Here is a 56,476-nt window from a genome sequence, read left to right on the forward strand (position 1 = left end):
GCGATTTTCAAGAGAAAAAATAGAACAAATAACCTTTTGATATTTCATCGATTTACGAAAATTTAATATTTTTAATATCCAGCAAAGATATAGGCTCTGATTTTTTCAGGAATGCTTTTGAAAAAAGAGATAAAAATTTATATTTCGTAAAATAAGTCTACAGATAAAGCGATTTTTACATATGACTCTTTCACAAACCACGCTAGCGATTAAAGTGATTCCAAATGCCTCAAGAAATGCCATTTTAGGGTGGGAAAATGATGAACTTAAAATGTATATTGCCTCTGTTCCAGAAAAAGGAAAGGCAAACGAGGCGGTTATTAAATTTTTAGCGAAATTTTTAGGTCTCAGAAAACAGCAGATTCAGATTATCCGTGGTGAAACAAACCGGCATAAAATCCTTCAAATAGAAGGGATAGATAAAACAAAATTAATAGACTATATTAATAAAAATATGGGATAGATAATGCTAGAAAAAATGTTCTAATAACATCTCATTAAAGTAGTCTAGGCTTCTCAGCTATTTTCGAAGGGATCGCTCACATAAAATCTAGTGTTGTATTTTATAGATCGTTTGTCTACCTTTAACAATAATTTATCTTTAGTTATTTATCTATTATATATCATTAAGACTTATTCAGTTATTTTGTCGATAGTTTATTTAAATAGTGTTATTATTTTCTCTTTATAATTACAAAGAGAAAGTTTTATGAATACAAGTGATTTAGTTAACATTCCAAATGCTTTTTTAATAGCTGGAAACCAAACTTATAAAATAACTGAAAGTAAAGATTCGGATTTTGAAAAAGGAGATTCTTCAAATGATGGTTTTGATAACCCTTCTGAAACAAAATATGTCACTTTAGATGAATTTAAAAATGATTTTATTAGCAAATTAAAAGATGAACTTTCTTATGTTGAAAGAATTCAATTAATTAAAACTTATTTTTCTAAAAATGAGAAAGAATATGATCTATATATTGCTCTCGATGAAGAAAAAAAATTAGAGATTCGTCTAACCATGCAAGAGACAGCTTTTAAATCCTGTATGCTGCTCGAAAAATATTTTCAAGAACCCAATTTAGATTCTCAACAACAAATATATCACACGTTTCGCGTATTTGAATATTCGTACGCAACAGAAAGTGAAGATAGAGTATTAAAAGTCTTTTGTTCCTGCTTAGGATCAAAAGGGGAGTTGGCATGGATTCAAAGTGGCACTCAGTTGTCAGGAAATGAAGTATTTGATCTTTATCAAATGCTTGCAGATATTCTAAAAGTCAAAGAAATGGTTCTCTATGATGACGCCCATTCTGAAATAGAGATAAGTTCAAAAAAAATTGTTAGAATTCCCATCCGCCAAATGAAAGCTTTAGCTAGTACATCAGAAGAGGGTTATTCTTGGTATGAAGAAAAAGGAAGGTTCGAAGTGGCTAGTTTGGAAACCTATCAAACAAAACAAAATGTGGTGAACCAAAGCTCAAAGTCTTACCGGAGTGCTATTTCTTTAATTCGCAAAACCCCCCTGAAAACAGCTGTAAAAACGCACCGCGGAGCCACAAGTTTGATCAATCGACTAGCAAAACAGTATTTGGAAGGAAATAAATCCTTAACCCTGCATCATCTTTTTCAAAAATTGGACCAGCTGACCCGTCAGGCTAAAGGAAAATCATGTAATGCGCGTCTGCTTAAAAGTTCCCATAAAGCATTGAGAGATTTAAATGCGCTTTTTGAGAAATGTATCGATGTTTTTGATACCCCCCTTATCCTTGATAAGGAAGGAGAGGCTTTTGTGAATGCCTTAAAGCAACTACATGATACACGTATATTTGTACGCCAAGGGTAATCAAAGATAGACGCTAAATGCTTAAGACTCTAAACTTATTTTCAATATACTTTACAAGAAGAGAATTATGAGAAAATATTTTTTTATTTGGCTGTTCTGTGCATTTTCATTGGCCAATTGCATTGAAGTTGAAAATAAGAATTTTGTGCAGGAGTCTTCACATGTCTTGCTTTTATCTGATCAAACGATTTCCTATACAGCGCAAATTGGCACGCTCACTATTGGAGGGGAGGATAAAAATCCAAAAGCTCATTTATCGTATATTTCTTATACAAAAAACGCTATTGATGACCCCTCTCGTCCGATTGCCTTTTGCTTTAATGGTGGACCCGGTTCTTCTTCTATTTGGTTACATTTGGGAGCCCTTGGACCTAAGCGTATCGTTTTTGAAGATTGGCTAGCAAAAACGCCAAGGTATGCTTTAGAGCAAAATCCACACTCTCTTTTAGACCACATGGATTTAGTTTTTATGGATCCGGTTTCAAGTGGATTTAGCTCTTGCGCAGAAGGGGAAAATCCTAAATCTTTTTATTCCTATGAAGGCGATGTGAAAGCAATGTCTGAATTTATCAGACTCTATGTTACCCGCTTTAATCGCTGGGGATCACCAAAAATTTTAATTGGAGAGAGCTACGGTGCTGTACGCGCCATCGGAATGTCTGAAGAATTAACAAGTCGACATGGGATGGAGCTTGATGGATTGGTATTAATTTCTCCTGTTATCGATTATCAGACCATTTCAGGATTAGGAGATGGTAATGATTTACCTAGCCTTTTGTATCTGCCTTCTTATACCGCGGCGGCTTGGTACCATCAGAAGCTTTCCAGTTCGCTGCTAATGCGTCCTTTGCAAGATGTTTTGAAGGAGGCGGAAACATTTGCTTTGACTGACTATGCACAGGCTTTGTTGTTAGGGGATGGTTTAGATGAGAAAAATAAAACCAATATAGCAGAGAAAATGGCTTTCTATACCGGATTAAGTTGTGACTATATTCTGCTAAATCGTTTACGCGTTGCACCTCACCAATTTAGAAAAGAGCTTTTTAGAAAAAATTATCGTTCAATTGGACGCTTTGACAGCCGTTTAACAGGAATAGAAAGAGAGCCATATTATTCAAATTGTGAATCAGATCCCTGTGAAAAGATCATTAGTGGGATTTTTACCTCCACCTTGAACCAATACTTTTTTCAAGAGTTAAATTGGAAAAATGACACAAAGTATGAGGTATTGGCTAATGTGCGTCCATGGGAGTACAGTGGGGCGTCGAATCGTTATTTGAACTTGTCTTCTACTTTAGCTAGGATGATCAGTCAGAATCGTAACTTAAAGGTCTTGATTGTTTCTGGACGTTACGATTTAGCAATTCCTTATTTTAGTATTCAATATGTCGTGAATCATTTAGGCTTGGATCTTGCATTAAAAAATAATATCCAAACACAATTATATGATTCGGGGCATATGATTTATTTGGAAACAACGGAACTCATCAAATTAAATGAACAAATAAAGAAAATCTTCGCTAAAAGAGAATGACTTTTTTCCTAAGCAAAAATTTCAAATTAATAATCCTCGTTAAACTTTTTCAATTCTGTTGAGTAATTAGGTTAAATCATGTTTTTGTCGTGTTTAGAAAAGCAAAATCAAATTAAAGAAATTTTTAAGGTTTGTTTAACCGAAGAGCTCAAGTATCAAAAAATCATTGAATTAGGGCGAGCATTGCCCCGCCTTTCAGAAAATCATAAAACTCTTGAAAATTTGGTTAAAGGATGCCAAAGCACCATGTATTTGCGTTCTTATATGGAAGAAGGAAAAGTTTACTTTGAGGCAGAATCTGATGCTCTGATCTCATCTGGATTGGCAGCCATTTTAATTCAAGCATATAGTGGCGAAACTCCTGAAGCGATTTTGAAATGTCCTCCAGATTACTTGGAAGAGCTTGGGATTAGTGCGAGCCTGACGCCTAATCGCGCAAATGGCTTGTACAGCATTCACCTGAGAATGAAGCAAGATGCCCTAAAGTTTTTGCTAAAAAAATAACATTTCTAATTCGCGTGCATTGGATTAAATTTTTATTGCAGAGGATGTTATTAAGTGTATATGGTGACCTCTAATTCGTTTACATTGGAGTTGCCATATGAGCAAAGCGATTTCTTCACATTTTGATTCTATTCATAGACAACTATTAGGATTCACACCTGCTAATCAGAAATATACTTTAAAACAAGCCGCACATTGCGTGGATCCTCATTCATTATGGCTTGTGAAGGGTATTTATCGACTTGTTTATTGGTGCAGGGGCAAGGGATGGATCAATCAAAAAAAAGTGCTTAATGTCCTTATCTCTTCCGAGGAGGGTCTAGGTGCAATTTCAATACAAATGAAAGAGCATAAAATGCGCATCGAGCAAATTATGTCCGGGGCTCATTACAAAATGTCCAAGCCTTTTCTTTCGCCTAAGGAAACGGCAAATCTAAATCGAATTTCCCATTTTGCTCAAATTTTTTTGTCTATTCATACGACCAAACCATCAGCGCCTCTTCATCGTGATTTGCTACAAGTTCGTCAGGACAGTCTTTTAATTTACAAGAGGATGAGTTTTTTTGGGGAAAAGGGGATGCAAGCAGTTGAAAAATTCAAAAAATCTTCCAAAAAAACGTTGTCAAAATTCGACATTACTTTAGCGCGTGCCATTAGTCGTCCTGAGGAAAAGACTGATGAAGAATGGAATGCTCTAGAAAAGCTTACTAAAGTGGAATTAACGGAAGAAAATGGATATACACACAAACTATCTCAGAAACCCGATTGTCTTGAAAAAAACCGGTATCCAAACATTCTGCCTTATGATCATAATGTTCGAGGAGAGTCCGATGGATCGAATTATGTCAATGCGAGTATCATTGAATTGAGGAATAAAAGATACATTTCCACCCAAGAGCCCTTGGAGAAGACAATATCTGACTTTTTTAACCTCATTATTCAGGAAAATGTGCAAACAATAGTCTGTCTTGTTAATTGTGTAAAAGAATCAAAAAATGAACAAACGAAAAAAAGTGTCAGATATTGGGAAGCACAGCCAGATGCTTTAAAATTGAAAAATGGCTACGAAATTTCCCTTGCTGAAACTCAGAAGGATTATTGTGATCAACAGATTGCTGAAAGAACTTTTATCATTTCAAGAGATGGTCTAGAAATCAGACGGGTGACTCAGCTGCATTACATGAATTGGCCCGATTTTGGTGCTCCAGATGACGAAATATTCGAGGATTTTTTTAAAAGGGTTTTGGAGAAGCATCACGAAGGTCCGCTTTTGTGCCACTGCAGCGCCGGAGTTGGCCGGACGGGAACTTTTATTGCCATTCATAGTTTGTTCGATGAGGTGAATGAAAAAATACAGAACGGGATGAGTCTTTCGGACATTTTTTTGAATTTCGTCGAAACGGTTATTCGTATGCGCACATACCGTGGAAAGCTTGTGCAAACCAAAGAGCAGTATCAATTCATTAAGAATGTGATTGCGCAATGGGCCGCTCCTCCTTTGGACATCAAAGAAGAGTAAAAAAAACCTCTCCCTAGACAGGGAGAGGAAAATGTTTTTTAGGGTAGTTGTTTAGCAATGTTCTTCATATTTTCACGGAAAAATTGTGCAATAGTATGTCGATCGGCATTATTCTTTGGATGGTTTGCTAGATTTGCACCATATGTTTTAAAAGCTTGGATGAATTTCACCTTATTTGGATCATTGCGCGGCTTTGTTAGCATATTCTGAAGGTACTGCTCAAGGAAATTAATCATTGTAGGACCATCTTGAAAGTTTCCGAAATGATCATTCATCAAGGAAAATAGATTTGAAGTCAAACCTGTTTCAGGAGGACTAGGTGGGGACCATAATTCAGTCGCTTTATTGGCAAAATATGAATACCAAGAGCTATTGCTTTCATTTTCTTTGATAGTGGCTTCATTTTCCATTTTTTTATGTTCTTGCAAAAGGTCAGATATGTCAGCTTCATTTTCTGCTGTCACATACTCGTGTACAGTTAATAATATCCCTTGCAGGTTAAATAGAAATTCAACCAAAAATTCTGAATTCCAATCCTGCGCAAAGAATTTTTCAAGGAATTTTTCTTGCTCAGCAGGATAAGGGGACATATGTTTTAAAAGATTTTTCAAAGACAGAGTTAAAGCCTTTCCAGCCTCACTATTTTCGCTAACAACAGAGGCTAAAGCTTCAATAATTTTAGAATAATCTTCTTGAGAATCTACTGGTAATTTTTTTTCTGCGAGAGCTACATAAGAATGAAACAAATCAGCTTGTTCACCTCTTAATGCAGTTAAAATAGTTGCAAGATTAGCAGGTGGAGTTTCTATGAAAGAATCTGGCGGTGTTGATGGTGCCGTTACAAGCTCTTCTTCATCGTCAGAATCCTCATCGTGGGTCTCTTCGGTTTCTACATTAGGCCCGTCTTCATTTAGACTAGGTTCTTCGGTTTCTGTCTCGGGTTTCTCACCTACATTAGGCTCTTCTGGAGCTTCTGGTGTTTCGGGTTTTTGCCCAGTAAGCTTTGTTAGTTTTTCTTCGAGCTTTGCTTGCTCCTGTTTTAAATTAAGAAGATTATTTTCATCGTTATGAATCTCTTCCTCTGTATTTTGAATGGTTATTTTTAACGCATCTATTTGTGATTGGATGTCTTCTAGAGTCTCTGCATTGTCATTTTTTAATTTTAAGTCTGCGAGTTTAGATTCTATACCATCCAATTTTATTTTATTTTCTTTGATTGCATCTTTTTTATTTTTTAAACTTGTCTCAGCGGTACTGATTTTGTCTTTCAATTCTTGCAATTTAGCAGATAATTTTTTAGGCGATAGAAGTTCATTGTTTAAAAGATTTTCAGCACTTTTTCGAGTGACTTCATGCAAGTATTGGGAAGAGTGAAAGGATTTGCCGGAAAGTAGATTTTTAAATCTTGAAAAGAAATTGATGACAGCTTGACGGACTTTATTTGTTTGCTTGTTTTCAGTAGTCGCAATTGGTTTAATAAATCCCTTGATTTTTTTACGATCTTTATTAGAAATAGAATTTTTTTTTATGTAATTTTCGAAAAAGCTAACGACTTTTCTTGAAGAAACTTTTTTAAAGCCTTTATCTGGTTTTCCTGAAAAAGTTAGATAAATATTATCTTTTTTATAAAGGTTGCGAAATGGGTCAATAGTTTCGAGGTTTATAGACATTTACATCCTCCTAATTTTTTAATAATTGATTATAGATATCAATTATTAAGAAAGTTTAAAGGAAGCATCGATATATTCTATTTTGTTCTAGTTGAGATAAATTTGTTAGTCATTGCCTGTAAATGTGAGATCGCATGGTGTAAATATTGAATTTCATTATAAAATCTATTAACATTTTGAGTACTTGCTTGGGCTGCATTTGTTAAAGTGTAAATTTCGCTATGAATTTGAGCGGCTCTAGCAGCTTGCTGTTGCATACCTTGATTAATCAAATCAAATGCCTGGGTCTGATTTCTTGTATTTTCAATTAGCTGAGTCAGTTGGTAGCTTGTTTCCGTCACCCCATTGACTTGAGCCAAAATATGTTCCGAAAATTCCGTTACATATAGAGCTGTTTGTGAAATTTCCGAAACAATTTGGTGAATACTTTTTTCAATATCTAGTGTAAAAAAAGCCGCTTGATCTGCTAATTCACGGATTTTTTTGGCTATAATCGAAAATCCTAAGCCTGTAGGTCCCGTTTTTGAAGCACGGATTGCTGCATTGATAGAAAGCAAATTGGCTTGATCCGCAATTTTGACAATTGTATTAATAATGCCTGTAATTTGTCCGACTAAAAGTTGCAGCTCGGAAAGTTTACCTACGATATTAGAAGATTCTTGTTCCATTTGCTGCATAATGCTCTTCATCTCGCTTAAGTCTTTCACGCCTGAAATAGCTAAATTTGATGTGATAGAAACCACACGGTTAACTTCATTAAGCGATAAAGCAAACTCTAGCGCACTTTTTGATATTCTTTTGGCATGGGGAAGAATGAGGCTTATAGTATCCTTTTGTTTTGTAATGTTTGTTTCCAAATCTTTTGATATTGTATTAACGACTTGTGCTGAGTGTACAATTCTGCTAGAGATTTGTTTGGCGTGATTAATCACATTTTCAAAAAAGTCTGCCATCGCATTAAAGGCATCGCATATCAGCGCAACCTCATCTTGGTTAGACGTTTTGACGCGCACACTGATATTGCCTTCGGCAAGCTCTTTAGCTGCCTTTTTTAAATCAGAAATGGGACGTCTAATCACTCGAGTAATATAAAAGGCTAAGACTAATGATAAACCAAAAAAAGTCCACATGATACCAGAAATAAGGCGATTTTGCATGGTATCAACTTGAATTTGCAAGACTCTTTGAATAAGCTCCAAGCTCTCTTGCCTAAACTCCCAACTTTTTCGCAATGTTTGTTCTGCCATAGCAGTGATTAAAGGGGAATTTCCCTCATGCATCTTATCAATTAAATTTGTGATGTTATTTTGATAAATAAGCCACTCTTTTTGCCAGTTAGGATCCTGAATTTGTTGCAGAATCGTTCCATTGCGATCCATTGCCTTTTGGGCATTTTCTCGTGTATTCTGAAGATTTGTCGATAGTTCGTACATTAAGCCCAAAAAATAGGCTTGCTGCTTTAAATTAAGAGAATTTTTTTTTAAAAGATATCGGGAAAATCGATTTATTTCATTTAAAGTTAGTTGGTTTTTATTAAGATATTCAATCGTTCCTTCAATAAAAAAATGTGTTCCTGGATCTTGGTTATTATAAAGACCAAACCACAAATAAATATCTGTAAGTGTTGTTTGGATAATTTTGATTAATTCATAATGCAAAAAACGGCTTTTGTCTTCTGGATAATCGAAATTAGCCTGATGAAGATCTTGCCAAACAAATAAAATTTGTTCGAAATCGGAGATAATTTTTGAATTTGAACTGATGCCATTAGAATCAAAAGTCTCTTCAATATTGTTTTTTAAGTTTAATAAAGATTTAGAAATCTTATCGGAGATCATTTTGAGTTGTGTAGTTTTGTTCTCTGAAGGAAGTGGATTAAGGACAATATCTTGGTGCTTATAGATTTGACTAATAAGCTTTTCTAATTGCAGGCTTAATCGAATACCTTCGATTTGAGGTTTAATATGGGAAAGGATTTTTGTTTGGGCAATAATTAAAAAAATAACTAGAACGAAAGCGCAAATCATGCAAAGGATAAATGAAATCATGATCTTTTGCGAATAGGTATATCTTTCGAGGTAATAAGCTAGCCTTGTATCATCAAGTAATTTCATAAGTTTTTTTGGGGTTGTGAAAGAAGAAATGAAGGGCTTTTTGCAGCTCATCTGCCGCTGAATTAAGTTGTGAAATTGTTTCATCCAATTCATGCACAATCGGTAGATTCTTCTTTGTTGATTCTAAAAGACCAGAAATCGCTCCAATGATGCCTTCTGCATCACCAGCTTGTTGTTGCATGACTTGACTGACATTTTCGAATTTGACAACTTGTTTTTCGACATGCTGTGTAATATCGGAAAGTTGTGAACTGACAGTTTTGATCCGGTTTGCTCCACTTAAAATTTCATCAAGACCATAGTGTACATCTTGTTTAACAACGGAAACATGTAGCGAGACTTTGTTGATAATTTGCAAAATATTTGCCGTAGCTTCTTGCGTATTATTGGCAAATCTTTGGATTTGTTTGGTGAATTCGGCAAAGCTTTGCTTATGTTCGCCAGCAGATTCCGTTTCAATCGCTGCATTCAAAAATAAGGTATCTGCTTCATCACTAATACTTGTGATGAAAGAGAGTAAGCGAGACGTATCTTTAACTTTGCCTTCAATACTTTGAAGGACCTCCGAGATTTTACTTGATGCATCCACGAGTACAGGTATTTTATCCTTTAAACGCTCGAGTCCAGTGTGTGCATTTTTTGCTAAAGAAGTTTGTCTAGATGCCAGACTGAGGGCTTTCATTGTATCCGCAAGATGTCTCGATTCTAGAGCAATTTGTTGAGCTTTGGAATCAATCGATTTAATACTTCTCTCTTGGCTCGAAATTGTCTGCTCTTGTGCTTTAGTTGACCACGTCATCTCTTCTGTAAAACTTTGAAGTTTTTTTCCTAATTCTTGTAGTTTGTAGACAATGCTTTGGACTGATTCAACCATTTGATTTACAGCATGCCCAATTTGTCCAAATTCATCTCTGGAATCCGAATCAGGAGTGAGCGCGACATCTCCTTTTGCTAATCTTTGCAAATGGCGCAAAATTTTAAAAAGATGTCGTGTAAAGGAGCGCGTGATGGCAAAGATTGTGAGAATCAGACTGCAAATAAACCAATATGCAAGGGCAAAATATTGCTGCATTTGGTAGGTATTTAATTGCGTGGTCAGAGCTTGAATAATTTTTTCATGAGAAATTTTTTCAAGTGTGAGGGCTGATTCTAAAGTGTTAACGACTTTAGAACGCAAATCTTTGGAATAAATGTTTTCGTATTTAGAGGTATTTATTTGATAAACTAAATCTTCAATTGCTTGAAAATAATCTTTCAACGCATCTTTAACTTGGTCATCTTTAAGTTTCAAAAAAGTAGGGTCGTTCAATAAAGGATTAATTTGCTTGATGTTGGATTGAATTTTTTGTGCGACAAGCAACTCATTAAGTGTTAGCGGAACTGATTTTTTGAGATGGCCCCCAAAAAATTCCGTGATGAAGATTCCATTTTTTGGAAGGGTTTCAAAGAGAAGATAACCCATTTTATTGATCCAGGCATTGGAATCGCTACTAATCCCGTAGGCATCTTTTATGTCGGAGTAGCGACTAAGAAGTGATTGAAATAATTCACTTGTTAGGGCATTTCTTTCATCCTGTGTGCGTGCTGGTTTTATTTCGATGAGTTGCTTCCAGGCTTTTTCCCAAGCATCAAAGTCCATTTCAACCTTGCGAGAATCAGAAAATCCTTTTCCTAAATGATCTAAAAAATTGGAAGAAGGGTGAGCTTTTTGAACATTTTTTAATTGTGCAATCGCCTTGGATGTTACTTCTAAAAGATCTTCTTTAAAATGTTTTTCTTGTGTTTCGCTATTTGAAGAGGCTAGATAAAAGATCCATGTTTTCGCAATGTTGTTGAGCAAGGTTTGCATCACAGGAACGTACTGATATCCGATAATTTGTTTTTTTGTCCCATGAATCAAATAATTTTGGGCTGTAATCATCAAATAAGCAGGAATGGGCATAAAAAAAAGATAGACAAAGAAAAAAAACCAAAATCTTTGGTGATAAGTGAATTTTCCCTGGATATTATTCATCCATGCAGTAAGCTTAGAAAGCATCATGCGTCTCGGATTAAAAAAGAAAGTTTTCCAATATTTAGGTCTTCTTCAAATGGGTGATACTACTCAAGGAATAAAGAAGATCATTCTTACTTAAACTTTATTTTTTAATTCCGTCAATCATTTTATCTCTGAAAAATCGGATGTTTATAGAAAACAAAAAGGGGGAAGTCTTTTCCCCCTTGAATGAAGTTAGAGATCGATCTGATCAAGATGAACTGTATGCTGCTTCAAGATTTTCGAGGGTTATCGTCGTGTTTGAGTTTTCTAAACTCGTTCCAGTTTCTTCACTTACATCAGCTTGCGGTTCTTCCATTTTTTCCGATTCTTCCAGCCGTTTTCCGGTATTTCCTTGAACTTTTGCAGCGTCATCTTTTAAAAGCGCTTCTACTTTACTTTGCATGGATAAGCCGTGTAAAGTCATATGGGAGTCTTTGGACATGTTGCCTAAAGTTAGCAAATGTTTGAGTCTATGGACTGTTTGGATTTGTTCACTCAACTGTGTCGATAATTCCGATAATTGTAGACTCAATTCTTTCGGAGCTTCTGCCCATACTAACCATTTGCCATTTCCTTGAGCTTCAATTTTCAAAATGCCTCGATCAAGATCGGGGGCTCCATATTCTTGATGGATACCTTTATAGTCCTCAAAGATGACTTTGGAAATTGTCTCATTTCCATGTGGTTCGAGTAAGCGGGAATCCTTCCAATTTACCTCAAAATTTTCTAAACGTTTTTTTTCTACAGGAACATCCTGGTATTGATTAAATTCAACACGAACATTGACCTTTCCAATATCGCTTCCACTCTTGCAGTAAAGATTGACCCGGATAACGATTTTGTCAGGAGAATAAGACAGAATACTTTCATTGTGATCACCGTGCACATGCTCAGCAACTAAGTGTGGCGGTTGAGAAACATCGATATGCCAATCTGTGTCGGGGTAGATGACTAACTGTTCTGTGTGCCAATGTTCTGGATACCATTTATTCCCATCATAAAATATATTTGGAGAAGATTTTCCTTGAATGTGGCGTTCCATTTCGTGCGCCACATATTCAACAGTGCAACTTCCTGCGACCTGTGGTAAAGCACCTATCCCTACTTGGTATTTTGATTCTACCTTAATGGGCCAACCCCAGTAACCATTATTCCAAGGGACGTTTAACTCTCCTGTGATGTAGGAATAATTTTCTTTGTTTTGATTTTCAAAAGGCCTATGAGGAACTTGAAAAGTTAAAGTGTCCGTCTTTGAATCGACAAGATAACATTTTTTGTCTGCAAAAACTAGGCTAGGTGTGTATCCTTCAGTTGAAGAATAATAAAAGTTCCCGCTAAAAATGACCAATGATGTTTTGGTAATATCATCAATGATGAGATTTCGAGGATTTACCTTAAATAGCTGCGGTTGTTTTGAAGAAAAAGGCAAACTATTCATGAGTTGTTTAGCAAGTCGTTTAAGGTCATCAAGTTCATCGAGATTTTTTTTCTGAAATCTTTCTACCATACTATCTAGGTGGTCAAATGCATTTTTTGCCGCATTGCTAACTTTTTCGATTGTATGATTGAGCTCATCTCGATAAAAATTTTTTGTATTTTCAATGGCTATGCCAATTTCTCTTCCTGCTTCTATCTCTAAATCGACTCCGGCATTTCTAGTTTCCCTAACTGCCTCGTGAATCGTATCATCGACTCTACGAAAGAGCCCATCCAAGAGACTTCCAAAATTCAATCCAACGTTATTAACACCATTCATAGCAACCTCCTTTTGTTAGTTGCATTCTTAATGTTACAAAAAATGTTGACTGCATTTAACCGCTCAAAACATGCTTTCAGATTATTTTTATAATCGTTCTAGGCTCCCCGTAATGTCTTAAATTGCTATATAAAAACAAAAGCATCTTTTTAGAAGGTGTAAGACATGTTTTGCTAGGTGTGGGATATAGCATTTTATTTTAACATGTGTCAAATAAATAATTTTTTTTTCGTCTCAATTGGATCGTCAATTATTTTCAGAAGATGTTTTGTTGTGAAATGGATCAAGAAAAGGCCTCATGCTTTTGCATGAAGCCTTTTTTGCATTAATAAATTTCAGAAGGGTTAAAGAAAAAAGTGATCTCTTTTTCGGCATTTTCGACGCTGTCAGAACCGTGTACAGCATTTTTTGTTACGGATTGAGCGAAATCTGCGCGCAATGTATTTTTTTCTGCTTTAGAAGGATCTGTTGCACCCATAAGCGCACGATTTTTCGCTACAGCATCTTCACCTTTTAGCACGAGAATAACGACAGGTCCAGAGCTCATAAATTCAACCAAATCAGTGTAGAAAGGCCGTTCTTTGTGAACCGCATAAAATTGTCCAGCTTGTTCTTTGCTGAGTTTTGTCATTTTTACGGCTGCCACGCGCAATCCATTGTCTTCAAAGCGGGAAATAATGTGGCCAATGTGTTTAGATGACACTGCATCAGGTTTAATAATGGAAAGGGTTTGTTGTTCGGTTGTGTTAGGTTGATGAGCAAAAAGTGAAGTACTGATGACAGTAAGCAAAATACAAAGATATGAATACATAACATTCCTTTAAGTTTGGTTTAAAAAATTTTGAAAAAGATGAGCTCCATGCTCAGATCGAATAGATTCTGGATGGAATTGTACTCCTTCGATTTGATAAGAGCGATGTTTAAATCCCATAATTTCTCCATCAATAGATTGAGCCGTAATTTCAAGGCAAGTAGGAAAATGTTCGTGATCTACAATTAGCGAATGATAGCGAACAGCCGAGAATGGAGAAAGAAGGCCATGAAAAATACCTTTTTGCGCATGCTGAATAAGGCTAGCTTTGCCATGAATGGGCTTTAAGGCTTTTTTGACTTGTCCACCATATACTTGAGCGATGCCCTGATGTCCTAAACAAACGCCTAAAATGGGGACTTTTCCAGAAAAACGGGTGAGGAGTGAATCAAAATAAAGATAGTTCTGAGGATTGCCTGGACCTGGCCCAATCACAATGTGAGAGGGCTTTAAGCGGATGCAAGTGTCCAGGCAAAAAAAAGGGCTTCTCAAAAGATGTACGGATGCTCCTAATTCCTGAAAAAGATGAACAAGGTTGTATGTAAATGAATCCAAGTTGTCAATTAGGAGGAGCATGCCGAAAACAAATTAACGTGTACGGGAACAAACTTCTTCTGGTTTGAAGAAATAAGCAATCTCTTGAGCTGCAGTTTCAGATCCATCAGATCCGTGAACAGCGTTTTCATCAATTGTCTTTGCAAAATCAGCTCGGATTGTTCCTGGTGCAGCTTTTGAAGGATCTGTAGCACCCATGATTTCACGGTTTTTAAGGATTGCGTTATCACCTTCTAGAACCATGATCAATACAGGACCTGTTGTCATAAAAGAAACTAGGTCACGGAAAAAAGGACGTTCTTTGTGTACAGCATAAAAGCCTTCTGCATCAGCTTGAGAAAGATGTTTCATTTTTGCAGCGACAATACGGATGCCCGCTTTTTCAAAACGTGCAATGATATCTCCAATATGATTGTTTCCAACCGCATCAGGTTTGATAATAGAAAGAGTTCTTTCAGTAGCCATATTAACCTCCGTTATGTTTTTAAAAAAAGTGAATTGAGGATTAAGTATAACACCCTGAAGAAATTATGTGAACTCCAATTTGAGCCCTAAACCTTCCGGATTATCTATTAAATCCTGAAGGAATCACAATTAAGTAAATGTTTGGAGGAGTTGGTTATTGACATACGCAGATTTTTTTTCTGTTTATGTTTTCTTTCGCCTTTGTTTTTTCGAACCGCAAAAAATAAGAGATATTAGCTTCCTTTATTTAAGCGGAGGGATATGCGACTTATGAAATGAGTCGAAGTTCAAAATTCTCGTTATAGGATGTCTTTGCACCTCTATCCTTTTCTAAAAATCCCTATGAAAACTGCTGCTCTTCAGTGGAATTTTTTAAAGAACTGGTACTCGATTGGCCACTTGACAACGTTTGCAGGATTTCATCGAAGTAACCAGCGCCTACGAATTTTTGGTGTTTGATGGCTTTATATCCTTGCTCTTTTTCCATTTCAAATTCGTGTTTTTGGAATTTGGCATATGCACCCATTCCTTCTTTGTTATACTGATGAGCCAATTCAAACATACTTGCATTTAAGGTATGGAATCCAGCAAGTGTCACAAATTGGAATTTATAACCAAGCTCCGCTAATTTTTCTTGGAATTCACGGGCGGCATGCTCATCTAAATATTTTTGCCAGTTGAAAGAGGGTGAGCAATTATAAGCGAGCCATTTGCCTGGAAATTTTTCATGAATACCTGCCGCAAACTCGCGAGCTTCACCGAGATCGGGTTTGCTGACTTCACACCAAACTAAATCAGCGTATGGAGCAAAAGCGCAGCCACGCGCCACAGCATATTGTATGCCTTCTTTTAAATAATAATAACCTTCGCTGGATCTCTGTCCTTTTAAGAACGGTTGGTCAACGGCATCAGCATCGGAGCGAATCATCGTAGCTGATTCTGCATCTGTTCGGGCGATAATCAAAGTGGGAATCCCTAAAAGATCTGCAGCAAAACGGGCTGTTACAAGTTTTTGAATGGCAATTGAAGCGGGGACAAGGACTTTTCCTCCCATATGGCCACATTTTTTTAAAGAGGACAACTGATCTTCTAAGTGAATAGCGGCAGCTCCGGCTTCGATCATGGCTTTAATTAGCTCAAATGCATTTAACGGCCCTCCAAATCCCGCTTCGGCATCCGCGACAATTGGAATAAACCAATCGATTGGATTTCCATTATTTTCGAGGTGCTGAATTTGATCGGCTCGAATAAAAGCATTGTTAATGCGATTAATTAGATGCGGAACACTCAAAAGGGGATAGAGGCTTAAATCTGGATAAACCTGAGCAGCATCATTGGCATCCGCCGCGACTTGCCAACCGCTCACATATATTGCTTTTAATCCCGCCTGGACTTGTTGTAGAGCTTGATTGCCCGTTAAAGCCCCTAGAGCTCTGACAAACGGTTCTTTTTCTAAGAGATTCCAAAGCTTTTCTGCTCCCATTCTTGCTAAAGGGCGATCAATATGAATGGAGCCTCTTAGTTTGATGACTTCTTGAGCGGTATAGGGACGTTGAATATTTTTCCAGCGGGGATTGGTCTTCCAATCACGTTCTAAATCTTCAGCATTTTGATGTGGGTGCATATTTTTTTCTCAAGTGAGATGTTCATAAGAAATTAAAGTTAAAAATTCCACAAAAGCTTTTTTCATCACAATCGATTCCAAGATCTTTTTAGCCTCAGTCAAATGCGGTCGATTTTTATCTTTGGCTTCCGCAATGATTTTTTGTTGCTCTTCCTCAAAAAACTGTTTCAAAAGTTCAGCCGAAACTGTGCGCCCATCGGGAAGTTGAGCCGCGGGATGGTGATGGATCCATTGCCATAGCTGTGCACGTGAAATTTCTGCTGTGGCAGCATCTTCCATCAAATGGTCAAGTGCAGCGGCACCGACTCCGTTTAACCAAGATTCCATATACAGCAGGGAAATACGCACGTTTTGACGAACCCCTTTTTCTGTAATTTTTCCGTTAGGAACTTTGAAATCTAAGAGATCATGGGCAGAGACTTCTGAACTCTGGAATTTTTTTTGAATTTGGTGAGGCTGATCTTTTAAGATTTCCTCAAAAATTCCTTTAGCAATTGCAACTAGAGCTGGATGTGCGACCCATGTTCCATCAAATCCCCCATGGCATTCGCGCAATTTATCTTCTTTAATTTTTTCGAGAGCCTGGTGAGTAACTTCAGGATTATCACGGCTGGGAATAAAAGCAGCCATTCCTCCAATTGCATGTGCGTCTCTTTTATGGCAGATTTGCACAATTCTTTTTGTGTAAGCCTGCATAAAAGGAACTTCCATTGTAATTTGGGAACGATCCGGAAGTAAGGGGTCTTCTTTTTTTTGAAATTTTTTGATAATGCTAAAAATGTAATCCCAACGACCCGCGTTCAAACCGGCAGAGTGTTCTCTGAGTTCGTATAAAATTTCTTCTGCCTCAAAAATAGCCAAAATGCTTTCGATTAATACGGTTGCACGAATCGTTCCCTGAGGGATACTCAAGAAATCTTGAGCAAAGAGAAAAACGTCGTTCCATAAGCGTGCTTCTTCGTGGTTTTCAAGTTTCGGAAGATAAAAGTAGGGGCCGGATCCCTGTCTAATGAGTCTTCTCGCATTGTGGAAGAAATACAGACCAAAATCAAATAAGCTGCCTGAAATTTCTTCTCCGTCAATTTGAAAATGCTTTTCATTAAGATGCCATCCCCTGGGACGAACCATTAAGGTGGCAATTTCATCTTTTAAAGCGTATGATTTATTTTCAGGTGAAATAAATGAAATGGTACGGTTCACAGCATCAATCAAGTTGCTTTGCCCTTCGATCACATTTTTCCAAGTGGGAGAGAGAGCATCCTCAAAGTCTGCCATGAAAACATTAGCCCCAGAATTGAGGGCGTTAATCATCATTTTGCGTTCAACAGGACCTGTGATTTCAACGGCTCTTTTTTGCAAATCTGAAGGTGGTGGGGGAATGTTCCAAGTTAGATCATCTCGAATAGCCGCTGTTTCCGGAAGAAAAGTTGGCAGAATCCCCTGATTGAGTTGCTTCTGTCTTTCGACTCTTTTTTGCAAAAGTTGTTTCCGTCGCCCATTAAATTCCTTATGTAATTCCGTTAAAAATTGAATGGCTTCAGGAATAAGAATGCGATCTTGAATTTTCCCGATTTGCAAAGTGGTGACAACAGATGGTTTCTCTAATTTCATAGCTCCCCCTTATAACCTGATGAATGAGGTGAAATCCTATAATCAGGTATATAAGTTTTTTTAAAACAGAGAGCGTTTTCATTCAAGCTTTGTTTACTGCGAAATTAAACTTTTCCAATAAGTTTGCATTTCTGGAGACAAATAGGGAAGAAGCTTTCGATATTGGATAGGATGGTTAGTTGAATTAAAATGCTCAATATCAACAAAATTTAAACGTTTGTCCCAAGAAAAAGGAATATTATCAGGATAAACAGAATCAATTAATTTATTTTCTTTAATGATCGTATACAACGCTTTGAGTTTAGCTTTTGTCATGTGAAGTGCAAACCAATTTGCATTAAGTGTCCAACCAAGCGTGTCCATATCTTGGACGATCAAAATATATTTTCTTGGAGATCCGGCCTCTTTAGGGACCGCATAAAGCCATTTTTTAGGCACATTTAATAAGTGATTTAATTGGTGGGCATCGATACTTTTTCTGATAAGTCTTGATCCCTTAATCCTGCGTGTAAAAGCCTGCCATTCTTCTCCATTATAGCTATCTGTATAAGCTTTAATTCGATATCCCTCTAATTTTGGATGTTTAGCAACAACCATACCGGCTTTGCATTTGATCATCCTTCTAAATCCCGCTTTTTTTAACGCGTTGTTAGAGGCAAGTACACCATTTTTGGAGAAAATTTTATCTAATTTTTTTCTAAGCTTATGGTCTTCAGGTAATTCAAAGCTTTTTAGGTCTTCTTCAGATAAGCTTCTGGGTGCAAATTTTTCTTCAAAATCCAAAGGGGCATCGACGTATGCCGTCACCTTGTAAAAGGGGAATGGATATTCAACGAGAAATTCTGGTACTTGAGTTTCCGCAATGAAGACAGATTCTTGACTGTCGAAATCGGGGAAAAAATCAGGCGTATTCCCTCCAAAAATAAAATAGGTAGCATTTTCAAATGGATGCCAAGTTAAATGATGGTGCTGTTCATCATTGAGACTAACTTGAACATCTTCAATGAAATAAGATGTTCCGTTCCCTTCAAAAAAAGCAGGTAAAGGGGAATGAAAAAATGTCAAAAGAATGAGTCCTAAAATCGCGCGCATATGTTCCTCTCGATTAAATAAAAAAAATCATCATATGCGTTAAACTGCTTAGTTGCAAAGAAACTCTTGGGAAATGATTTTTTTTGCACACGTTAAAATATTTTTTGTATATAGAAGGTTTAAAACAATCAGGAGGTTTTATGAAAAATAGCAAAGCTTCTGCTAAACTTGCCACTCCCAATACTTTAGGACCAAAAGCAGCCTCAGCTATTACATTCGTTATTAATCCGTTAATCGCCGATTCTTTTGCCTTATATGTCAAAACCAAGAATTTTCACTGGCATCTATCAGGGCCTCATTTTCGTGATTACCACCTGCTATTTGATGAGCAAGCAGATCAGATTTTTGCCATGATAGACGTTTTAGCAGAGCGGGTACGCAAATTGGGTGGAATGACGATTCATTCTATTGGCCACATTGCTCAATTGCAAACGATTCAAGACGATAATCAAGCATATGTGGAGCCACAATCCATGCTTCAAAAGCTATGCAATGACAATAAAAATTTTGCTCAAAGAATGCGCGATGCCCATCAGGTTTGTGAAGACAATGGCGACGTCGCCACTTCGAGCATTCTAGAGGTATTCATTGATGAAACGGAGCGTCGAACTTGGTTTCTTTTTGAAAATACCGTGGATTCAAAGTAACAGTTTTTTGTTCGGTAAATAATGAGAAAAATATCCATTAAATTTTTGGAGGTCGTATGTCTATTGTCAAAGTAATCGAGGTTATCTCGGAAGGAAAATCAATTGATGATGCAGTAAAATCTGCAGTGGCAGAAGCAGCTAAAACAGTAGAGGACATTAAGCAAGTGAATGTGCAGCACATTGAGGGCATTGTTAAAGATAACAAAGTGGTTAATTTTCGCGTGAATGCGAAAATTAGTTTTGTTGTACAACATTAAGCAATGGCTCTAGGCAGGAGCGATGGATAGCTTTTCGTTGCTCTTCGCATCAAATTTCTTTTTTTAATCAGTTGACATATTCTTCTACTAAATTCTAGCATTCATATAATCATTTTGCAAATTCCTGCTTAAACTTGTCATAAATAAAGGAAATTTTATGCACACATTAAAGATTTTGTCCTTTTTCATCGCCCTCACTTTAATATCGTCTTCTGTTATTGAATCAAAAGAGTGTCGTGAACAACTAAAGTTTTCATTTGATGATCGAGAATGGAAAGAAGATTTTCAAAGCAATGATCAAATTGGTTCGATTACGGAATATACGCTTAAAAATGAAACTGTCACTGATTGGAGCGAACTTGTCACTGTCCAAAAATTGATTCCCATAAAGGTTTCGGCATATGATTATTATTTAGACTTTGTGAAAGGGTTAAAAAAAGAAGTGAACCCTTTGGAAGTCAGAAGCCAGGTGCTCAAGCAAAGTGAAGATGATATTTTGTTTGAATGGAGCATTTCGGGCCGTGATGGTTTGTCCCAGCATGAATGGTTTCGATTGATCAAAACCCCTCAATCCACCTGGGTATTGCGCTATACGACAAAAAAGTTACAAGATGTTGAAAAGCAGCGCCCTATTTGGGAGAAAATTTTAAATTCTGCGACACTAGTGCGTGAAGGGGATTGTCAATAACCCCTCCCTAAAGCGAGTTTTTTACGGAAGGCTCGTTTTTCCTTTTCTTGAATTCTATTCAAAATCCTGTATGCTAATTATCCTACATATGTAATCAATTTTACTCACAATTATAACTATTCGAAGAATATGAAAATTCCTTTATCTTGGCTAAAAGAATGGATTAATTTAACCCTTCTTCCTCATCAAATTGAAAAAAAACTCACGAGCGCAGGGCTTGAAGTCGATGCTGTAACACCTATTTCGGCTGGATTTCAAAAAGTTGTTGTCGGGCGTGTGCTAAAAACAGAAAAACATCCAAATGCAGATAAACTTTGCGTAGCTGTTGTAACAGATGGTCTCGAAGAGTATCAAGTCGTCTGTGGTGCACCTAACTGCCGTCCAGGAATCAAAACAGCTTTTGCAATGGTAGGGGCAACCATTGAAGACAAAGAGGGAAAGACTTTTAAAATTAAGGCATCCAAGATTCGCGGTGTGGAATCTTTTGGAATGTTATGCTCGGCGTCTGAATTAAATTTATCCGATGAACATGATGGAATTTTAGAATTTGCGGATCATTTTCAAGAAGGGGCTGATCTTGCTTCCATTTATGGAGATACCATTTTTGAAATTTCTTTGACACCCAACCTGTCCCATTGTTCTAGCGTATTAGGTGTTTCTCGTGAGCTTTCTGCGACAACCGGATTTCCCGTTATCTATCCCAATGTACAACTTAAAGAAACGGAAAAACCCATTCAAGACCAAGTGAAAGTGACAGTCACAGAACCTTTGCTTTGCTCACGCTATGCTTGCCGCTTTATTGAAGGGGTGAAGATTGGGCCATCTCCAGATTGGATGCAAAAGAGGCTGTTGCAATGTGGCATCCGACCTATCAATAATGTTGTGGATGTGACAAATTATGTTTTATTAGAAATGGGACATCCTTTGCATGCCTTTGATTTTAGTTTGGTAAAAGGAGCTGAAATCATCGTTAGAACGGCGCATGAGCAAGAAAAAATGGTGACGCTGGATGGAAAAGAACGAGAGCTTCCCAAACAAGCTCTTTTAATTTGCGATCGAGAGAAGCCCATTGCAATTGCAGGCATTATGGGGGGGCAAAACTCCGAAGTGAGCGATCAAACACACACAATTTTGCTTGAAGCGGCTTACTTTGATTCACGCAATATCCGAAAAACGAGCAAATCTTTGGGTCTGCTGACAGATGCTTCTAAACGATTTGAAAGAGGCGTGGATCCTACTCAAGTATTGGCTTCTTTAGATCGAGCTGCGGAACTCATCCAGCAGCTAGCAGGTGGTGTGATTGCACAGGGAATTTTGGATGTGAAATCCCATGAATTTTTTCCTAAAACGGTGACATGTAGACTCTCTCGCATCAATAGTCTTTTAGGAATTCATATCAGTGCTAGTGAAGTGGAATCGATCTTTCAAAAATTGGGATTCTCTGTTCAATACGATGGTCAGGATCTTTTTTCCGTGCAAGTCCCCACTTATCGGAATGACATTTCGTTAGAAGTGGATTTGATTGAAGAAGTGGCTCGGATTTATGGATATGATAATATTGAAAAACGGGCTCCCCGTTATCATGGCTCCACTATCCCAGATGCCCCCATTTTTCATTTTGAACGAGAAGTTAGAGGGCAATTAATCGCGGCAGGACTGCAAGAATTTTTGACATGCGATTTAATTGGGCCTAGCTTGCTGCAATTGGTTGGAGATTCCCTGATGGATGAAGCTACGCAGGTGAAGGTCGTTAATCCAACTTCCATTGAACAGTCAGTTTTGCGAACATCTCTATTGCCAGGGATTCTACAGCTCATTAAACACAATTGGGATAGGCAAAATCGACATATCAGTGGATTTGAAGTCGGTCGTGTGCATTTTAAAGAGGGTAGCAGATACATCGAAGATCCTGTTGTTGCCATTGTTTTGACTGGAAAAAGCCGACCGCACCATTGGAATCAGAAGCCTGAAGACGTCGACTTTTTTGATCTGAAAGGCATCATCGAAACGTTTTTACACGAATTGCGTATTCCAGCATGCACATTTGAAAAAAGTGACCTTGAGATTTTTCATCCGGGTAGGCGTGCTTCTGTGCAAGTCGGAGCGTTAAAAATTGGATCACTTGGTGAAGTGCATCCTGCGATCTGTCGGAAATTAGATGTGGGCCAACGTATTTTTTTCGCAGAGTTTAATTTGCTCGATCTAATGGGTGTTCGCCAAGAAGAGCCGCGTATGCGTGAGGTTCCAATCTACCCATCTTCAGAACGAGACTGGACATTAACTTTAAAAAATAGTATACCTATTCAAAACGTTTTTGATTGGATCCACGCTGTACGTTCGAATCTTTTGGAGGAGGTTGTCCTGCTCGACGTATACACCAGCGATAAATTGGGCAAAGATTGTAAAAACGTCACGTTTCGATTTACTTACCGCGATGCAAAAAGAACTGTTGCACAGGAGAAAGTAGATGCGGATCATGCGCGGATTATGGGATATGTAACAGAACAAATCAGTTCTGCCAAAGCATTATAAAATGAGATAATTGACGGAGTTTGACTATGCGGTTTGTATGGATTGTAGGATTAATAGGAGCGACAGTGCTTGCTACGGGATGTGCAAAGAAACCAGCCTGTATTAATGGGGAAGAAATTGTAGATTGTAAATATGTCCATAAATACGGGGTAACTGTTCCTCAGCAAGACTGGACTTCACGAGGGGAAAATGGTAAAGTTGTTTCCACACTTAAAAATGGTGTCGTAGTTGCAAAGAATTATGTGGATGGGGAATTACATGGCGAAACAACTTATACGTTTCCTTATGGTGATACCGTTGAAAAAATGGAAAGCTATGAGCACGGTCAGCTAAAATCTGACTTAACCTATTACTCTTCAGGTATCCCAATGCGTGAAGTGCAATATCCCTCTGCTACAACAGAAAATGTCACTGTTTGGTATGAAAGTGGATCCCCGCGATTCCGTGAAAAGTATGTAGATGCCCTTCTCATTGAAGCTGAATACTTTACACCTTCTAATCAAGTCGAATCTGTGGTGGATAATGGAAATGGAACACGTATTTCACGTGATCCTTATGGAATACTGACAGCTACAGATACTATTGATCATGGACGCCTCGTTCTTAGAACAACGGCTTATCCAAATGGAGCACCAAAAGAAGTGATTCCATATGTCAATGATCAAATTCAAGGGGTGCGCAAAACATTTTACCCTGGTGGGGAACCGCATACTGTAGAGGATTGGTCAAATGGGAATCTACATGGTGTAATGACCACTTACCAAAATGGGGAAAAAGTTTCTGAGATAGTCTATGTCGAAGGAAAAAAGAATGGTTTAGAACGACACTATCGTAATGGTAAAGAAATTGTCGAAGAAATTTCTTGGCAAGAAGATCTCAAACACGGGCCATGTGCGCTCTATTTGGGAGATAACTCGAAGACAGAATGGTATTACCAAGGCAAGCCAGTCAGTAAAATCAGTTATGACTTACTAGCGAATCCAAAAATCCGCTAGTTGCTGGCAAGAGCACACGCTATGTGTGCTCTTATTTTTTCTTTGCAAATGAAAAATTTTCCATGTCCCATTCTTCTTGTAGCATTTCACTAAATTCGCCATTCTCTTCATTGATTGCATATTTTTTTAGCAAAACAGCCTTTCCTTCAGTATCAAATAAAATCACTCCATTAAAAGCATCACCGAGTTCCGTATATAATACTTGTTGGGTTGAAAGTTTAATGTCCTGAGCAGAAAACACTTCACACTGTTTGCAGCGGTGTCCAACAAAAGAATGCACTTCTTTGTAAACGATTCGATCGTCTTGGTTCCGAATCAAGCATGTTGTTTGAGTAGGTGTTTCTTCGATCGGAATTTTTTGCCAGGAGTGTTGCTCTCCCCGTTTTAAATGCCGAAAATCTAAAAACAAAGAATCATAGATTGTGGAAATAAATTGAACCCCCTTATACTTTTCCACAGAAATATGCTTTCGGTAAGGATCCATCACAATTTTATAGCTTATTCTCGTCGATTCAGCTTCCCCAATCGGATAACGTCCTATAGGAATTCCCTGGTCCCAGAAGTAGTCTGAAAATTGCTTGATCATGGCTTCTCGCTTGTTAGGATTTTATAAACATCCATCATTCCTAATTTATCTTCTGAGGTCAAGTATGAAAATGCCTCTCTTTGAAACCACTAAAAAGTCACATGGACCTGCTATTGGGGTTCATTTCGAGCTCGTCGAAAACCGCATCCACCACATATACATGACCTTAGGTAACGGTGAAGGCTTGGAGTGGTATCTTTATGGTGATTCTGCTCGAAATAAACAAGTTCAAAAGCAAATCCATACATGGATGAAAAATTATTTAGATCGTCTCCCGGGCACGTTACCCGCATTATACTTTTCTCCAAAGATTTCTGCTTTTCATCGCAAAGTCTGGGAATATTTAACCACTCTTTCTATAGGACAATTAGCATCCTACGGGGATGTTGCCGAAGCTGTTGGTTCTAAAGGAGCTGCAAGGGCTGTAGGCACAGCGTGCGCGAGGAATAATTTTCCTCTTTTGATTCCTTGTCACCGAGTAATCGCTTCGAAAGCAGCTTTAGGAGGGTTTTCATGTGGGCTAGAAATAAAAAGACGTTTACTTGAATTTGAGAAATGTTGGCATCATATTCGCAATTATAAAATTGAATCTCGTACGGAGGCATCATGAAGACTAAAGAAGAATTATTAAAAAGACTTGCCTATCTCGAATTTGTTAATGACCAACTAACAACCGAGGTGTGCGATTTAGATGAATTGCTCCGTAAAGTGGGATTTCCAAAAGGTGTGGAATCCGCTAAATGGATAGGGGGGGAGATGCTTGCTCACCCAAATGACGAAAACAAAGAAAAGGAAAGTCCTTAAGCATAAAATTAATCAAATTCTCATTCATTCTTTATGTCGTATTAATAATTGGATGATTATATCGAAGCTGTTCATAACATCTATGTACAATCTTAAGCTCTTTAGCGGGAGGAATTGATGACTATATCAGAGATTTTGAAAAAAATCGCCTATCTTGAAGCTGTCAATGAAGCTCTCCATCAAGAAGTTCTTCATCTGGATGTTATGATGCGTCAATTGGGATTTAGTGGAGGACTCGAAACTGTTAAGCTAACAGCACGAGCAATATTACAAGATAAAAAATACCTTAAGAAAGAAAAAAAATAACTTAATTATATAATAATAAATAATAACTATATTTTTACCCTGAACTTGATTAGCACAGGTTCAGGGTTTTTTATTGTTTAATTTTTTTATTATCCTTTTTGTTGAAAATAGGTTTTAGTATATATTGTTTAAACTTGAAAAGTTTTTTACTGCCGAGAAATAAAAGTTTAAACAGATAGTCTTGTGCCCATTGAGAAGCCGATTTGCAAAAGGTATTTTTTTATGTTTTCTCCTACTTCATTTAATATTCGAACTATTTCAAATGTGGATTCTGTGGAGCAAAGTGAGGCATCAGAGCCTGCGCATTTCGCTATTTCATCTCGTTTTTCAATAGAAATTCCACCTTTTATTCCTTCAGAAGATCCACTTGATCAACGCGTAAAGGTTTTTATTGAATTGGGATACATGGATACCAGAGGTGTTTTAACTCCAAAGTTCTATGAAACGTTTGAGAACCCACCTGCGTTGGAAGAAAAGAAGGTACAGGAAATACGTCGAAGTTTAATAGAAAATCGGATGTTTAGATGCGGTCCATTTCAAATGGGGGAATTGCTTAAAACTTTGTGTAGCAATGCTCAGCATTATGCACAATCAGCCATGGCTTGCTATGTCGGAAGTGGGGTAAAAAAAATGGTTCTTGGAAAAGAGTATTTTGCACTTTTTCTGAGAATGATTTCAGATGGTCAGCTGGAAGAATTAGATGTAGGAATTCTCAAGGAATTATCTCGTGAAACAAGAGATGAAGATTACTTCATTTTATTGGAAAATCCGCAAGAAGGTTCTTTAAAATGCATGGTGGATGAAACCATTCACCTTTTGGCGAAGATTGAAGCATCCGACTATGCAACAATTCGGCACGCTGGTTTAGAAAATAGAAAAATTCAGCCAAACTTTACTCTCGTTTCATGGAAAAATCAATTTCAAAATTCAACTAAGAAAGCTCAAGTCTGTGAACTGGTTTTTTCCTTTAAAAGAGATCGATGCGTTCCTGAAAAAGAGCTTTGCATTGTGCTCAATCCACATCTTTCCTCCTCACAAGAAAAGATCTTTTATCCTGTGGGAGCACCATTAGAGAGTGGCAATGGTTATGAAAATGCTTCGCAAGGAATTGTCGATTTCATCACTCGCATCGTACATGGCAAAGCGGAAGATTTAAATGAACAAATGTGGCCCATGCTCATCGCACTCATATCGCAAGAAAGACGTTTTTATGAGTTGGAGGAAGGGAAAGCTGAAAGCCTCATCGATGCATTAAGTTTAAAATTAATGGAGCATGGCACTGAAACAGTTTTGGATGGGGTAAGAACGAAGCTCATCAATTATTTGAAAGAGCATCACCCGAATGACCAAAAAATGACTTTCACCATGGCATGCAATGCCTGCCTGTGTCTGAGAAAATTTTTTCCTGCGACAAAAATTCATGCTCTTTTTCTATCTTTAGTCGATAGCATTGCTTTCAATAATCCCTATTCCCCATTCGCACTGATAAAAGAAGGAGTCCTCCAATACCAATTATCGTTCCTAGATGTCATGCATATCCAGGCATGCTTTGCCACCTTGAGTTTTGGAGTAAAAAATCCAACACTGCGACATGATAATCTCTGCATTTTTTTAACAAAGTTTGAAGAAAAACCTTCTGTCAAAATTCTAGAAGATAGTCTTTCGGTTTTCATTCCTTTTGACCCTCTTGTCGGATATCGCATCTGTTTAGATTTATCCAAAAATGAACAGTTGCAGGAGTATTTTAATCAATTGCTACGTGCTTATTCACCCCTGAATGCTTATTCAGAAAACGTTGGATCGCAGCTTTCTCCCTATCCAAGGCAGCTTATTGAATTTTTAGATCCGTTGCAAAGTGAGATTCGAAAAAATGGATTTGGTCATAATCCATTTGTCAGCAAACTCAGCTATAAGCTTTTAGTGGCTATGCAAACAAGCCAAGTCTCTCAGGTTAATGTTCTTAAACTCTTGAAGTATTTTCCTTTTGTATTTGATACTGATGAGCACAACGATCTCCTTATCGAACACTTAGAAGCCTTATTAAATCAGGTTTCGCCTTGGAATGCATGGAGCGCAAAAATGTTTGGGAACTTTAAAGCGTTAAAAACAGAAGGTCGTAAAACGATTCCAGCCTGGATCCAAGCTCTCATAGGGACAAAATCTACCATTGCAGCTGAATTGACGAGGAATATTTGGGAAAAAGCTCCCAAACTAATGGAGAACGAAAATTTTTCGATGAAGTTGATCTATCATCTATCATCGATAAGTCTTCAAACGACACTGCACATGTTCAGCCAATTGATGGAGACGCCTGTCAAAAATCAAGAAAAGCGCACCCTTTTTTTTATTAAGTTAGGGCTTAAAGTTTTACAAGATAAGCAGTGTGAAATAAAAGATTTGATGAAATTTCTGGAATCTGGAAAAGCACATTACACGAGTGAAAATCTCGAACTCAGAAGGCAATGTGTCGAACTATTTATGAAGGTGATGCAGCGTCTAATTTCGTCTAAAAATCTGGCCTATGCACGTGAATTGTTATTAAATCTGACAGAGAAAAATATTCTCGAAAAAGATCATCCCGATGTAATGGCACTATGGAGAGATTGTTTAGGACATATCCTATCCCAAGAACAATTTAAAGAGCTTGGACTCGCTTTTTGGAACGATGGCAAGCAATATAAGGTTTGGCAAGACAAAGAAAGCAATCTAAAAAATGCGCTATTACTTGCAGAATATCTTGCTGAAAAGGAAACCCCATCTTCTGAAGAATTTCCAAAAATTCTCAACTATGTCTGCACATCTCATGCGAAGGATGAAAGAATTCATCAGCTTGTACTTGTGCATATTCAACAACAAGGTGGGATTGGGATCGTTCGAAAAGTTCCATCGGCATACTTGCCTCATTTATTACCAAACGAGAAGATACAGATTTTATTGAATGCTCTAGCCTATGAGATTAAGATTAAAAATATTGATGAAAGTCTAGTGATTGTGAATCAGATTTTAAATGGTAATCCGTGCGATGGCCAAGACTTTTTCCAAGATTTAACAAATGCTTTAATTCAGGAAATCATTTCTACACATGGATTCAGGTATCTTGAGGGGATTCAGAAAATGATTGCGCATGAAACTTTTGTCAATCATTTTGAGAAGGATTTCAAAGTCAATTGCTTGCTGGATTTGGTAAAAAGTTTTTCGGCCGATTTAATGCTCGAGCAGTTCTCCTTACCTTTGCAAAATTTATTGATCACTTTGATGAAAGAAACGTTAGATGATCCTTCTTATGCTGAATCCGCCTCCTTTTGTTTAAATTTATTACAAAAATTTACAAAGCTTCCTCCGGCTTTAAAAAGGTATATAGAGAACGATCTTATCCAGTTATTGCGCTGTAGCTATGTAAAGGCACAACCTGAAACCTTCTTTGCGTTAATCCAATTGTGTCTCCACAACAACTGTTTAGAAGTATCTCAAGAGGAACTCGAACTTTTTGCTTTGGAAGTCTTGAAGGATGCCCCTCATTTACAAGTTATTCAGGGGATTCATGATCTATGTAAAGCCTATTTTAAAGTAGATCGCATTCACAATGAAAAGACTATTGTACTATTTGAAAAACTCATTTGGGCCTTTTTCTCAAAGCCTGCAGCTTTTTATTGGGCCCAAAAATTAACCTCTACACTATCCCATTTATCCCCTTCTCAGCTTGAATTATGCGTGCGATTAAGTGGTTTCATTGAGTCTTCACAGGAAAATGAACTTTTGGAAAACTTGTATCAAAAAAATGTTGACTGGCTTGCTTTTGCCAAAGCATTGATCGCACAGGGAAGATATCATTCCATATTTCATCTGATCCAGCAGCATGGGAAAAAAGTGAGTATTGAGCTTAAAGATGTTGCAAAGGCATTGTTGCTTAATTTTCCTTTAAATGTAAATTTTGCTTCATTTTTATCCATTGTTGAACATGGCAAAATAGAAGAAATTAAAGATTGGATCGTTTTTTCTGAAAAAATTCTGCAATTCAAATCGAAAGATGCCAACGAGTCTTTTTATCATCTTTTTGTAAAAAAAGTGATCAACAACAAACAATTTCCGGCAACTCTTCAGGAGAAGGCTGAGTGTTTGATGAGGATGCTTCCATTTTTTACCTATGAACAGTGGATGGAAAATGTCGCGATTTTTACTTTTTTTGAAAATGTGCAGCTTCGTGTTGAGAGAATTGCTTTTTACAACCAAATCTTTAATGGGGTGATTTCTTTGCTAGACCAGATGGATGCAGAGATTGCACACAACCTAATACAAGGATATCAAAAGTTATATCGAAAAATAAAAAAAGAAGATCGTCTGTCGTTTGAATTAGCAGATTCCAAGATAATAGAATTTTTAGTGCACCACATTTCGCAAAACATGGCTTTGCTTGGATGCAAAGCCCTTAAGGAACGTCTTTTGGATGGAGAAAATCAGATTGCAGAAAAATTTTTCATCGCATTGATCAAACGATGTCAGCCCGAAGAAAACAATCTGAGACAAGAAATTATCAAATTGTTGAATGTGTATCAAAAGCTCACAAGTCCACATTTATTGAATCGAGTCATTGAGACAATGGCCTCGAATCAAAATATCCACGTAGAATATGAATTAAGCTGCTTAATCCTAAGATTCATTAGCGGTCAAAGTAATGAAATCCCTCAAGACTTTTATCTTTTGCTTATTCAACAGATGTCTGTTAAGGAATCTGAAGTACTTAAAAAAAATCTGGAAATTCTCGAAGAAAAAAATTTGGAACATTTTTTGACTCGAGCTGAAATAAATTTGCTTTATGTGAAATGGCTTAGTACAAAGCTTTTGGCTAGTGATACCGGGGGAGCGAAGCTTAATGCAGCGCGTCTTTTTTATGACAATTTTGAGAGGTATCAATCTTTTCCACAAGAGCGCCAACTTTGTTTGCTAAAAATTTCAGAAATGATCTTTAGCATGGATTTGAATAATAAAAATTACATTCTTTTTCATGCCTTTTTAACCCTATACCTAACAGAGAAGCCTATCCCTAAAATTTGGGGGAAAATTCCCGAAAACTCGACATTCACGTCTCCTCGTTTAATTTATCAGCAGTTGTTTCCCATACTGGGAAATGAGGCCCCTTCCACAAAAGATCCTATTTTTATTGAGAGATATCTTGCTTTTATGGAAGTGATGTTTGATTTTAATTTTTCCGAAAAGTGCGAAAATCCCGATTTTTTAAAGACTTTCAAAATCTGTTTAAGCGAATTCACCAAAATATATTATCTGATTCCTAAGGAAGAAAAAAAGAGATCGCATTGTAAGCAATTCATTAGGCATCTCACAAAATTTATCTATTCAAAAGCATGTATCATAAATAAACAGGTTCATTCTGATGGAATGGATGTTATTCTTGGTGATGCCGTCATGGCGGGCCTTTTTGTCGATGATGAGAATCTCTACCACGAATTGTTTCTGTGGGTATACGATAAATGGCCAAAATGTTCGAAGATTTCTGAATGGCAACAAGCTTGCATCGCAAAGAAAATCTTAAATCGAATGATCAATGATTATGGTGTGGATGGACTGAGATTTTTTGATACTCACCACAAGACTTTCTTAAAAGATCGAAATATATATTTTGAATCTTTAACTTCTATGTTGAATGTACGCCATGAAAATTCTTATATGGATCTGATTAATTATTATACATTAAAAATACAAACAATATTTTTATGCTTAAATGGGCACGAAGAGAGAAAAGATTTTTTTATTAAACTAAGCCATACAATCATTGATTCTCTAGAAGAAAGGTTAAATGGAAACAATTTTATCCAAATTGGTCTCTATTATTTAAGTACTTTTTCTCAAAGGCATTTTTTCGATAATGCGATGGGCCAGTTCTATATTTTATTGAAAAAAATTGGAAAAGTAATGATTAGGGATATGAAAAATTCACCACATTTATATGTAGATAATTTTTTTGATTGCCTATTTCAAAATTATCAATCGACAGATGTTTTCCTTCCGAGAGCATTTAAGATTAAATTGAGAGAAGTCGATTTTTATTTAAAAGAATTAATTAAAGTCTTGCCTTCTTCCAATCAAAAATTGAGACAAAAAATTTTAAGTCGGGAAATAGAATCTATAATTCCAGATACTGTGGAAGGTCAGTTCGTCGTAGAAGCTGAATTGTTAAAGGAGTTTATTGAATTATTTGCTTCTTGCCCTGAAAACATGCAGAAAAGAGGATTATATGTTTTAAAGGCCATCCAAAGATACTTCATTAAACATCCGAATAAAAAAATAGAGCAACTCGGAAGAGAATTAATTCTATTTTCATATAAAAATTTGATGGAATTATTAGAACATAGCTCGTTCGAAGTGTACGAAACGAATAAAGTTTATGTCCTTTTTTTAAGCTATTTCATTGAATTGAGAAAAAATGGCTCTTCAAAGGAAATAGAGCTCATAGAGGATTTTGATCTATGTGCTGAAATGATTAAATCTTTGTTTAATGGAACTTATCAGAAATTATACGATCGAATCGCGTTCCGTAATTTTTATCACAGTATTATGAAATTTTTTGATGAAATTTCAAAATTAGGTTCTCTAAATTGTTTAAATGTTTATTGCGACATCTTAGACTACATTTTAAGTGGTTTAATAAGAGATGTAAAATTTATAAAATTCAAGGAAAAAGAAGATCAGGAATTTATGGAATTCCTCCTTTCTAAAATTTTTATTCCTCAGCTGAAGAAAAATGAAGTAACCGAAGAATTGAATTCGAAAATTAATGAACTACGAAAAAAATGGTTAATCATTTATGAAAAAAACAATAAGTTAAAAATGGGGATAAGATTCTTAAGTAAATATGAGAATTAAATCATCCCTTGGAAGCCTATCGTTTGTATAGGCTTCGAGTCATATTTATTCAAAATATCACGTGTTAATGGTTAATCCATTCACGGAATTCGGGCGAACTCAATTCATCCACCATTAGTATAATTATTACAGGAAAAACGACACATGAACATCCCATTCTTAAATTTTGACTGCCAATCACGAGTAACTCCTTCTCCCTTAGTAAGTCCGACCTTTGAGCCGCATGAGTCCTATGCAGGCAGTGCAAGATCTCCGATCGGTTTAAACGAATTTTTTCCCGCTATAGATCCTTTCGACCAAATTTTGTTGGAGATGATTAGAGAGGGAAATGCGGATCGATATGGAAGATTAACGGATCAGATAAAAAACAATGTAAAACGAGGCTTTTTTGCTTTAGATAAGGGGGAATTCGATCGCCTTTGTCAGGCGTTATATCATGTCTTAGGAATTCTAGAAAAAGGTGAAGTCGTGACATTACATCACCTTCTGCATGCCTATTTTCAAAATCCTGAAATCAGCATTGCCTTTTCAGGAAAGGGATTAAAGCAAGCATTTCTGGGAAAAGGTTATTTTACTCGCATTGTAGATGTATTAACCAACGGAAAGGTTAAAACCTTAAGTTCGGAAATGAATACCGAATTATCGCATGTCATCACACAAGAATTTGTTGAGCTATATTTCCTGTCAGAAAATCTTTTAGCAAAAACTTACACATCTTTTCTCCAACTTCTAGTCAAACTTCCAGGGGAGCTATTCCAAGATAGTGAGCCAGTGGGGAGACGTCATGTCACATGGATCAGCAAGCTAGATGGAACAAGATGGCATTTTATTTTCACACTTGCGCAAAATGATTGCTTTTTGGAAATGCAAACCCGTCTTCCCCTCGAAAGCTTTTCTAATTGCAAGATCCACTTGCCTATTATTCCGAATATTTATTGGCCCATTCTGCCTATTGGCGAAAAGAATGAGGATCTTGAAGCTGAATCGCAAAATGATGGCATGCAGGGATTGGCAGATTTTTTGACAAAAATTTTACATGTGAATCACTTCGAAGATGTGAATGCTGAGTCTTTTGCAAAATTGATTGCCCTTATTTCAGATGGATACCGAGATTACGGAGGTGGCTTTCAGAAGGCGTCAGATGCTCGAGCGCACAAAAGTTTAATTTGGCAGTTTGTGAATCACTTTTTTAGTCGTTCAGAAAAGAGCAAACGCGTTGAAATGATGACTTCAGCCATTTTAAATTTTCAAGACAAAGAAGGTGAAAAGTCTGCTAAAATGTGCTTGACGATGGCTTGCAATGCATGTTTAAGCATTAAACCACATGTCAAAACACATGAATTAGATCAAATTTATGAAGTTCTGACCGCCCGAACAAAGATTGAAAATCCCCATTCCATTTTTTCATTGATTCAAGAGGGGATTAGTGAATGGGGAATGTCGTTTGAGGAAGTGATGCAAATCCAGCAGTGCTTTGCCATTGTGGCTTTGGGAGTTAGACGCCCATCTTTAAAAAAAAAGAGATTGCATGTCATTATGACTAAGCATGAAGGGGCTCCTGCAATTAAAATCCAAGAAGAAGGAAAATCTATTTTTTTGCCGTTGGAACCCTGTTCAGGCTTTAATTTGTGTTTAGAACTGATGTCTAATCGTCCCTCTACAGTTGAATATCTAGAAAAAGTTTTGGATGCCTATCTACCTATAAATTCCTTTGATCTCAATGAGCGCTCACAACTTTCCGATAACGCTCATTACTTACATTTTTTTTTAAAATCTCTTGAAGAGACAATCCGATTTAAAGGATTTGGAAATGAACCTTTTAGCTATATTTTGAGCTATTATCTTTTAGCGGCATGCCAGACTTGTAATCCCACAATTGTTTCTCTAGAGCTTCTTCTTAAAAAGCATGTGAATCTTTTAGAGATGGTGCAAGATCCTTTGAAAAAAATCAATTTGGGTTATCAAATGGTGAATTTGCTTATTTATTCACGATTTGAACCATGGGCAAGCTCTGCGTTGATTATGTATCGTCATTTTCAAAATTATTCCCCAAGAAGCCTTCCGTTAGTTGCATGGGTGTGGGCGCTTGCTGGTATTCAAAGTCCCAAGGCTTACCAGCTTGTTATGGATATTTGGAAAAAAAGTCCTCCTTCTTTAAATCAAAATGAAGCTTACCACATCGATATGCTGTATAAATTTATACAGATTGACTTAAAGCTTTCTTTGGATTTGTATAAGTCACTTTGTGCTTTACCTGTTGCGAATGCGGAATGTCGGTACAAGCTATTTTTGGACTTAGCCGAAGTCTTTCTTAATGCGAATACTTTCTCTTTTGTGGAATATCTAAAAGCCTCTTTTCCATTTCTTAAAGAAAAAGATTTAGTTTTTCATCTAACGCCCTTTAGAATAAAAAGCGATCACGTATTTTCTCGCATTTTTACGTGTCTTATTGAAAAAAAATATTACACAATGGCGTGTAGCCTTTTATTTATTTTGACTGAACAAAAAATTGTGGAACCATCGGAAGATCCTGTATGGGACACAATTTTTAACAAAATGATCCAAATAAAAGATATGCCAAAAGCGATCTCCCTGTGGGAAGAAGGAAAAAGACATTGCGCATGGACGCGGACAAATTTATCTTTGGTGATTTCTTTAGCCGAGAATTTATTTCACGCTAACGATTCAAATTGGAATATCGAAAAAAAAGAAATTTTAAATTTCATTTGTTCACATTCCAAAGCGAATCCTCGCATTACGTCTTTGGTGGATTCTGTCATTAAAGATGGAGGAAAGCATGTCATTGCAAAAGAGGTTCCTGAATCTTACCTAGCCTTCATCTCTAAAATAGATCAAATGAAAATCGTTTTGAATGCTTTGAAATTCGAAATAGATCAAGGGCATTATGTGCAAGCAGCTGAAGGATTATTAAAAATATTTCAATATCCCCAAAAAATAACGATCAAGATATTTAGGAGGTTTTTTTCACAGATCGTTGAAAATCCAGAGCATTTAAAAGATTCCAATTTAATGGATGTGGTATTCAAGATTCTTTTAGAGAATGAATTTAATACGCTTTTCAAAGATGATAAAAACGAAAAAGTGACGTGGATTCTTCGGTTTTTTCAAATATTGACTGGCGAAACAACGACAGGTCAATTTTCGAGGAATCAGCAGAGACTATTTGAGCTTTTGTTAAGAGATGTCTTTAGCAATGGCCACATGAACGGTTATCCCAATCAGGCAATAGCATGCTTACAAACTCTTTTGCTTTTTAAAGAGATCCCCGCGAATTTACGAAAGTGTCTTAAATTAATTAATTTAAATCTCTTAGAATTTAGTCTAAGCCTACCCATTAAAACAATGTTTGCTGAACTGGTTCAATTTTTGATTAATCATCAATGTTTGCCAACGCATGCTGAGATTTTTCTAAAAAGGATGAATCGATTATCTCTCAATTATTTAAAATCCTCTCAAGTTTCGGAAGAGATTCTCGGTTTTCACCATCTCTGGAAAGACTATGCCCATAAAAAAGACGTTGCAAAGTTAAATCCAGAGGTGCTTGAAATATTGATTTCCCGCCTAATCGATATCTCTCAAATTGCGTTTGCACATTTTTGGACTGAGCAAATTTTAAAATATTTTTCAGGGAATTCTTCCATAAAAATGTTGTTGCGCTTGGGCGTTAGTCTTAATCAGTCATTCCCGGCTGAGCTTTATCATCTCCTCGCACTTTTCTATGAAAAAAAATGGAAAGATCCACAAAGTAAAAAAGCTGCGTGGAAAGTACTTGCAGAGGATTGCATAACAAAAAAACACCTTGACCCTATCTTTATTTTAATTGAGAAACAAGGGAAAAACGTGATCGCTGATTTGGTAGAATATGCAGCCGTCCTTGTGGAGCCATTTTTAACTTCTCCTTGCCAAAGTGAGGAGGATCTCGATCTATTTTTCAGCCTTGTTCAAGTCGGAAAACTCAATGAACCACTCTATTGGCTAGATCTTATTGAAAAAATACAACGAAATAAATCGCAACGTTTGAAGGAAAATTTTTTAGGAATTTTTAAGCAGAAAATCATTGAAGAAGACATTTTAAAAAATGATCCCGACGAAAAGGCTGCGTGTTTATTAAACTGTATACCTCTATTTGAAAGCCTCCCTTCTTTTGATCCCAATCAGTGGTATCAAGATTCTTCAATTACACATTTTTTCAAAGACGAAAGATTAATTGCCCAGCGAAAGGCTTTTTATTTACATTTATCTGAGCATAAAAATTTTATTCATCCCATTGAGAAACTGATTCAGCATAATAAATTAAAAAATATTTTAGAGGGATGCAAAGCATTGGTCGTTGCATTCGAAAATGAACCGATGTGTTTGAAAAAAGAACAATTTCTTCTCACCTTATTAAAACGTTCTTACAATCCTCAAAATGCAGGCCAGCGCCAGGTGATTCAAGAGATGCTAAAAGTTTTGGATGTCTATGCCACCAAAACGGATACACAATGGGTCGATTTGGTTATGGAAGCCTGCATTCTGCATCCAAATTTGGTCATTCGAGGAAAATTTTCTATTTTAAAGCATCGCCTTCTCCCAGTGAAAGGTAGCGATTGCTTTGAGATCTTCTGCCGTTGGATGGAATTACCTTCCCAAGATGAAAATTTTATTAAAGTGATATTTGAGATATTGGAAAGTCCACAAGCTCTTCAATTTCTAAGCCAAGATCAAATTGATCAGACTGTAATTCGATGGATTTATGTTTGCTTAAAAAATAAAAAATTATTTGCGATCGATCTCTTCTATCAGTATTTCTTGAAATTTGAAAAATCTCCAAAGGAAAAGGCTGAATGTGTAGCAGAAGCTGCAAAAATCATTCTTCAATATAATGAGGAGAATGCCACTAAATTTGTGCATATTAAATACTTCAATGCGATGCTGTACTTATGGCTTAAACAAAGCCCCGAAGATAGTTATTTAGAAAAACGAAAACATTTGCCAAAAGAGGAGCGTGATCGTTTTCTTTTAGATGTTTTATTTGACTGCCACGAACCTGGGATTCAGAGTAATCCAGATCAATTGGCTAAGATTGAAAGAATTTTTCCACAGCCATTTCCACACTTTTTAACACCTATTATTTATGAACGTATTTTTGAATTTACCGAAGTCTTCTTCTGTTCACTATGTCCAGAAGATTTACCGAGAATGTATTATGGCACATTTTCGTATTATCTGAACCGTTTCTCTGCTCTACTCTGGGATCTGTATCCCTATTCTCCAGTGCCAAATCGAGCCTCGTATTTTCACAATGTGATGTTAGATTTAATCGAAAAGCTCATTCATTTTGATTATCGCGATTTTCCACACACTTTGAATAAGATTTTACATACAATGCTCATGAAAAATCGTGCACCTTTCGATATCGAAAGGTTTTGTAAAATTTTCTTATGCGTTAATGGGTCATTTCCGGAAGGTGCAGAATTAGCAAGAGAGAAAGTGACCAGCATAGTGGAATGGGCAATAAAGATGCTCGGAAATAAACCTGATTTTGAAAGTAAATGCTTAAGTATTCTAATCTTTAAAAACTACAGTCGCATTTTAGTAAAAAAGAATATTGAAACTTATTTTGAATATCTCGACTTCATACTTGCACAGATGGGCATGGAAGAATTAATCAGAGAGATAGAAGATTTGTTGTATACGCAAGGTATTTTACTTTCTCCAACAGGGGAAGTTTCCATTGATGAATCAAGGCCTTTTTTTGTTTTTTATGATGGAACAAAAAAAGGTCAAGCATTATGCCTGCGAGCCTTTGATAAAGTTTTTGATGCATTATCTAATAATGCGAATTCCAATAAATTTTGGAAAAAAGGCTTTAATCTATTGGTTGGAGCAATTGACGACTCTATTTTTGAAGGACATTATAATAAGTTTTATTCTTACGTGGATAAAATAGGACTCAGTGTTTTTGAAATGTCTCTGATTGGAGATCTCTCTCAATTTACACCACTTTTCTCACTCCTTTTTTGCGATTTGAAAGATTCTCCCATCATAAAGCTCTCTTATGACGAACAAATCTTAAGGTTAGCCAAGATTGATCATTGGTTAAATAAATTTGAGACTTCTTTTTTGAGTGAAAAGCCATCTGAAGAAAGAAATTATCCTGAGATTTTGAAGCGATTGAGGGCTGGAAAAATAAAAGATAAGAAAAAAGCTTTGCACGATGTAGAAAGCCAACTCATTAAAAATGTGATTAAATTTGCAATCCATGCCGATTTATTTACACCTTATTGTAGAGCAGACTTATTAAGATATTTTCAGGATATCCTTTTAAAAAGAGGGGAGAGAGATTTTGATTTAATCCTAGATTGTTATCGTCTTTTTTGGAATTTGTTAGAAAATAATGGCTCTGATTTTTCTAATAAAAAAGAAACGCAAATAGCGTATTTTAGTTTGGTTTTAGCTAGTAATCCGGAATATTCTTTAGATATATTTAAAAAGACTCAAAAAGGTCAAGAGCTAGCCTCTATATTGTTTAATGAGATCTTAGAGGTCTGGATTAAATCTTTCAAGAAAGTCAAAGTATGGAATGTTGAGACAGCTCATATTCGTTTTCAAGAGATATTGGCATTCATATACAGTGCACTTGAAAATAAAGCTTTCGAATTCTCGAATAAGTTTTATGCTATACTCAACTCTATTTTAGACGCTAGCAAAGCCGTCGGTTTTTCTAATCTAGGTGAAGCATTTAAACTTTGTGAAGTATTTAACAGAGCCTTAGTTCTTATTATTAAAGACAATGCTCCTGTGGATGAGCCATTCATAAATTTAATGGCAAAAATCAGTGGTCAAATCACATTGATGATGCGAACTCTTCCTCTTGAGAAAGAAGAAAGAGATGTATTAGTTAGTCTACTGATTAAATGGACAGATATTTTTTATGATAGAAAAGCTTTTGGTAAGGCATTGATCATACTCAAAAAAGACAATTTAAAACCTGAGTTGCTTGAAAGGAAGGTTGTAGGCTTTGTCACAATTGAGACAATAAACAAGAAATAAGTTGATTGTCCAAGCTTTGAAGCGCAATAAGCATTTTTAACTTATAACGAGGGGACTAGACAGATCTAGAAGGCTGTTTGGTCCCCATCATTCATTTGACATCTAATCTGACTTTTCCTGTTTGTCCGAATCTCTTACCAGTAGCAATGCAAAAAGTGGTTGAGCCAATAAATTTGCATGATGAAGAGCCTGTTACAAGTGCACATGACTATACTTCTTTTTTTCCGGATGAAGATGCATATAATTTAAGGGGCTCTTTATCTATTGCAGAACGGTTTTATAAGTGCCGATGGAAGGTCTACAGCTAAACTTTTATAAGCCAATCGGAGTGCCTGGATTAACGACAGATCGATTTATTGTGTTTTGAAATTTTTCATTAAAAAAAAATGATCAACTACTAATTTTAATAGCAACCGATTTAAACGGTATTAAAGTTGAAGGGGAAGATAGAAAAGAATTTAGTTATTTTAATTTCTCTAGTCATATTTTTTTGTAATAATTCGATTTAAAAAAAGAAGTAGGTTTTTTCGAAAAAAAAGTTTTCAAATGTTTATTCTAAAATGAAGTCTTTAAATGAGCGTGGAAAGCAATTCTTAACAAGGCAACTGTGATAATTCAAAAGAGTTAATAATTATTTCATGTTGAGATATAACTTGGAAATTTAGAGTTTGTTGTGATTAAATTTTAGATCGCAACAAACTCTAAATCATTGGTTTCAATATGCATTCAAACGCTACTGATCACTATTTTTGTCCGAACTTTATTTTGACTAATCCTTTAATATCTTTTGATGGAAGAGTTCTCAACCATTTTACCTCAATCCCTGTTGTTTTTAATCCATTGCAGGAGACTTTTATACCTAGCGAAGAATCCAGAGACCAAATTGCAGCGAAACTTATGCAAAAAGGTGTCATAGATTGCATGGGTAAATTAACAGAATTCTATGCGAAATATCACCACCCTCAGCAACTGTCTATATATAATGTCTCTCGCCTCTCTGAAGCCATGCAAAAGCCCCTGCATGTGTATGGTTTTTCCGAAACAAAGCTTACGATCTCCACATTTTGTACGGCAATTGTCAATGAAGCCAGCAAGCATTTTGACCGTGTTCAGGCATGCTATACAGGGAGTCGTGTAAAAAAAGGGATCCTAGGAAAATCTTATCTCAACCATTTTTTAAATAGCCTGTTAGAAAGTGATCGGGATGAGATCTGCGATGATTTGAAAAAAGAACTCGACACATCTGTTAGAGATGAAGACATCGTTTTTATTTTATATGGAATTAAACACGGAGGGCAATATGAAAATGTTTTGAAGTTTCTCAATGAGTTTGCAAGAAGCTTTTTGGCTCAATCGTCTTCAACGAATCATATCCACTTAAAAAATAATAAGGTGTGTCCTTTTTTTTCGCTCATTTCTTGGGAAAATGGATCAGAAAAAACCGTTTACGATATCACGTTCATCATCAAAGAAAGTCCCTGTTTTCCTGAATACAATATACGAATACCTTTAGACCTATATCTTCGCGAATTACGGCCTTTAGCCGCAACAGAGGCTATTTTTCCCATGTATGAAAGTTTCGATGAGGGGGGATCTATCTTTTTTACAGATCCTTCCCAAGCTTTTACAGATATGATTACAGGGATCATTCACACATCAGAAGAGATGAATACATTTACTTGGCCTAGAGGAATGGCTCTTCTTGCATCTGGTCGCAAAGATTACGGGCACGAAATGCGTCGCTTAACAGAAAAGATCCTGAGAAAGGTAACAACGCCTTTCCAAATAAAAGATCAAGTCAAATTCTTGCTGATCAATTTTTTAAATAAGCATTATGAAAACGATGAAAAAGCTTGTTTTGCCATTACATGTAATGCGTGTCTTGCTCTTAAAGGGCATGTCTCAGCTAACTTGATCAACCATCTTGCGAGAGAGGTGATTCCCCAGGCATCGCAAAGCCCTGTTTTTTCTTTGATGATAGAAGGTATCTTCAAACGGGGATTGACTTTCACTGAAGTGATGGAAATCCATCAATGCTTTGCATTGCTAGCTTTAAGTGTTAAGGAAGCTCGGTTAAAAGAGGGGATAGAGGTTTTTTTAACGAAGCATGATGGCGGACCCGCGATTAGAATCAAGGATGAAAAATCGATCCTTTTTTCATTTAGTCCTGAAAAAGGGTTTTTGATTTGTCTCGCTAAGTTTCATGATTCTTTAAAAGATTATTATGAGCGACTTTTGAAGATTTATCAGCCAAAAAACCGTTTTTCTCATGAAGGGTCTCAGCTGTCATCCTATCTTTCCCATTTAAAACAATTCATAGAGCCTTTGCGAGCAAAGATTATAGAGGAAGGTTTTGAAAAGCATCCCACAATACGTGTTTTAAGTTTTAATTTATTGCTTACATGTCAGACATGCAGTCCTTCTCAAGCAGATTTCGATATTCTTTTTGAAAATTGTCCAAGTGTTTTAGATGCTGTTCCAAAGGAATCTTCAAGGAGACATTTGTTATTTAATTTACAAACGATTAGCGCGTTTTATGCAATCGAGCCATGGAATGCACTTGCTAAGCCTTTGTTTGAGTTTTTACAAAATCAGGACGGCATGCATGCGCAAGTTAAAAACTGGATCGATGCCTGCATCGAATTGCCTCAAGCGGAACTAAAAAAGTTAGCTGAAAAACTTTGGCATCAATTGGAACAGAATGAGCTGTATTCCAAAGAGCTTATTTGCAAAATGGCATCTTCAGATCTCTCCATTGCATTCAGGATGTTCAAAGAATTTCGCCAATTTGCCTCGATGGAAACAAGTTACTTTGTATTTATTGAGTTATCTAAAATTTTATTTGAAAACTCCGTTTATGCCGAGTTTATTATTCCTTTTTTGGAAGAAGCAAGTCCTCTTTTAGAAGTTTATGAACCGCTATCAAAACCATACCAATATGAAAACGTCTTTAATGATTATTTGCACGCACTTCTCTCTTTACAGCGTCATGACTTGTTACTTAATCTGATGTGTCAGCTTAGCAAAAATCGTATTTTGGATGACTCTACCACAAAAAGTATCTGGGCAACATGTTTAAGAAAAATGTTGTCGAGTGAACAATTAAAAGAGATGGGAATGGCTTTCTTAAAACAAGGAAAAAAATTCCATGTCTGGCAAGCGGATGAGTACAGGTTAAATAAGTTGAAATACTATCTTGTTTTGGCAGAACAAATCCTAGAAGGAGAAATACCTATCCTTCAAAAAGCGATTCACTACGTTTGTTCTTGGGAAGGAGTGGTAGAAGAGGGAATTGAAAATCAGATTCAGGCAGTTGGTCGGAAATACATCAAAATTTGCCAAGATGAGAGCCATATTTCGTTCATCAAAAATCATTTGCAAGCCAGAAAAAAGCACGTTTTAATGCATATATTGGATAATAAAATAGCAGAAAGAAATAGGGAAGGAGCCCTAAATATTCTGCTACAGCTTCTACAAGAAGAGGAGGGGGATCTAAACTTAAAAGACAAAGCGTCATTAGTGTTTCAAATTCTTCTGGAATTACCCATTGAGAGATGTTGGTTGAATGGCTTAATCAAAATTTTTCGAACAACTCATTTTAAAAATTTGTTCCTCACAAATGAGCGAAGCCAAGCGATTTTGATGATTTTTGAAAAAGTTTCCAAGGGCATGGATCCTGAGAAATATCCTTCCGCAGTATTTAATCTTTACAAACTTTTGCTAGAAGCTGCCTGTGAAAATATACACAAGGAAGGTTTAACGACTTGCATAAATGTATTATTGGAATATCAAACATTGCCAAATCACTTAGAAGAAATACTAAATAAGTACCAAATGGTTTTATTGGATGCTTGCTTAGCTATTCATCCGCAGCAATTGGTTGATTTAGCACTAAAATTTATTCAACTAAATCTTTTTTCAGATAAGTCCTGGAAGCTTTTATCAAAGATTTCATTAGAAAATGAAATCTTTGATAAACAAATCATTCCTTTTCACCATATTTGGAAAGCATATTACACAAATAGCAAGAATACGCTTTCTCTCGTTCTTACAGAAAAATTAATTGCGAGCTTACTTAAGGATCCTAAACATATTTCACTCGCTTTTTATTGGATGCATGCCCTTCTTCCCCAGCTGATACATATCTCGTATGGACAAGTGGCTCTCTTTAAGCAAATGGCTCCATTGCCGAAGGAAATGTTTACCATTATTGAAATATTTTATGACCGCAAGTTGCGGATGAAGAATTCTGCACAATTCGCATGGATTGTTTTAATTAAAGAGTTAAAGCAGAACCATTGTTTAAAACAGTTAGTTAAACAAAAAGGAGCAGAAGTTCTCATACATATTGCAGATGAACCAGAGTTACTTTTACACATATCTCCAGTCGCCTTGCTGGAAAAAGAACTAAAGCTAAAAAATTTTAGCGATGCCATCGAAATTGTGAAAAAAGGGCTTTCAAGTAAGATAAGTGATGAAAAATTCAAATCTCTTTTCTATGAACTTTTAACACATGTAGACGATCTCCATTTGGAAAAGTTACAAAGTGTCCTTTTTCATGAAAAGATCTCAACGATTTTCAACAAAGAGGAAAAACTGAAATGGATGTTACATCTTGTTAAAAGAACGGCTAATCTTGAGATGAGTGAAGAAACTTTAAAAAGTTTTCAAATGTGCCTCAAAGAAGCCTTTAAAAAAGACACTCCATCTCCATACGAAGCGGATTGCCTAGCTGTTCTATTAAAATTTCAAAAGATCCCCTCTCCTTTGGTACCAAACCTTCAAGTTCATTTAGGTGGGTTTCTTACAGAAAGTCTGATTGGGAATGAATCTTCTTTTTTTGCTTTTGTTCAACTGATTGCCCATTCAAATGTTTTACAGGGCTTGCCTGAAAGTACTAGGAGGGATATTGAAAAACTCTCAGAAAAGCATTTGAATGACTTCTGGATTACTCATGAAAAAATTTTAGGCTTTAATCTTTTGTGGAATAAATTGATTGAAGTGAAAAAGAGAAAAGGTCCCGCTCTCTCATCATCTGCAATTCCGACCTTGGAACGACTCATTTCGCAATTATTAAACGTTTCAGAAAATGATGCCGCTCTTGCTTGGGGAAGATATCTAAGCATTCATGTGAACCAGATACCTCAATCTTTATTGAATGTATTAATGCGGATGGACATGTTAGACACGTTTTATCCAATTTTAGAAAATTTATATGTAAAAAGAACGAAAATTGAAACTTCTGAAAAACTGGCCTGGAAAGTCTTTATCGAGGAGTCTATTAAGAAAAATAATTATCAGAATTGCTATCAATTACTGGATCAAAAAGGTGTTAAAGTGATGATCCAGCTGAAAGAATTTGCTGTGCACTTACTAGTCCCATTTTTGCATATGCGTGGAGGCTTAGAAAAATACGTTAAAATCATCAAACAAGCTTTGAATTTTGAGCACCTAAGGGATTTAAAATATGTTAAGGAAACATTATTTACTGAGTTAGAAAAGAATCCGACACATCCTATTTTGCAAAAAGGAATCTCTCAGGTTGAACGCTTGATCAAGGAAATAGATCGTGAAGCGAAAAGAGAAAAAGAAAAGTTAATTGAGCACTGTACAAAAATGTGCAGCAAGTTCGCTGATCCAGATTCTATCAGCATTGAGGATGAAAAAAATCTGATTACAGCGTTGCAGATATCCAATCAATTGCAAAAAATCGATGGTTTTTCTTTATGCGATGATTTTTTTGAAAATCTCCACCATTTGCTAGTGCAATACACTATCTTTTCTTCTCCTAAAATGCTTGAGATCATAATTGAGGAATGCCTTGCTCATCCACATCTGCGCATACAGGAAAAAGCTTTACATCTCATGAGAAAGTTTTTAGAGAATGAGAAACTATTCAATGAAAAGACAGTCCTAAAATGGATGGAAGCCTCAAATGAAAAAGAAGCTCGCTGTTTTTTCGAATGTTTACATGATATATTTTTAACATACGAACAGCAAGGGGTTATCTATCTCACATATTTTAAATCAAAATTCAAAAATCTGAAATCTGAAAAACCTTTGGATATGTTGCATTTATTTTTTAAATCCTTTGATCGCTATTCAGAGAAGCATTTATTGGAATTGTGTCATTGTATAACTGAAGTGAGTCGGATGATGCTTGAGAATAGCTTTTCTAATGAAAAAGCCATACCTCTATATCATCCCTACATGGATAAGCTTTTCATTTTATTCATGCAAAGACTTCAGATTAAAAGCGATGATTTACCTTTTACAAAACTTATTGGGGAAAAAAGATCTGAAATTCCTGCATGTTTTAAAACCTCAAAAGGAATTAAATATGTTTTCCAATTTGTTGAGGCGTTGGGGCAATCTTATTTTATGGAAAATATTTTTCCTCTCCATATGACGACTCTTTCAAGCCATTTGAGAGATTATCTCATTCTTTTGCTGACCTTAGAGAAGCATTGTCCAGCCCACGAGAAGTCATTTTGCCATGACATCATCTTAAATCTCATAAAAAAATACATTCACTGGGATTTAAATGATTTTACGAAGATTCAAGATCTTTATTTTCAATCCATTGCTGCGGTTCGAGGGACAAATGGGGAACACGGTTTATGTTTAGATCATGGAAAAATTTTAGAAAAAATCGTCTACACAAAAATTTCCACAAATCTAGAGAGGACAGAAGAGGCATTAAACTATCTAAAAGATGTTGAAATGGTGCTTGAGACCGCTTTTCGACAGGGGATTTTTATGAATCAACCCAAGATGTTTCTCGATATGTATTTTTACATTTTGCGTCGATTTCCATTTTCTGGATCGGTGGATACAGAACAACACACGCAAATAGTCCTCAAAACCATTGAGCGTTTAGTCACTTGTCCTTGCAAAAGATTAATTAAGGAAGGCTTGATTCTTTTTAGACGCTATCAGAAAGTTTTTTTTCATCAAAACCCTGTTATCTTTGTGAATCAATTCGAATCCATTTTGTGTTTTCTGAAAATAGAAAAATTTGTGATAAATCCCCTTCTGATTTCAGATATTAAAACAGATAAACAAGAGCATATTTTCCAATTATTGCTAAATGATACTCGTAAAATTACGATACAGAAAAATTTAGCTTTAAAGGTGTTTACATTAACTTTTGATTATTTAGATTTAAAAATAGATGGCCATTTCATGTACTATTTAATTTTGCTAAATCTTTTTAGAGGATTTTTTAGTAAGAAAATATGTGAAGAACAACTAAAAAAATATTTCGAACCTGTATTGCATTTTGAAAAAAGCGAAGACATGTTTATACGCGTTGAATTTCTCGTAAAATTACTTTTTAATGACATCGGAGGGGAGTTTTCCAGAGAAGATCAAAGATTAAAAACTGTTGAATTAGACTTTTGGCTAAAGAAGGTAGCCTTGACTTATCTTATAAATGAGGAATTGCGAGAATATTTTTTGACAAATTCTTGCCAAGAAGAGATTAAAAAAGAGGAGTCATCATTTATCCCTTTGCAGATGCAGCTTTTGAAAAACTGGATTCTTCTGACTGCAAATATCGTTTTTTTTAGTCCTAAAATTCAAGTACACCTAGTGAAAAAGATGATCGGACTGCTTGCCATTGAAGGTGAAGATGCTTGGAGTCAATATGGGGGATATGAATGTGTGGTAGCCTACAGCAAAACTTTCAAGAATGCTTATCAGAATGGTCTAGAAAAAGACGCTTTTGGGGCGTATTTTGACTTATTTAATGTTTTTCTCAATAAAGGTATTCCTTGGTCTAAAAGTGCGGAAGGAAGGCAAGCTTACGAAATTTTGTTCATGAATTTTTTTGATTTGATTTTACACATTCGTAAATCACAAATGATGACTAAAAAAATTGTGGAGTTTTATGATTTTTTTAAGAACTTCATCACGGATATTGATACCTCTTTAATTGAAAACAAAGAGGTTTATTCTAAAAAAGTGAGTATATTTAGAAATATGTGGGAAGAAGATTTGAAATCAATAAATGGGAAAAAAGAATAGTCAGAAAAGTAAAATGAGATCCCAATTTGGGATCTCATGATCTAGAACTTAGTCCCAATTTAAAATGACTTTCCCTGAATGGGTGGAAATCATAGCGTCAAAGCCTGCTTGGTAGTCTTCATAAGAGAATTGGTGTGTGATGATCGGGTTTAGATCAAGTCCACTTTCAATTAACGCAGTCATTTTGAACCACGTAGAAAAAATCTCTCTTCCATAAATGCCCTTGAGAGTCAACATTTTGAAGATCACATTGTTCCAATTAATATGCGTTTCCGGGGGTAGAATACCCAACAATGCAATTTTTCCGCCATGCTGCATAGAATCCACTAGCGAATTAAAAGCTGCGGTGTTTCCAGACATTTCCATTCCTACGGTAAATCCATCGATGATGCCTTCACGTTTCATGACGTCAGTTAACGATTCCTTCCCGATATTGACGGCGACTGTCGCCCCCATTTTCTGAGCGAGCTCAAGGCGAAAAGGATTGATATCTGTTACAACAACTTGTCTAGCTCCAGCTTTTCGCGCAATAGCTGCACCCATAATTCCAATCGGACCGGCACCTGTGATGAGTACATCCTCTCCGACTAAGTCAAAAGATAAGGCCGTGTGAACCGCATTTCCATAGGGATCAAAAATGGCTGCAATATCATCAGAAACACTCGCAGGGACAACAAAAACGTTTTCTTCAGGAATTTTAACAAATTCAGCAAAGCATCCTTGGCAATCATATCCAAGGCCAACGGTGTGAAAGCATAGGTGTTTTTGCCCTTTTTTGCATGCTCTGCAATGCCCACAAGTTAAATGCCCTTCGGCACTGACGCGTTGACCTACTTTAAAATCTTTTACTCGACTGCCAACTTCGACAATGTCTCCAACAAATTCATGTCCAATCACTAAGGGAACTGGTACGCGATTCTGAGACCATGTGTCCCATTTATAAATATGAACGTCTGTTCCGCAAATGGCTGTTTTGCGAACTTTAATTAAGACTTCATTGGGTTCTATTTTTGGAATAGGAACCTTTTCTAGCCAAATGCCTTCTTTTGGCTCTTTTTTAACTAAGGCTTTCATCATAAGTAGATTGTCCTTGTTTAGTCATAACACATTTAGTTTTAACAAGAAGTATAGAATGATTATTTTTAAAAAACAAGAAATAACGCAAGTAACGAATTGAAAATAATCAATCAAATAACTTTTAAATGCCTTCCTACTTGCGCAAAAGCTTCAATAGCGCGATCTAAGTCCTCCAGGCTATGTGCTGCGGACATTTGTGTTCGGATGCGCGCTTTTCCTTCCGGAACCACAGGATAACAAAATCCAATCACATAAATTCCATGTTGAAGCATTTGACTTGCAAATTCTTGCGCCAGCTTGGCGTCCCCAAGCATAACTGGAATAATCGGGTGATGACCAGGCACAAGATTAAAACCTAGCTGAGTCATTTTTTCTCTAAAGTAGCGGCTATTTTTATTCTCTTTATCAATTAAGAGAGAAGCGGATTGTAGGAGCTCCAAAACTTTTAAAGAGGCGCTTGTAATGGTTGGAGAAAGTGTGTTGGAAAATAAGTAAGGGCGCGATCTTTGTCGGAGCCAATCAATAATGGGTTTTTTGCCGGAAGTATAACCCCCTGAAGCTCCACCCAGTGCTTTGCCTAAAGTACCTGTGATAATATCCACTCGTCCCATCACATCGCAGTGCTCATGTGATCCACGACCATTTTTACCCACAAATCCCACGGCGTGTGAATCATCCACCATCACGAGAGCTTGGTATTCATCAGCGAGATCACAAATGGCCTTAAGGTTTGCAATAATTCCATCCATGGAAAAAACACCATCGGTGGCTATTAAGCGAAAGCGTGCTCCCTGTGCTTCTTTCAATTTATTTTCAAGGTCTTGCATATCATTATTTTGATAACGATAACGTTGTGCTTTACAAAGACGGATTCCATCAATAATGCTCGCATGATTTAAAGCATCGCTAATCACAGCATCTTCCGGGCCTAGAAGCGTTTCAAAAAGCCCTCCATTGGCATCGAAGCAAGAGGAATACAAAATCGTATCTTCCATTCCCAAAAAGTGAGAAATTTGCTTTTCAAGCTCTTTGTGAATGGTTTGTGTTCCGCAAATAAATCGGACAGAGGAGAGGCCAAAGCCATAATGTTCAAAGCTTTGTCGAGCTGCTTGAATGACATCGGGATGATTAGCAAGCCCTAAATAGTTATTTGAGCAGAAATTAAGGACTTCGCCTCCATTCTTAATTGTAATATGGGCTTGCTGAGGAGATGTGATTTCTCTTTCTTCTTTATAAAGTCCGTTAGTTTTTAAATGAGAAAGTTGAGCATCTAAATGATCGAGATAGTTTTTTTGCATTTACATACCTAATGTGGATTTAAAAGCTCTTATTAAAAACCTTTGAATATTATAAGCGCAACTCAAAATTTATTTTTAAGTTTTAACCACCTAGATTAATTTCGTCCAAAGTGATAGATATAAAATAAATTCTATTCATGGAGAGCGAAGATGATGGATGCAATTGCCCCGGGAGAACCAGGAATTTTACCTCGTTGGACTTCAAGTGCCAAGATAGGAGTAGGAACAGCAGCCTCGGGGGATAGTAATGTTTGGTTTACAATTTCGCATGGAATTTTAAATGAAGTCTATTTTCCGCGAATCGATGTCGCAAACATCCGAGATTTTGGATTTATCGTCACAGATGGTGCCACTTTTTTCTCTGAAGAAAAAAGACATGCCGTGCATGAATATCAACTGTTGGAAGATGGCATTCCTGCTTATCTATTGACCAATACATGCTATGAAGGGCGTTATCGAATCGAAAAAAAAATCATCGCAGATCCACATCGCAATGTCTTGTTGCAAGAAGTCACGTTTTATCCTTTAATAGGGACATTTGCCGATTACCATCTTTATGCCTTAATCGCACCTCATATTCGTAATGCAGGAATGGGAAACTACGCACGGACTGGTCACTACAAATGCACACCCTCTTTATTTGCAGAAAGAGCGGGGACTGTCCTTGCATGTGCTAGCTCTTCTCCTTTTATTCAAATGTCATGCGGTTTTGTAGGAATTAGCGATGCTTGGCAAGATCTCTCTGAAAATAAAAGGCTGACACAGTGCTACACCACGGCTCAAAATGGCAATATTAGTTTAGTTGGCGAAATCGATTTACAAGCCTGCCAAGGAAAATTTGTGATTGCCTTGGGTTTTGCGAATCAAATTGAAGAAGCGGGATTGCAAATCAGAGCTTCTCTATTTCAAGATTTTAATTTTCCTTTAAAAGAGTACATGAATGGATGGAGGCAGGTACAAAAATGCTTTATAGATTTAAGCACTGTTGATACAGAAGGTGGAAGCCTATACAGAATCAGTACAGCTGTTTTGAAGATTCATGCTGGTAAGCATTTTTCAGGAAGTGTCATTGCAAGTTTGTCTATTCCGTGGGGTGTTTATCGAGGAGATAACGACATTGGGGGCTACCATCTCATTTGGCCGCGCGATCAAGTCCAAACAGCTTTAGCTTTTCTATCGGCAGGTGATTTAGAAAGTGCAAAGCAAGCCTTGCTTTTTCTGATGTGCACACAAGAAAGGGACGGGCATTGGCTACAATGTATGTGGGAAGATGGTACACCTTATTGGAAAGGATTCCAGCTGGATGAAACAGCTTTACCTATTTTATTGGCAGACCAATTAAAACGAGCCGACGCTCTTATTGGGATAGATCCATTTGAAATGGTGGAAGTTGCAGCTAAATTTATTGTGAAGAATGGCCCTGGAACGGAGCAAGGGAGGTGGGAGGAGGATGGGGGATTTTCACCGTATAGCATCGCCACAGCAATTGCAGCTCTTTTGGCTGCAGCCGATTTTTTTGAGCAAAAAGGAAGGAGCGAAGAAGCCGACTATTTGCGAAAAACAGCCGATGATTGGAATGATAAAATTGAGGATTGGCTCTATGCCAAAAATACGTCATTGGCAGAAGCACTTGGGATAGAAGGCTATTACGTCCACTTGGCTCCCATAAGCTATTATTTACAATCTCTTCCAGAAAATAAACAAGTGGTGATTCGCAATCGTCCCGTTGAGGAAAGTCTTGCAAATTACGATGACATTGTAGGCGTCGATGCGTTGGCTTTGGTTAGATTTGGGCTAAGATCTGCCAATGATCCACGGATTTTAAATACAGTAAAGGCGATTGATGCCCTGCTGAGGACAGAAACATCTAAAGGTCCCGTTTGGCATCGGTATAACGAAGATGGCTATGGAGAAAAAGAAGATGGCACTCCCTATGATGGGACAGGAATTGGAAGAGGATGGCCCTTATTAGTAGGTGAGCGTGCGCATTATGAACTGGCCAAAGGGGATCGAGACGAAGCAATACGTTTATTGCGTGTGATGCGTGCATTTGCAGGTGAAGGGGGGATGCTTCCTGAGCAAGTCTGGGATGTTGAAACCATTCCGGAAAAATTTTTATTCAATGGTCACTCAACTGGTGCCGCAAAACCGCTTGTTTGGGCACATGGAGAATATATTTCTCTCTTGCGATCCATTAAGGAGAATCGAATTTTCACAATGCCCCCACAAACATTTCATCGATATATTGAGCAAAAGCAGGCATCTACCCATACCATTTGGCGTTTTGACTTTCCTGTCACAGCTATGCAACAAGAAAAGACATTAAGAATCCAGACGGATGCTCCAATGATTGTGCGTTGGACAGAGGATGAATGGGTAAGCTATCAAGAGCAGAGTTCACAAATGAGTAACCTAGGGGTGTCCTATGTGGATATCGATTTTAAAAATAACATTGTTTTTACGTTCTTTTGGAAAGATAGTAATCGTTGGGAAGGAAAGAATTATGAGATAGTAAGGATTTAGTTGTTTTTATAATTCGTTAATTCTGAGTATTATGCATTTATCATTAAATTAATTATTTGAATATTATATTAGATTTATAATATAAAAGATATTAAGCCTTTCAATAATTATATCTCATCATTTTTTCATTTCATTTCCATTACAAATTGCTAGAATTTTCTAGCTCAAGTATCCAAAAGGAGGAAATATGTTTAAACGAACATTTTTAAACAAAAAAAAATATGTGAGTTATCTAACAATTGCACTTGGCTTAAGTGTTGCCCCTTCTCTGAGTGCCTTTTCTTATGATAACAGTTCCTCTTCAAATCCAAGCTCTAACTATTCAAATCCAAGCTCAAATCCAGGCTCTGCACGCGATTCTTACTCAGGGTCTTCATCTAAGGATTCATACTCGAATCCTGGGTCTTCGGGTTCGAGAGATTCGAATTCTGGATCGTCTGGCTCACGTGATTCGTCTTCCAATCCAGGATCGTCGAGCTCACGTGATTCGGATTCTAGTCCAGGGTCATCATCGTCAGGAGGATCTTCCTCAAATCCGGGATCATCATCTTCGGGTTCCAATGACTCATTCTCAAATTATTCAAGCCAAAGGGATGTAAATCCAAATAGTTCTTCTTACTATAATCCAAGCGGTTCTTCTTATTCCAATGCAAAAGATCCTTATTCAGGTTCTTCTAGTGCAACTTATTCAGAAACAAGCGGGGATCAGGAGTTAGCTAGAAGAATTAGAGAAAAAATTAGCTCAGGTTGGTTTTCAAGAGGTTATGATCGAGTAAGTGTACAAGTCAATAATGGTGCTGTGATTATACAGGGTGTCGTAAAATCACAAGCTGATAAAGATAAAGTGGAAAAAGAAATCCGTGATATCGACGGCGTGAAAAGTTTAACAAGCCATGTCAATGTTGAAGAATCTCATGCAAGAGGACATGAAGAAAGACAATTTCTTCAAGATAGAGCCGCTACATCAGAAGATCAGCAGCTCAACAAAAAAATTCGTGACAATGTGAGTAAAGGATGGCTCTGGGATAGTTATAAAGATGTCTCCTTAAACACATCAAATGGTGTTGTGACATTGGATGGAACAGTCGGAAGTGAAAGCGACAAGCAAGATTTGATTAATGAAGTTCAAAAAGTGGAAGGAGTCAAATCTGTAAAGAGCAATTTAAGAATTGAAAGCAGATATTAATCCTCAGAATTCGATCATAGGGAAGGCCTTGCGAGGCTTTCCCGTCAGGGAAATATGAATTTCTCCTTGTGTTTTTTTGGTATGGTTCACACAGAATTGGACAATTTTTATATCCCCAATGGAGGCGAAATCGTCAATACTTAATTTAGGAGATAAGCTATGCCCACAGTTGCCGAATGCATCCTTGATATTCTAGTTGCCACTGGAGTTAAAAGAATCTACGGAATAACTGGAGATTCTTTAAACGCTTTTACCGATACCATCAGAAAAAAAGGTCACATTGAATGGATTTCCACCCGTCACGAAGAGGTCGCAGCGTTTGCTGCTGGTGCAGAAGCTCAGCTTAGTGGGGCATTGACTGTTTGTGCGGGAAGTTGTGGGCCAGGAAATATGCATTTAATTAATGGGTTATACGATTGCCATCGCAATAATGTCCCTGTACTCGCGATTGCCGCACAGATTCCCACGTCAGAAATGGGGGGCGATTACTTCCAAGAGACACATCCGGAAAGGTTGTTTCTCGAATGTAGTCGATATTGTGAAGTCGTCACACAACCTGAGCAAATTCCTCGGTTGTTAGAAATTGCTATCCAAACTGCCATTGCAACAAATGACGTGGCCGTTTTAATTATCCCAGGAGATATTTCTTGGAAAAAAGTTCAAACGCCAAAACTGCGCAAATTTTTTCCTTCTGATCTTGTAGAAGCGAAACATTTAGATAGAAATTTGGATGAAATTGCAAAAGTTTTAAATAAATCCCAAAAAGTCACAATTTTTGGAGGCATTGGTTGTGCCGGAGCCCATGCGGAGCTCTTACATCTGGCAGAGCGTCTAAAGGCTCCCATAGCCTTTACTTTAAGGGGAAAAGATCACATCGAATATGATAATCCGTTTGATGTGGGTCTCACGGGTCTCCTGGGATTTTCTTCAGGCTATCATGCGCTTATGGATTGCGATACCTTGATTTTGCTGGGAACAGACTTTCCCTACAGGCAGTTTTATCCGATCCATGCCACCGTGATTCAAGTCGATATTCGTGCGGAAAATATTGGACGTCGCACACATGTTGATTATGCGATTATCGGAGATGTTAAAACGACGCTATCTCATTTAATCGATAAAATAGACCATAAACACGACCAAACATTTCTTAATACATCTCTAGAAAACTATAAAAAGGCGCGCCTAGACTTAGATGAATTAGCTAAGCCCTCTCTAGCGGGCAGCCCGATCCATCCACAGTACGTAGCAAAATTAATTAGCGATTTTGCGTCGGAGGATGCAATTTTTACTTGTGATGTAGGAACCCCTACAATTTGGGCTGCACGCTATTTAAAAATGAATGGTAAAAGAAGACTTTTAGGATCTTTTAAGCATGGTTCCATGGCAAATGCTCTGCCACAAGCCATTGGAGCTCAATTGCTTTATCCCGACAGGCAAGTCGTCACACTGTCAGGTGATGGAGGTATTTCCATGTTGATGGGGGACCTTCTCACGCTTAAACAACATTCTATTCCCGTCAAAGTGGTCGTTTTTAATAATTCGGCATATGGCTTTGTTGAATTAGAGATGAAGGCATCTGGCATTTTGGAATATGGGACAGAGCTTGAGAATCCTAATTTTGCAAAAATGGCTGATGCGATGGGCATATTGGGACGAAGAGTTGAAAATGGGGAAAAACTATCCGAAACACTTCAAGAGGTATTGAATCATCAAGGTCCAGCCTTAATTGAAGTCATGGTGAATCGATACGAACTTGCCATGCCACCACATATTTCCATAGATGAAGTAACGGGCTTTGGTCTTTATCTTTTAACAGCCGTCATTAATGGAAAAGGAAATGAGCTTATAGAACTTGCTAGAAGTAATTTAAGCAAAAAATAAGGGGAGGCTATTATGACTAAATATGGTCCAAAAGCACAAAAGTCTGTCGAAGATGCATTGCATAAAATGAAAGAAGGAGAGCTTGAATCTGGAAAAAGCCATAAAAAAGTGACAAATCGAAAGCAAGCCATTGCGATTGGTCTTTCTGAAGCAAGAAAAAAAGGGGCGAAAGTGCCTGAAAAATCATCTTGAAAGGAGGGGTAAAATGTTAAGTACCATACTAATTATTCTTTTGATACTACTACTCATTGGAGCTATTCCAGCATGGCCCTACAGTACAGGATGGGGATATGGACCCAGCGGAATATTGGGGACCGTATTGATTGTCCTTCTCATTCTCATGTTATTGGGAAGAATTTAATTTAAAGGATTTCACCAGATCTTAAGATCTGGTGAATCGTGATTTTATGAAAAAGCAATCTATTCACATTGGCACATCGGGCTGGTCCTACCCCCATTGGAAGGAGAACTTTTATCCTGAAGAGATAAAAATGAAGGGTTGGCTCAACAATTATTCCTCGAATTTATCGACAGTCGAAATCAAATCCACTATCTATCGCATACCTTCAATATCGACAGTGGAAAAGTGGC

At 36.9% G+C, this 56,476-nt stretch carries 36 protein-coding genes; 23 read left to right on the forward strand and 13 right to left on the reverse strand.

Features of this window, described 5'->3' with window-relative positions; translation table 11 throughout:
* Positions 1–181: 181 nt before the first annotated feature.
* The 5 genes from AB7E63_RS02175 (at position 182) to AB7E63_RS02195 (ending at position 5,403) form a co-directional block, all read left to right on the forward strand.
* The gene (locus AB7E63_RS02175) at positions 182–463 is read left to right on the forward strand and encodes a DUF167 domain-containing protein (protein ID WP_006341813.1); all 282 of its coding nucleotides are present in this window, start codon (positions 182–184) and stop codon (positions 461–463) included.
* A 246-nt stretch (positions 464–709) separates the two neighbouring features.
* Positions 710–1,846: a hypothetical protein gene (locus tag AB7E63_RS02180; protein ID WP_006341812.1), complete on the forward strand. Its 1,137-nt coding sequence runs from the start codon at positions 710–712 to the stop codon at positions 1,844–1,846.
* A 67-nt stretch (positions 1,847–1,913) separates the two neighbouring features.
* Positions 1,914–3,380, forward strand: coding sequence for a S10 family peptidase (locus AB7E63_RS02185; protein WP_006341811.1), 1,467 nt, complete (start codon positions 1,914–1,916; stop codon positions 3,378–3,380).
* A gap of 78 nt (positions 3,381–3,458) precedes the next feature.
* Positions 3,459–3,884, forward strand: coding sequence for a SufE family protein (locus AB7E63_RS02190; protein ID WP_006341810.1), 426 nt, complete (start codon positions 3,459–3,461; stop codon positions 3,882–3,884).
* A 97-nt stretch (positions 3,885–3,981) separates the two neighbouring features.
* Positions 3,982–5,403: a protein-tyrosine phosphatase family protein gene (locus AB7E63_RS02195; protein ID WP_013924792.1), complete on the forward strand. Its 1,422-nt coding sequence runs from the start codon at positions 3,982–3,984 to the stop codon at positions 5,401–5,403.
* A 38-nt stretch (positions 5,404–5,441) separates the two neighbouring features.
* Here the strand turns inward: AB7E63_RS02195 and AB7E63_RS02200 are convergent, their stop codons facing one another.
* The 10 genes from AB7E63_RS02200 to AB7E63_RS02245 form a co-directional block, all read right to left on the reverse strand.
* A complete protein-coding gene (locus AB7E63_RS02200) occupies positions 5,442–7,073 on the reverse strand; it encodes a hypothetical protein (RefSeq protein ID WP_006341807.1) in 1,632 nt (543 codons plus the stop codon).
* 77 nt (positions 7,074–7,150) lie between these two features.
* Positions 7,151–9,187 carry a methyl-accepting chemotaxis protein gene (locus AB7E63_RS02205; RefSeq protein ID WP_241209005.1) on the reverse strand — a complete coding sequence of 679 codons (2,037 nt, stop codon included), beginning with the start codon at positions 9,185–9,187 and terminating at the stop codon, positions 7,151–7,153.
* Positions 9,174–11,228: a methyl-accepting chemotaxis protein gene (locus AB7E63_RS02210; RefSeq protein ID WP_013924795.1), complete on the reverse strand. Its 2,055-nt coding sequence runs from the start codon at positions 11,226–11,228 to the stop codon at positions 9,174–9,176. The genes AB7E63_RS02205 and AB7E63_RS02210 overlap by 14 nt, the downstream gene beginning before the upstream one ends.
* Before the next feature lie 205 nt (positions 11,229–11,433).
* The gene (locus AB7E63_RS02215; protein ID WP_006341804.1) at positions 11,434–12,981 is read right to left on the reverse strand and encodes a hypothetical protein; all 1,548 of its coding nucleotides are present in this window, start codon (positions 12,979–12,981) and stop codon (positions 11,434–11,436) included.
* A gap of 325 nt (positions 12,982–13,306) precedes the next feature.
* On the reverse strand, positions 13,307–13,792 hold the full coding sequence (gene ndk / locus AB7E63_RS02220; protein WP_006341803.1) for a nucleoside-diphosphate kinase: 486 nt from the start codon (positions 13,790–13,792) through the stop codon (positions 13,307–13,309).
* A gap of 9 nt (positions 13,793–13,801) precedes the next feature.
* Entirely contained in the window at positions 13,802–14,368 is a 567-nt protein-coding gene (locus AB7E63_RS02225; protein WP_006341802.1) for an anthranilate synthase component II, read from the reverse strand.
* 12 nt (positions 14,369–14,380) lie between these two features.
* Entirely contained in the window at positions 14,381–14,812 is a 432-nt protein-coding gene (gene ndk, locus AB7E63_RS02230) for a nucleoside-diphosphate kinase (protein WP_006341801.1), read from the reverse strand.
* Positions 14,813–15,152: 340 nt separating this feature from the next.
* Complete coding sequence (gene aceA, locus AB7E63_RS02235; RefSeq protein WP_428418578.1) at positions 15,153–16,436, reverse strand: isocitrate lyase; 1,284 nt, start codon at positions 16,434–16,436, stop codon at positions 15,153–15,155.
* 9 nt (positions 16,437–16,445) lie between these two features.
* Entirely contained in the window at positions 16,446–18,047 is a 1,602-nt protein-coding gene (gene aceB, locus AB7E63_RS02240; RefSeq protein ID WP_006341799.1) for a malate synthase A, read from the reverse strand.
* Positions 18,048–18,140: 93 nt separating this feature from the next.
* The gene (locus AB7E63_RS02245) at positions 18,141–19,139 is read right to left on the reverse strand and encodes a hypothetical protein (protein ID WP_006341798.1); all 999 of its coding nucleotides are present in this window, start codon (positions 19,137–19,139) and stop codon (positions 18,141–18,143) included.
* A 140-nt stretch (positions 19,140–19,279) separates the two neighbouring features.
* Between AB7E63_RS02245 and AB7E63_RS02250 the strand changes: the two genes are divergently transcribed.
* From AB7E63_RS02250 to AB7E63_RS02270, 5 genes are all read left to right on the forward strand, one after another.
* Positions 19,280–19,786, forward strand: a complete 507-nt coding sequence (locus tag AB7E63_RS02250; RefSeq protein ID WP_059359430.1) for a Dps family protein — start codon at positions 19,280–19,282, stop codon at positions 19,784–19,786.
* A 56-nt stretch (positions 19,787–19,842) separates the two neighbouring features.
* Positions 19,843–20,043, forward strand: a complete 201-nt coding sequence (locus tag AB7E63_RS02255; protein WP_006341796.1) for a dodecin family protein — start codon at positions 19,843–19,845, stop codon at positions 20,041–20,043.
* A 157-nt stretch (positions 20,044–20,200) separates the two neighbouring features.
* Positions 20,201–20,731, forward strand: coding sequence for a hypothetical protein (locus tag AB7E63_RS02260; protein WP_428418581.1), 531 nt, complete (start codon positions 20,201–20,203; stop codon positions 20,729–20,731).
* Between the two features lie 129 nt (positions 20,732–20,860).
* Positions 20,861–23,263 carry a phenylalanine--tRNA ligase subunit beta gene (gene pheT / locus AB7E63_RS02265; protein ID WP_006341794.1) on the forward strand — a complete coding sequence of 801 codons (2,403 nt, stop codon included), beginning with the start codon at positions 20,861–20,863 and terminating at the stop codon, positions 23,261–23,263.
* Between the two features lie 26 nt (positions 23,264–23,289).
* Positions 23,290–24,258, forward strand: coding sequence for a toxin-antitoxin system YwqK family antitoxin (locus AB7E63_RS02270; RefSeq protein WP_006341793.1), 969 nt, complete (start codon positions 23,290–23,292; stop codon positions 24,256–24,258).
* Between the two features lie 31 nt (positions 24,259–24,289).
* Here the strand turns inward: AB7E63_RS02270 and AB7E63_RS02275 are convergent, their stop codons facing one another.
* Positions 24,290–24,844: a hypothetical protein gene (locus tag AB7E63_RS02275; RefSeq protein ID WP_006341792.1), complete on the reverse strand. Its 555-nt coding sequence runs from the start codon at positions 24,842–24,844 to the stop codon at positions 24,290–24,292.
* Between the two features lie 64 nt (positions 24,845–24,908).
* Here AB7E63_RS02275 and AB7E63_RS02280 point away from each other — a divergent pair, with 64 nt between their 5' ends.
* The 7 genes from AB7E63_RS02280 to AB7E63_RS02310 all read left to right on the forward strand — a co-directional run bounded on the left by AB7E63_RS02280 (position 24,909) and on the right by AB7E63_RS02310 (position 47,917).
* Complete coding sequence (locus AB7E63_RS02280) at positions 24,909–25,454, forward strand: methylated-DNA--[protein]-cysteine S-methyltransferase (RefSeq protein WP_428418584.1); 546 nt, start codon at positions 24,909–24,911, stop codon at positions 25,452–25,454.
* Positions 25,451–25,648 carry a hypothetical protein gene (locus AB7E63_RS02285; RefSeq protein WP_006341790.1) on the forward strand — a complete coding sequence of 66 codons (198 nt, stop codon included), beginning with the start codon at positions 25,451–25,453 and terminating at the stop codon, positions 25,646–25,648. Before AB7E63_RS02280 ends, AB7E63_RS02285 begins: the two co-directional genes overlap by 4 nt.
* 117 nt (positions 25,649–25,765) lie before the next feature.
* Positions 25,766–25,954, forward strand: coding sequence for a hypothetical protein (locus AB7E63_RS02290; protein WP_006341789.1), 189 nt, complete (start codon positions 25,766–25,768; stop codon positions 25,952–25,954).
* 222 nt (positions 25,955–26,176) lie between these two features.
* Complete coding sequence (locus tag AB7E63_RS02295; RefSeq protein WP_428418587.1) at positions 26,177–32,833, forward strand: hypothetical protein; 6,657 nt, start codon at positions 26,177–26,179, stop codon at positions 32,831–32,833.
* A gap of 144 nt (positions 32,834–32,977) precedes the next feature.
* Positions 32,978–39,889, forward strand: a complete 6,912-nt coding sequence (locus AB7E63_RS02300) for a hypothetical protein (RefSeq protein WP_059359434.1) — start codon at positions 32,978–32,980, stop codon at positions 39,887–39,889.
* A 77-nt stretch (positions 39,890–39,966) separates the two neighbouring features.
* Positions 39,967–40,197, forward strand: coding sequence for a hypothetical protein (locus AB7E63_RS02305; RefSeq protein WP_428418589.1), 231 nt, complete (start codon positions 39,967–39,969; stop codon positions 40,195–40,197).
* Positions 40,198–40,609: 412 nt separating this feature from the next.
* A complete protein-coding gene (locus AB7E63_RS02310; protein WP_428418591.1) occupies positions 40,610–47,917 on the forward strand; it encodes a hypothetical protein in 7,308 nt (2,435 codons plus the stop codon).
* A gap of 48 nt (positions 47,918–47,965) precedes the next feature.
* Here the strand turns inward: AB7E63_RS02310 and tdh are convergent, their stop codons facing one another.
* Together tdh and AB7E63_RS02320 are read right to left on the reverse strand one after the other, a co-directional pair.
* A complete protein-coding gene (tdh, locus tag AB7E63_RS02315; protein ID WP_006341785.1) occupies positions 47,966–48,991 on the reverse strand; it encodes an L-threonine 3-dehydrogenase in 1,026 nt (341 codons plus the stop codon).
* A gap of 113 nt (positions 48,992–49,104) precedes the next feature.
* Positions 49,105–50,292 (reverse strand): glycine C-acetyltransferase, encoded by a 1,188-nt coding sequence (locus tag AB7E63_RS02320; RefSeq protein WP_428418593.1) that lies wholly within the window; start codon positions 50,290–50,292, stop codon positions 49,105–49,107.
* A gap of 150 nt (positions 50,293–50,442) precedes the next feature.
* Between AB7E63_RS02320 and AB7E63_RS02325 the strand changes: the two genes are divergently transcribed.
* The 6 genes from AB7E63_RS02325 to AB7E63_RS02350 form a co-directional block, all read left to right on the forward strand.
* Positions 50,443–52,815, forward strand: a complete 2,373-nt coding sequence (locus AB7E63_RS02325) for a glycoside hydrolase family 15 protein (RefSeq protein WP_006341783.1) — start codon at positions 50,443–50,445, stop codon at positions 52,813–52,815.
* Positions 52,816–53,002: 187 nt separating this feature from the next.
* The gene (locus AB7E63_RS02330; RefSeq protein ID WP_006341782.1) at positions 53,003–54,001 is read left to right on the forward strand and encodes a BON domain-containing protein; all 999 of its coding nucleotides are present in this window, start codon (positions 53,003–53,005) and stop codon (positions 53,999–54,001) included.
* A 159-nt stretch (positions 54,002–54,160) separates the two neighbouring features.
* Positions 54,161–55,885, forward strand: coding sequence for a ubiquinone-dependent pyruvate dehydrogenase (gene poxB / locus AB7E63_RS02335; protein ID WP_006341781.1), 1,725 nt, complete (start codon positions 54,161–54,163; stop codon positions 55,883–55,885).
* A 12-nt stretch (positions 55,886–55,897) separates the two neighbouring features.
* Positions 55,898–56,077 (forward strand): DUF6496 domain-containing protein, encoded by a 180-nt coding sequence (locus AB7E63_RS02340; RefSeq protein ID WP_006341780.1) that lies wholly within the window; start codon positions 55,898–55,900, stop codon positions 56,075–56,077.
* Between the two features lie 13 nt (positions 56,078–56,090).
* Positions 56,091–56,246 (forward strand): DUF3309 family protein, encoded by a 156-nt coding sequence (locus AB7E63_RS02345; protein ID WP_013924809.1) that lies wholly within the window; start codon positions 56,091–56,093, stop codon positions 56,244–56,246.
* Positions 56,247–56,292: 46 nt separating this feature from the next.
* Positions 56,293–56,476 (forward strand): DUF72 domain-containing protein (locus AB7E63_RS02350; protein WP_428418597.1); only part of this gene is annotated, 184 nt, incomplete at its 3' end.

The sequence above is a fragment of the Parachlamydia sp. genome, from assembly GCF_050255895.1.
Lineage (GTDB): Bacteria > Chlamydiota > Chlamydiia > Chlamydiales > Parachlamydiaceae > Parachlamydia > Parachlamydia acanthamoebae.

Excerpts from the sequence above, each read along its gene's own strand:
- AB7E63_RS02175 (WP_006341813.1), top strand. The coding sequence starts at position 182 with ATGACTCTTTCACAAACCACGCTAGCGATTAAAGTGATTCCAAATGCC.
- AB7E63_RS02180 (WP_006341812.1), top strand. The coding sequence starts at position 710 with ATGAATACAAGTGATTTAGTTAACATTCCAAATGCTTTTTTAATAGCT.
- AB7E63_RS02185 (WP_006341811.1), top strand. The coding sequence starts at position 1,914 with ATGAGAAAATATTTTTTTATTTGGCTGTTCTGTGCATTTTCATTGGCC.
- AB7E63_RS02190 (WP_006341810.1), top strand. The coding sequence starts at position 3,459 with ATGTTTTTGTCGTGTTTAGAAAAGCAAAATCAAATTAAAGAAATTTTT.
- AB7E63_RS02195 (WP_013924792.1), top strand. The coding sequence starts at position 3,982 with ATGAGCAAAGCGATTTCTTCACATTTTGATTCTATTCATAGACAACTA.
- AB7E63_RS02200 (WP_006341807.1), bottom strand. The coding sequence starts at position 7,073 with ATGTCTATAAACCTCGAAACTATTGACCCATTTCGCAACCTTTATAAA.
- AB7E63_RS02205 (WP_241209005.1), bottom strand. The coding sequence starts at position 9,187 with ATGAAATTACTTGATGATACAAGGCTAGCTTATTACCTCGAAAGATAT.
- AB7E63_RS02210 (WP_013924795.1), bottom strand. The coding sequence starts at position 11,228 with ATGATGCTTTCTAAGCTTACTGCATGGATGAATAATATCCAGGGAAAA.
- AB7E63_RS02215 (WP_006341804.1), bottom strand. The coding sequence starts at position 12,981 with ATGAATGGTGTTAATAACGTTGGATTGAATTTTGGAAGTCTCTTGGAT.
- ndk (WP_006341803.1), bottom strand. The coding sequence starts at position 13,792 with ATGTATTCATATCTTTGTATTTTGCTTACTGTCATCAGTACTTCACTT.
- AB7E63_RS02225 (WP_006341802.1), bottom strand. The coding sequence starts at position 14,368 with ATGCTCCTCCTAATTGACAACTTGGATTCATTTACATACAACCTTGTT.
- ndk (WP_006341801.1), bottom strand. The coding sequence starts at position 14,812 with ATGGCTACTGAAAGAACTCTTTCTATTATCAAACCTGATGCGGTTGGA.
- aceA (WP_428418578.1), bottom strand. The coding sequence starts at position 16,436 with ATGCACCCACATCAAAATGCTGAAGATTTAGAACGTGATTGGAAGACC.
- aceB (WP_006341799.1), bottom strand. The coding sequence starts at position 18,047 with ATGAAATTAGAGAAACCATCTGTTGTCACCACTTTGCAAATCGGGAAA.
- AB7E63_RS02245 (WP_006341798.1), bottom strand. The coding sequence starts at position 19,139 with ATGCGCGCGATTTTAGGACTCATTCTTTTGACATTTTTTCATTCCCCT.
- AB7E63_RS02250 (WP_059359430.1), top strand. The coding sequence starts at position 19,280 with ATGAAAAATAGCAAAGCTTCTGCTAAACTTGCCACTCCCAATACTTTA.
- AB7E63_RS02255 (WP_006341796.1), top strand. The coding sequence starts at position 19,843 with ATGTCTATTGTCAAAGTAATCGAGGTTATCTCGGAAGGAAAATCAATT.
- AB7E63_RS02260 (WP_428418581.1), top strand. The coding sequence starts at position 20,201 with ATGCACACATTAAAGATTTTGTCCTTTTTCATCGCCCTCACTTTAATA.
- pheT (WP_006341794.1), top strand. The coding sequence starts at position 20,861 with ATGAAAATTCCTTTATCTTGGCTAAAAGAATGGATTAATTTAACCCTT.
- AB7E63_RS02270 (WP_006341793.1), top strand. The coding sequence starts at position 23,290 with ATGCGGTTTGTATGGATTGTAGGATTAATAGGAGCGACAGTGCTTGCT.
- AB7E63_RS02275 (WP_006341792.1), bottom strand. The coding sequence starts at position 24,844 with ATGATCAAGCAATTTTCAGACTACTTCTGGGACCAGGGAATTCCTATA.
- AB7E63_RS02280 (WP_428418584.1), top strand. The coding sequence starts at position 24,909 with ATGAAAATGCCTCTCTTTGAAACCACTAAAAAGTCACATGGACCTGCT.
- AB7E63_RS02285 (WP_006341790.1), top strand. The coding sequence starts at position 25,451 with ATGAAGACTAAAGAAGAATTATTAAAAAGACTTGCCTATCTCGAATTT.
- AB7E63_RS02290 (WP_006341789.1), top strand. The coding sequence starts at position 25,766 with ATGACTATATCAGAGATTTTGAAAAAAATCGCCTATCTTGAAGCTGTC.
- AB7E63_RS02295 (WP_428418587.1), top strand. The coding sequence starts at position 26,177 with ATGTTTTCTCCTACTTCATTTAATATTCGAACTATTTCAAATGTGGAT.
- AB7E63_RS02300 (WP_059359434.1), top strand. The coding sequence starts at position 32,978 with ATGAACATCCCATTCTTAAATTTTGACTGCCAATCACGAGTAACTCCT.
- AB7E63_RS02310 (WP_428418591.1), top strand. The coding sequence starts at position 40,610 with ATGCATTCAAACGCTACTGATCACTATTTTTGTCCGAACTTTATTTTG.
- tdh (WP_006341785.1), bottom strand. The coding sequence starts at position 48,991 with ATGAAAGCCTTAGTTAAAAAAGAGCCAAAAGAAGGCATTTGGCTAGAA.
- AB7E63_RS02320 (WP_428418593.1), bottom strand. The coding sequence starts at position 50,292 with ATGCAAAAAAACTATCTCGATCATTTAGATGCTCAACTTTCTCATTTA.
- AB7E63_RS02325 (WP_006341783.1), top strand. The coding sequence starts at position 50,443 with ATGATGGATGCAATTGCCCCGGGAGAACCAGGAATTTTACCTCGTTGG.
- AB7E63_RS02330 (WP_006341782.1), top strand. The coding sequence starts at position 53,003 with ATGTTTAAACGAACATTTTTAAACAAAAAAAAATATGTGAGTTATCTA.
- poxB (WP_006341781.1), top strand. The coding sequence starts at position 54,161 with ATGCCCACAGTTGCCGAATGCATCCTTGATATTCTAGTTGCCACTGGA.
- AB7E63_RS02340 (WP_006341780.1), top strand. The coding sequence starts at position 55,898 with ATGACTAAATATGGTCCAAAAGCACAAAAGTCTGTCGAAGATGCATTG.
- AB7E63_RS02345 (WP_013924809.1), top strand. The coding sequence starts at position 56,091 with ATGTTAAGTACCATACTAATTATTCTTTTGATACTACTACTCATTGGA.